The sequence below is a fragment of the Alloalcanivorax gelatiniphagus genome (assembly GCF_005938655.1).
GTDB classification, from domain to species: domain Bacteria; phylum Pseudomonadota; class Gammaproteobacteria; order Pseudomonadales; family Alcanivoracaceae; genus Alloalcanivorax; species Alloalcanivorax gelatiniphagus.
Genome location: NZ_VCQT01000038.1, coordinates 168,665 through 215,143 on the forward strand (window position 1 = coordinate 168,665; position 46,479 = coordinate 215,143).

Consider the following 46,479-nt stretch of genomic DNA (forward strand, 5'->3'; position numbering starts at 1 on the left):
GGAACGGCAGCGGCTGCTGGTCGGCGGGGTCGAGGATGTCCAGCACCGCGTAGCCGCGGGCGTGGGCGGGCAGGCGTTCGATGTTGGCGCCGATGGCGGGCAGCGCGGACATGTCGCCGGCGAACAGGAACCAGTCCGCGTGGAAGTCCACCAACTTGGGCTTGCCCGGCCCGGCGAAACCGACCCGGTCGCCGGGCCGGGCATTGGCGGCCCAGCCGGAGGCCGGGCCGTGGTCGGCGTGCATCATGAAGTCGACCACCACCTCGCCTCGGCCACGATCAAAATGGCGCAGGGTGTAGGTGCGCACGAAGGGTTTGTGTTGGTCCGGCGTGTCGTTGAACGGCGGCAGGGCAATGTCGGCCTGGCCGGGCCGGGGAATCAGCAGTTTGAAGTTGGCGCTTTCGTGGTGGTCGGGGAAATCACTCAAGTCACCGCCGCCGAGCACCACCCGCTTCATGTTCGGGGTCAGGTTCTCGGTGCGCAGCACCTCCAGGATACGGGGCGCGGGTCTGGGCATGGGTCACCTCAAGGAAAACGGGGGCGCTTGTGACGCCCCGGCAATTAGTAGACAATATCAACCATAAACTCACTGGTTGATATTGTCAACCAATCACATCATGCCGAAACCCATGCCACACCAAGCCGATATCCGCCAGGTGCTCTGGCAGCTGGCCTTCCAGTTCAAGGTCAGCAGCAAGCGCGCGATCCGCGACTACGATCTGCCGATCAACGGCATGCACGTGCGTCTGTTGCAGATGATTCACCGTCAGCCGGACTGCACCGCCCAGCACATCGCCACGGTCACCGGCCGCGACAAGGCGCAGATCACCCGCGTCATCAAGGAACTGGAGAGCATGGCGCTGATCACCCGCACCCCTGATCCGGCGGACCGCCGCAGCCAGTTGCTGGCGCTCAGCGAAACCGGCCAGAGTCTGATGGCGCGCATTCAGCAGGCGGAAGACGAGGTCAGGAAAACGCTGCTGAAAGGCATCCCGAAAAAGGATGTGGAAGCCTTTATCGAGATCGGTAACCGGATGTTGGATAACTTGCGGGAAGAGAGTTAAAAGTTAAAAGTTGAAAGTTAAAAGGGGTGCTAATTTCTTGGGCCCTCGCCCATTCGCCTTCACTTCAAGCGCGGGCACGGCGGAGGGCCTCAAGCAGACCCTGTCCGCGTTTCAACTTTCAATTTTCAACTAAAAAAAAGCGCGGCCTGCAACCGCGCCGAACCATAACCTTTTCTGTCGCGGGCTAGCGCTCGTACTCCTTGAGTTTCTGCATGGCGATGGTGCCCACCACCGGGCCGATGGCCAGCAGGCCGAAGGCCGCCGGCCAGCCCCAGGCGTTCTGTACCACCGGAATCAGCCAGAGTGTCGGCACCGTCAGCACGAAGCCGATGGCCAGTTGCAGGGTGAGCGCGGTGCCCACGTATTGCTGGTCGCCCAGCTCGGTGATCACGGTGGAAAACTGCGCCGAGTCCGCCACCACCGCGAAGCCCCATACCAGCCCCACCAGCAGCACCAACGGCAGCGGCGCGCTGTGCAGAAAGCCGATCAGTAGGGCGCAGGCGCCGGACACGATCATCGCCGCCGAGGTGGTGTTGCCACGGCCCCAGCGGTCGCCCAGCTCACCGCCCACCCAGCAGCCCACGGCGCCGATGGCGATCACCAGAAACGCCAGCAGCGCCCCGGTGCCGCCGGGCTCCGCCCAGCCGTCGTTGTGCAGCACCTGGGTGATGAACACCGAGAACCAGGCCCACATGGCGTACAGCTCCCACATGTGGCCGAAGTAGCCGATCGACGCCAGCCGCACCGGCCGGTCGGAGAAGGCGCGCCAGGCCTGGCCCGGGTTGAAGGGCGCGCGGGGAAAATCAAAGGGCCCGTCGCGGCCGAGAAATTCAGCGATCACACCGCCGGCCAGGGTCAGCACCGAGGTGGCCAGGATCACCAGGCGCCAGTCCAGCCCGCCCAGGCCGTTGACCAGATGGGGGGTGGCGGAGCCCAGCGTCAGCGCCCCCACCATGATGCCCAGGGCGGTGCCCCGTTTGACCTTGAACCAGGTGGCCATGGCTTTCATGGCCGGAGGATAGACGCCGGCCAGAAACAGCCCGGTAAGGCCGCGCAGCAACATGGCGCCGGTGACCCCGGGCTCGATGAGCAACAACAGATTGGCAAGCGCCGCGCCGATGGAGCCGAACAGCATCAGTCGGCGCGGCGGAATCAGATCCGCCAGGTTGAACAGGGCGGAGCCCAGGGCGCCGACCACGAAGCCCAGCTGCACGCTGATTGTCATCCACGCCGACTGGCCCGCCGTCAGCGACCACAGATCGCGCAGTTGCGGCACCACCGCGGTGGCGGAAAACCAGGTGGTCATGCCCAGCAGCATCGCGCTGGCGAGGACCGTGAGGCCCTGCCAGCAGCCGCGCGGATCACGGCGGATAACGGCGGCCGGATCCACCGCGTTCATCGCGGCAGCGCGGCGGTGTAGGTCACCGCTTCACCGCTGATGCACACTTCACCGTTCTGGTTTTCCACGGTGGTCCGAATGGTGCAGAACGGTTTGTCCTCGCGCACGTTGAGCACTTCCACCCGGCCGGTGATGGTGTCGCCCACGTAGACCGGCTTGGAGAATTTCCATTCCACGCTGAGGAACACGCTGCCCGGGCCGGGCAGGTCCTCGGCCACCACCGCATTGAGAATGCCGGTGGTGACGCCGCCCTGCACGATCAGGCCGCCGAAGCGGGAGGCTTCCGCCGCCGCCTTGTCGGTGTGCAGCGGGTTGTAGTCGCCGCTCATTTCGCTGAACAGCTCGATGTCTTTCTCGGTGACGTCCTTTTTGCGTTCGGCGATCTGGCCTTCGCGGGGCATACCGTGACGGGTGTCGGTCCAGCCGTTAACGGCCTTGGATTGATCATTGGCGCTCATGGGTACTCCTTCTCTCTCGTTGTTCATCGGGTTAAGCAAGACGTTCCAGCACCACCGCGTAGCCCTGGCCGCCACCGCCGCACAGGGAGGCCACCGCGTAGCGGCCCTGGCGGCGGTGCAGTTCACGGGCGGCGGTGAGCAGCAGGCGGAAGCCGGTGCCGCCCAGCGGGTGGCCCAGGGCGATGGCGCCGCCGTTCACATTGACCTTGTCGGCGGGCAGATCCAGGTGCCGGGCGCTGGCGATCACCACCGCGGCGAACGCCTCGTTGATCTCGAACACGTCGATGTCGTCCAGGCGCAGGCCGGCGCGGGCCACCGCCTGCTCGATGGCGGCGGCGGGCTTCAGGTGCAGGGTGTTGTCCGGCCCGGCCACTTCCGCCCAGGCGCGGATACGGCCCAGCGGGGTGACGCCGGCGGCCTCCGCCTCGGCCAGGGAACAGACCAGACCGGCGGAGGCGCCGTCGGTCATTTGCGAGGCGCTGCCGGCGGTGATGGTGCCGCCTTCCTCGAAGGCGGCGCGCAGCCCGGCCAGCTTCTCCTCGCTGCTGTCGGCGCGGATGCCCTCGTCCCGATCCAGGCGGGTGGCGCCGTCGTCGAACGGCAGAATCTCGCCGTCAAAGAAGCCGCTTTCCACGGCAGCGGCGGCGCGCCGGTGGGAGGCGGCGGCGTAGGCGTCCTGCTCCGGCCGTTGGATGCCCAGGTCCCGGTTGGCGCGCTCGGACAGCGGGCCCATGCCCTCGTCGGTGAGCGAACACCAGAGGCCGTCGTTCATCATGATGTCGGTGAACGCCAGCTCGCCGGGGCGCCGTTCCGCCTGGCGCATCAACCGGGCGTGGGGGGCGCGGCTCATGGAGTCGCCACCGCCGACGATATAGCGGCGGCCTTCGCCCAGGCGAATCCGCCGGGACGCATCGGCGACGCTGGCCAGGCCGGCCAGGCAGACGTTATTCAAAGTCAGCGCCGGCACCCGCCAGTCGACGCCGGCGGCGGCGGCGATCAGGCGCGCCGGGTTCTGGCCCTGGGCCGCCTGCAGCACCTGGCCGAGCAGCACGCCGTCGGCGCGCTGAAAGGCCGGGTAACGGCGGATCAGTTCCGCCACCGGCGCGGCGGTGAGTGCCCGCGCCGGCACCGGCGCCAGGCCACCCAGGTAGCGGCCGAACGGCGTGCGCAGGCCGTCCAGCAGCACCGGTTCATGGTCGGCATTCATCATGCGGTCTCCTCGGGAATGAATTTGGGCAACACCTCACCGCCCTGCTCCACCCAGTGCACCCGCACCGGCTGGCCGATGCGCACCTGGTCCGGCGCGCAGCCCACCACGTTGGAGAGCATGCGCGGGCCCTCTTCCAGATCGATCAGCGCCACCACATAGGGCACCTCATCCTGGAACGCCGGGTGGCCGGGTTTGTGCACCACGATGAACGAGGCCACCGTGCCCCGTCCGCTGGCGTCGCGCCATTGGAGGTTGGTCGACCAGCTGTGCGGGTCCAGGGCGCGGGGGTAGAACACCCAGCGGTCCGAGTCCGGGCAATACTGAAGGCGCAGGCGGCGCTCACGGCAGCCGTCCCAGAACGGTTGCGACAGCGGGCTGGCCTGGGGGCCGGGTTTGCTGAGAGTCATGGTCATTGCTCCCGGCGCAGCACCAGAGCGGTGGCTTCGCTCATGGTGGCGCCATTGCCGGTGATCAGGGCGTGGCGGGCGTTGGCGATCTGCCGGCCTTCGGCCTGGTGGCGCAGTTGCCGCACCGCCTCGATGATGTGGGACATGCCGCCGGCCAGATCGGCCTGGCCGAACGACAGCTGGCCGCCGTGGGTATTCAGCGGCTGGTCGCCCTCCGCGCTCAGGTCGTGGGCCGCCAGCCAGGGGCCGCCCTGCCCCGGCGGGCACAGGCCGGCGTCTTCCACGGTCACCGCCAGCATGATGCTGTAGCAGTCATACAGCGACAGCAGGTCCATTTGCCCGGCGTCCACCCCGGCCTGCTGGAAGGCCCGGGCCATGGCCGGTTTGAGCGGACCGGAGAGCAGATCCGGGGCGCCGGAGATGGCCCGGTGGGTCACCTTTTCGCCGGCGCCGGCCAGCAGCACCGGCGGCTGCCGCAGGGTCCTGGCCCGCCGTGCCGAGGTGACCACGAAGGCGGCGCCGCCGGCGCAGGGCATCACCACTTCCAGCAAGCGCAGCGGCTCCGCCACCCAGGGCGAGTTGAGCACCTCGTCCACGGTGATCGGCGCGTCGCGGAAAATCGCCTGGGGATGGCGGGCGGCGTTGCGGCGCTGGGCCGCCACCGCCGTGGCCAGCTGCTCGCTGGTGGTGCCGTAATGATGCATGTGCGCCTGGGCGATCATGGCGTAGGCGGCGTTGGCGCCGGAGGCGCCGAACGGCACGTCGAACTCGCGGATCGGGTTGCGGTTGGGCGAGCGCGGCGGCGTTGCCTCGCGGGTGTTGGCCAGCACGCACAGCACCGCCTCGCACATGCCGGCGTTGATCGCCGCCGCCGCCCGCCAGGCCATGCCGGCGCCGGAGGCGCCGCCCAGGTCCACCACATTGCTCATGGTGGGCCGCAGGCCCAGGTACTCGCTGACCGTGGCCGGCACGTGCTGGGGGGTCTCGCCCACCTGGGGCCCCACCAGCAGGCCGTCGATGGCGGCGGGCTCCAGGCCGGCGTCGGCCACCGCTTCCGCGCTCACCCGGGCGATCATGCCCAGGGTGGTTTCACCCTCGGTGCGGCGCGTCGGGGTCAGCTCGGCGATGCCGGCGATGGCGCAGTCCCAGTGGCTCATGCCCGCACCTCCGCCACCGTCACGAACTCATCCAGACAATCCGGATTGAGCAGCGAGCCTTTGTTTTTCACCGGCTTGCCGGTGAGCAGTTGCAGCACCGCTTTCTCCACCTTCTTGCCGTTCAGGGTGTAGGGAATTTCCGGCACCGGGAAGATGCGCTTGGGCACATGGCGGGGCGACGCTTCGCTCAGCAGCGACGAGCGAATCCGTTGTTCCAGGGCGTCGTCCATGGCCTGCTCCGCCCCGGTGACCACGAACAGCCACAGGTCCATGTCGCCGCCCTCCGCCGGGTAGCCGATCACCAGGGAATCCTCCACGCCCTCCAGCGCTTCCACCACCCGGTAGATTTCCGAGGGGCCCATGCGCACGCCGCCGGGCTTGAGCAATGTATCGCTGCGGCCGGTGATGACGATGCCACCGCTGGCGGTGAAATAGGCCACGTCGCCGTGGGTCCAGATGTCGGCGCGCTCGCCAAAATAGGTGTCCAGGTAACGCTGCCAGCCGTCCTCGCCCCAGAACCCCAGGGGCATGGACGGGAACGGTTCGGTGCACACCAGGTCGCCGTGGCGGCCGAGCACCGGAATGTCCCGCTCGTCGAGCATGGCCATGGCCATGCCCAGGGCCGGCACCTGGATTTCGCCGGCGCGCACCGGCCCGGCCGGGTTGCCCATCACGAAGCAGCCGAGGATTTCGGTGCCACCGGAAATCGACGCCAGGCACAGGTCCGCCTTCACCGCGTCGTAGACCCAGCGGAAGTTTTCCTCGGTGAGCGGCGCGCCGGCGCTCATCACCATGCGCAGGGCGGACAGGTCATGGTCATCGCCGGGCCGCCGCCCGTCCTGCTCCAGCAGCGACAGGTACTTGGGGCTGGTGCCGAAATGAGTGGTGCCGGTCTCGGCGGCGATGCGCCACAGCACGTCATGGTCCAGGGTGCCGTCCTGTTTCGGCAGGGCGGCGCCGTCGTAGAGCACCAGGGTGGCGCCGCTGGCGCGGGCGGTGATCATCCAGTGGTACATCATCCAGGCGGTGGAGGTGTAATAGAGGATGCGGTCGCCGGGCCCGATATCGCAGTGCAGCATGTGCTCCTTGCGATGATTGATCAGGGTGCCGCCGGCGCTGTGCACGATGCACTTGGGCAGGCCGGTGGTGCCGGAGGTGTAAATCACATACAGCGGGTGATTGAACGGCAGCGCCACATAGTCCGGTTGCGCCGGCGCGCCCCGGGCCAGGTCGTCCAGCCGCTGGCCGGGGACGTTGGCCCCGGGGGCCTCGCCGTCGCCGCACAGCAGCAGATGGGCCACGTTCAGTTTATTGGCGATCTCCGCCACCCGTTCGCCGATGTCATGCTGGCGGCCGTTGTACCGGTAGCGGGGCACCGCCACCAGCACCTTGGGTTCGATCTGACCGAAGCGGTCGAGCACGCCGTTGACGCCGAACTCCGGCGCGCAGGCGGACCAGATCGCGCCGATGGAGGCGGTGGCCAGCACCAGCACCAGGGTGTCCAGGGTGTTGGGCATCAGGCCGGCGACCCGGTCGCCCTCGCCCACGCCGAGCGCACGCAGGGCCTGCTGGGCGCCGGCCACCCGCTCGCGCAATTGCGCCAGGGTCACTTCCCGGCCCACGCCGTCCTCGCCGGTTTCGATCACCGCGATGTCCGCGTCGTCCCCGGCCAGCAGGTTCTCGGCGAAGTTCATCCGCGCGCCGACGAAAAAGCGGGCGCCGATCATGCGGGCGTCACCGTCCCGGCTCAGCACCTGATCGTAGTCGCTGGCCAGGGGCGCGGCGAAGCGCCAGAACTCGGCCCAGAAGTCTTCCAGGCAGGTCACCGAGTAGCGATGCAGGTCGGCGTAGCCGGCGCCTTCCAGCCCCACCTGCCGGGCGAAGCGGGCGATCTGCGTGCCGGCCGCCTGTTGCGGGGTGGGCGTCCAGCACAGCGGCGCCAGGTTTTCCGTGTAACTCATTGATGCACTCCTGTTTTTTCTCAGGGAAAACTCAGCCGAACAGCGGCGGCAACAAAGTGATGCCAAGGCCGAAGATGGCGAATGCGAACAGCATCATCACCGCCGTATAGCCGACCACATCGCGGGCCTTGAGGGCGGTGACGCCGAGCAGCGGCAGCATCCACATGGGCTGGATGGCGTTGGTGAGCTGGTCGCCGTAACCGAACGCCAGCACCGTGACCGCGTTGTCCACGCCCAGGCTCTGGCCGGCCTGGATCAGCAACGGCCCCTGCACCGCCCATTGGCCGCCGGCGGACGGCACCATCAGGTTGACCACCCCGGCGCTGACCATGGCCAGCAGCGGGAAGGTGCCCGGCGTGGAGATCGACACCAGCCAGTTGGCGAACACCGTGACCAGCCCGGAGCCGGCCATCATGCCCATGATCCCGGCGTACAGCGGAAACTGGAGCACGATCTGGCCGCAGGCGCGGATGCCGTCGTCGATGGCGTTCACATAGGCCATGGGGGTGCGGTAGGCGATCAGGCCGAACACCAGCAGCGCGAAATTCACCAGGTTCAGGTTCAGGTCGAAGCCGTTGGTGTAGAAGTGCCAGACCAGGTAGCCGAGACCGGGAACCACCAGCATCCAGTTAAGGATGGCCGCGTTCTCCAGCTTTTCCGCCAGGGTGGTGGTGCCGTCTTCCTGGCCGGCGTCATTCGGTTGCTCGGCGACCACCTCGTCGTCGCTGACTTCCTGCACGTCTTCCGGGTTCGGATGCATGGCCCGGTAGATCAGCGGAATCACGATCAGATAGGCGAGGAAGGTAATCAGGTTGGCCGGCGAGAAGATGGTTTCCGACACCGGGATCAGACCGATCTGATCGGCCAGGAAATGGTTTTGGGTATTCACCAGCAACGGCGCCGAGGCGGACAGCCCGAAGTTAAAGATGATCAGCCCGGAAAAGCCGGCGGCGGCGGCCAGCGGGTAGTGCACCTTGATGCCTCGGGACTTGGCCTGGCTGCACACCTCACGGGCGGCGATGGCGCCGACGATCAGGCCCAGGCCCCAGCTCAGGAACCCGAACACCACCGCCAGCACGGTAACCAGCATCACCGCCTGGCCGGCGGTGCGCGGCAGCGCGGCGGCCCGGCTCACCGCCCGGCGCACCGGTGGCGAACTGGCCAGCACGTAACCGAACAGCAGGATTACCACCATCTGCATGGAAAACTGCAGCAGATTCCAGAAGCCGTCGTACCAGTGGCCGACCATCTGCGCCGGGCTCTGATGGGTAATGACAATGCCCATCAGGTACACCACCGCGGACAGCAGAATGGCGAAGATAAAGGGGTTGGGAATGAATTGACGGGAAACGCGCGCGCATATCGCGCCGGCGGCCTGAAGCATGTTGTTGTCCTCCACCTGTCGTGTCGGTTTTATTATTCGAACGCTCTTGTTGGGTCGGCCGGTCCGGCAAACACAGGACTGTACCGACTGGTCCATACACTAGAATGACCAGTCGGTCGCTGTAAAGCCCGCCCTCTGATCCGCCGAGCACCCAGCCGAAGCCCGATCAATAAAGGCTAAGTGATTGATATATAGTAAAAATAAGAAAATACAATGAAAGCCGGCAACGCCATTGGCTTTGCCAATGAAGAGCCGGCAGGCCCCGGGATTACCGGGTTTGGAGGGAAATCGCCTGTACCGATTGGTACATCAAAAAGCGATAAAAAAGAAAATTCTAGTATCGAAAGGGTCTAATCGCGGGGGCGTTTCAGGCCGTTCAGTATCAGATCGCAGAACGATTCGGCGATTGCCTCCGGGCTGCGGTGGCCATCCGGGCGCAGCCACAGGTAGCTGTAGTGATGCATGCCCAGCACCGCCTTGACCGACAGGGAATCGGTTTCCTCGAATTCACCGCTGTCGAAACCGGCGCTCAGAATGCGCCCCCAAACCCCTTCGTACTGGCGGTGCAGGTCGAGCAGCGCCTGGCGGTTGTCGCCGGTGACCGCGTGCATTTCACGGAAGCACACGGTCAGCTCCGACAGGTCGTCGGCGACGCTGCGCATCACCGCCCGGGAAAAACGCCGCAACCGCTGCTCGGCGGGCATCTCCTCACCCAGCAACCGCTCGCCCAGGGCCACCAGCTCGCGCAAATAGCGGGTGGTGATCTCGAACAGCATTTCCTCCTTGTTGGAGAAATAGTGATACAGGGAGCTACGCCCCAGGCCGGTGGCCTTCTCCAGGTCACTCATGCCGGTGGCGTGGAAACCCTTGCGGGCGAACAGATCCGCGGCGGCACGCAGCAGCCGGGTACGATTGTCGTTCATGGGCCCCCGAGGTGGTCGCTGAAGAATCACGGCCGCTCATTATAAGGCCAACACCCGCCGGGTCCATGGCGGACCGGTCCGTCAGGGGAGCGCGGAGGCCAGCGCCTTGCCGATTTCGGCGATGGCGGCGTTGCGCTGGTCCATGGAGGCGTCGGCTTCGGTGAGGTAGATGGCCGCCAGCACCGGGCCGCGTTGCGGTGGCCACATCACGGCGATGATGCTCCGGGAACCATGCCCGCCGGCGCCGGTTTTATCGGCGACGGTCCAGTTGTCCGGCACACCGGCGCGCAGCAGGTCGTCGGCCACCCGGTCGGCTTTCATCCAGTCCAGCAGTTGCCGCCGCGAGTCGGCGCTCAACACCTCACCGAACAGCAGCGTGTACAGGGTGTCCAGCATGGCGTCGGGCGTGGTGGTGTCGCGCAGGTCGCCGGGGGTGCCTTCGTTCAGTTCGGTTTCGTAGCGGTCCAGGCGCGTTACCGTATCGCCGGTGCCGCGCAGAAAGGCGGTCAGCCCGGCGGGGCCGTCGATGGCGTTGAGCACCAGGTTGGCGGCGGTGTTGTCGCTGAGGGTAATGGTCGCTTCACAGAGCGCGGCCAGGGTCATGCCGTCTTCCACATGCTGCTCGGTGGTCGGCGAGTAGGTCACCAGGTCGTCCTTGGTGTAGCGGACCCGCCGGTTGAGTTGTTCCTCGCCGGCATCCACCTTGTGCAGCAGGGCACCGCAGGCCAGCACCTTGAAGGTGCTGGCGAACGGAAAACGCTGGTCCGCCTGATAGCGCCACCGGCGGCCGCTGTCGGTATCGGATATGGCCACTCCGACCCGCGCCTGCAGCCGGTTTTCCACCTGCTTCACCGTATCGATCACCGCATCGTCGGCCCGCGCCGTGGCCGCCAGCACCAGCAATCCCAAACCGACCATCAAAACCCGACCATTCAACACAACCACTCCTTCTATCAATGTAGAAGCGGCTTCAGCCGCGATCAGACAGCGTGTTCGGTCAGCACCTGATCGCGGCTGAAGCCGCTCCTGCATTATAGCGGTTCAGCGCGTCTCGGGATCGTCAGCCGGCAACGGCGCCCCCGCCAGCGTCCGATAAATGCCAACCATGGCCAGGGTTTCCGAGGTGCGGCTTTCGATCAGGCGGTCCCGGGTGTCGATCAGTTCCTGCTCGGCGGCCAGCACCTCGAAGTAACCGATGTAACCCTGCTCATAGCGGGTGCGGGCCAGCTGCGCCGCCCGGCCGGCGGCGTCGGTGGCGTCTTCCAGGCGGGCGCTGCGCACCCGCGAGTGTTGGTAGCGCGCCAGCTGGGTCTCGGTTTCGGCGAGCGCTTCCAGCACCGTCTGCCGGTAGTCCGCCAGGGCCGCCCGGCTGGCCGCGTCGGCGGCGTCGATGCGGCTGCGCACGCCGCCGAAATCCAGGAAGGTCCAGTCCACGCCCAGGGCCACGGCGCGGGATTCCGCCGGGCCGCTGAACAGGTCGGAGGAGTCCGCCGCCACCGAGCCGATCAACGCATCCAGACTGAAGCTGGGGAACAGGTCGGCGGTGGCCACGCCGATGCGCGCGCTGGTGGCGGCCAGCCGCCGTTCCGCCGCGCGGATGTCCGGACGGCGGCGCAGGGCGTCGCCGGGGCTGCCCACCGGAATCACCGGCAGGCTGTCCGGCAGCGACCCGGGCAGGGTCAGCTGGCCAAGCAGGGCCCCCGGCTCCTGGCCGGTGAGCACGGCGATGCGGTACATGCGCTCGCGGATGCCCGCCTCCAGGTCCGGCAGGGTGGCGCGGATGGCGTCCAGCCTGGCGCGGGCACGCACCCGGTCGAACTCGGTACCACGGCCGGCGTCCAGACGCGCCTGCACAATGTCCAGGGACTCCCGCTGGTTGGCCACGTTGCGGTGGGCCATGCGCAGCTGTTGCTGCAGCCCGCGCAGCTCGAAGTAATCGCTGGCCAGGCGTCCCACCAGGGCCACCCGCAGGGCGTCCAGGTCGGCGCCGGCGGCGTCCAGATCCGCCTGACGGGCCTCGCGGCCCCGGCGCAGGCGGCCGAACAGATCCAGTTCCCAGCGGGCGGCGGCGCCGACCTGGTAGCGGGTGACCCGCTCCCGGTCCGGCTCGGCCCGTTCCACCCGCGCCAGATGCTGTTCGCCGGCGGAGCCGCTGGCGCTCAGGGTCGGATATTGGTCGGCCCGGGCACCGCGCAACAGCGCGCCGGCCTGGTCCAGCCGGGCCAGGGCCGCCTGCAGATTCTGGTTGGCGTCCAGGGTCTGTTCGATCAGGTGCGCCAGCAGCGGGTCCTGAAAACCGTTCCAGAAACGGCGCTGCTCGCCCTCGAAGGCGCCGCTATCGCGGGCCTCCTGGAAGCGCTCCGGCGCTTGCAAATCCGGGGCCTGGTAATCCGGCCCCACGGCGCAGGCGCTCAACAACAGCAGCGCCGCGCCGGATAGAAGTACGTTACGCATGGTTTTCTCCCGGCAGGCCATGGGCCTCGCCGTCCATGGTGGAAACATGATCGCTCTTCAGCGGCCCGGCCAGCTTGCGCAGGGCCACGTAGAACACCGGGGTCAGGAACAGCCCGAACAGGGTGACGCCGATCATGCCGGCGAACACCGCCATGCCCAGGGCCTGACGGACCTCGGCGCCGGCACCGTGGCCCAGCACCAGGGGCACCACGGCGGCGGTGAAGGTGATCGAGGTCATGATGATCGGGCGCAGCCGCAGGCGGCAGGCTTCCAGCGCCGCTTCCACGGTGTCGCGGCCCTGCAGTTCCAGTTCACGGGCGAATTCCACGATCAGGATGGCGTTCTTGCAGGCCAGCCCGATCAGCACCACCAGCCCCACTTGCACGAAGATGTTGGTGTCGCCGCCCATCAGCCAGACGCCAAGCAGCGCCGACAGCAAACACATGGGCACGATCAGGATCACCGCCAGCGGCAGAGTCCAGCTTTCGTACAGGGCCGCCAGCACCAGGAACACCAGCAGCACCGCCAGCGGGAACACCACCAGGGCGGCGTTGCCCTGGGTGTGCTGCTGGTAACTGAGGTCGGTCCATTCGAAGTCGACGCCGGCCGGCAGCACCTGTTCGCCGATGCCGGTGAGCACGGTCATGGCCTGGGCGGAGGACAGCAGGCGCGGGTCCGCTTCGCCGGCCAGGTCCGCCGCCGGATAGCCGTTGAAGCGCAGCACCGGGTCCGGACCAAAGCTCGGCCGAATATCGACCATGGAGCCGATCGGCACCATTTCGCCCCGGTCATTGCGGGTGCGCAGTCGGGCGATGTCCTCGACACTGTCCCGGAACGGCGCGTCCGACTGGGCGATCACCTGCCAGGTGCGGCCGAAGCGGTTGAAGTCGTTCACATAGGTGGAGCCCAGGTAGGTTTGCAGGGTCATGAACAGATCGGTCACCGCCACGCCCTGGGCCTTGGCCTTGAGCCGGTCCACTTCGGCGTCCAGCTGCGGCACGTTGGCCTGGTAGCTGGTGATCGGATAGCTCATCCCCGGGGTTTGCATCACCGCGCCCTGGAAGGCGGTGACCGCCTCCTGCAGCTGGCCGTAGCCGAGCCCGCCCCGGTCCTCGATAAACAACTGATAACCGGAGCCGTTGCCCAGCCCGAGAATCGGCGGCGGCATGAACGAAAAGGCGATGCCGTCCTTGAGGCCGCTGATCTTGGCGACGATTTCCGCGTTGATTTCCTCGGCGCTGCGGTCCCGCTGGTCGAAGGGCTCCAGGGTCAGAAACGCCAGGCCGGTGTTGGCGGTGTTGGTGAACTGCAACGCATTGAGGCCCGGGAAGGTGATGGCGTGGGACACGCCCTCGGTGTCCATGGCGATGTCCACCACCTGGTTCAGCAGCGCTTCGGTTCGCTCCAGGGACGCACCCTCGGGCAGTTTCACGCCGGCCAGCAGGTACATCTTGTCCTGCACAGGAATAAAGCCCGGCGGTACCAGCTTGAACATGGAGCCGGTGGCGGCGAGCAGGATCAGATAGATCACGAACACGGCGCCGCGCCGGCGCAGGCTGCGTGAAACCGCGCCCTGGTACTTCTCCGAACTTTTGTTGAAGAAGCGGTTGAAGGGCCGGAACAGCCAGCCGAACAGCCCATCGATAATGCGCGTGAGCCGGTCCCGGGGCGCGCCATGGGGTTTGAGCAGCATGGCCGCGAGGGCCGGTGACAGGGTCAGGGAATTAATCGTGGAGATCACCGTGGAAATGGCGATGGTCACCGCGAACTGACGGTAGAACTGACCGGTAACGCCGGACAGGAACGCCATCGGCACGAACACCGCGCACAGCACCAGACCGATGGCCACGATCGGGCCGGACACTTCCTTCATGGCCTGGTGGGCGGCGGCCCGGGGCGCCAGCCCGTCCTCGATGTTCCGCTCCACGTTTTCCACCACCACGATGGCGTCGTCCACCACGATGCCGATGGCCAGCACCAGGCCGAACAGGGTCAGGGTGTTGATCGAGTAACCGAGCAGGTAAAGCATGGAGAAGGTGCCCACCACCGATACCGGCACCGCCAGCAACGGAATGATCGAGGCACGCCAGGTCTGCAGGAACAGGGTTACCACCAGCACCACCAGCAGCACCGCTTCCAGCAGGGTCTGGATCACCGAGCGGATCGAATCGCTGACGAAAATGGTGGTGTCATAGACGGCGCGGTACTCCAGCCCTTCCGGGAACCGTTGCGCCAGTTCGTCCATGGTGGCGACCACCTGTTTGCGGATTTCCAGGGCGTTGGCCCCCGGCGCCTGGAAGATGCCGATGGCCACCGCGTCCTCGCCATCCAGGGTGGCGCGCAGGGTATAGTCACCGGCGCCCAGCTGCAGCCGGGCCACGTCGCTCAGGCGCAGAATCTGGCCGTCGTCGCCGACCTTGAGCACGATGTCACCGAATTCCTGTTCGGTGGTGAGCCGGCCCTTGGCGTTGATCAGGGTAAGGAAGTCACTGCCGGGCATGGGTTCGGCGCCGATCTGGCCGGCGGAGACCTGCACGTTCTGTTCGCGCATGGCCGCCACCACGTCACCGGCGGTCAGGCCCCGGGCGGCGATCCGCTCCGGGTCCAGCCAGGCACGCATGGCGTAGTCGCCGCCGCCGAACAGCTGGGCCTCGCCGACGCCGGCGATGCGCGCCAGCTGGTCACGTACATGCAGCCGCGCGTAGTTGCGCAGATACAGGGTGTCGTAGCGGCCATCCGGCGACACCAGATGCACCACCATCAAAAAGGTGGGCGACTGCTTCTGGGTGGTCACGCCCTGGCGGCGCACCGCTTCCGGCAGCCGCGCCAGCGCCTGGCTGACCCGGTTCTGCACCCGCACGGTGGCGTCCTCGGCGTTGGTGCCGGGGCGGAAAGTGATGGTCATCTGCAGCACGCCGTCGGAGCCGGCCACGGACTTGAAGTACATCATGTCCTCGACGCCGTTGATCGCTTCCTCCAGCGGCGTGGCCACGGTCTCGGCGATCTCCTTGGGGTTGGCGCCCGGGTAGACGGTGCGCACCAGCACCGAGGGCGGCACCACCTCCGGGTACTCACTGATCGGCAGGTTGGGTATGGAAATCGCCCCCACCGCGAAGATGATGATGGACAGCACCGCGGCAAAAATCGGTCGGTCCACGAAAAAACGCGAAAAATTCATGACAAAGGGCTCCTGAACGGCGGGCCCATGCCCGCCGCCTGTGTGTCGTTCCCTGGGAAAAAGTGGTGGGGGTTAGCTAGCGGTGCGCGACCTCGCCTTCAACGGCCGGCTCGCGCATGGCGATGGGGTTGGGCGCCACCGGCTGGCCCGGGGCGAACACCTTCTGGGTGCCGTTGACGATCACCCGGTCCCCGGACTCCAGCCCCTGGCGCACCACGATCAGGTCGTCCACCTCGCGGCCGGTGACCACCGCCCGGCGGGCTACCTTATTGTCGTCACCGACCACGTAGACGAAGCGCCGGTCCTGATCGGCGAGCACCGCCTTGCGGTTGATCAGCAGCGCCTGGTCCAGGTGGGCCACCGCCATTTCCACCCGGGCGAACTGGCCGGGCCTAAAAATGCCATCCGGGTTGGGCAGCACCGCCCGGTAACGCAGGGTGCCGGTGTCCGGGTTCAGCTGGTTGTCCACGAAGTCCAGTTCGCCCTGGTGGGGGAACCCGGTCTCGCCGCTCAGGCCGACGCGCACCTTGGCGCTCTTTCCCTGCTCCATCAGCCCCTGGGCGCCCTGGGCGTCGGACTCGTTGCTGTCGAAGTAAACGTGCAAAGGGTTCACCGAGACCACCGTGGTCAGCAGGGTCTGGTCGGCGTTGGCCAGGTTGCCCTTGGTGACCAGGGCGCGGCCGGCACGGCCGGCCACCGGCGCGGTGATGCGGGTATAGCGCAGGTCCAGCTCGGCGCTGACCAGGGCCGCTTCGGCCTCGTCCACCAGGGCGCGGGCGTTGAGCAGCGCGGCCTGGCGCTGGTCGTACTCCTCCCGGGAGATGGCGCGGGCGTCCAGCAGCTTGCGGGCCCGGCCGGCCTCGCCCTCGGCGAGCTGACGCTGGCTGCGGGCCTGGGTCACCGCCGCCCTGGCGGCCCGGGCGCGGGCCTCATAGGGGCGCGGATCAATGCGGAACAGCAAGGCACCGGCTTCCACCAGCTCGCCTTCCTGAAAGGCCACTTCGTCGATATAGCCGGTGACGCGGGGGCGCAGTTGCACGGTCTGCGGGGCTTCCACCCGGCCGGTGAAGGTTTCCCACAGGGTCACCGGTTCCACCAGTACCCGGGCCACATCCACCTGCGCAGCCGGCGGCGCGGCGGCTTCCGCTTCACCACGGGCATCGCAGCCGGCCAGCAACAGCAGCCCCGCCACCAGCAGCGTGGCCAGCCCCCAGTAAAGGCCCGCGCCCGCCACCGGGGCGCCGTTGATATTTTCCATGGTTTGTTACTCCGTATGCGTTAGGCGGTGAACGGTAGTTCCTCAACTTAAGTTCAGGTCAAGCCCGAAACGTTTATTATTCTGAGAGGGGTGTTCATGGGGACGTACTGTAGTGGCGGGCGCCCCGGCGGCGTTATCGAGTTCCTCCCTCTTACTTGCCTGATTCTGCAGAGCAACGCCACGAAGCCGCCGGCGCGGTGTGCGGGGCTGGCCCCATTCCAGGGCGGAATGGGAAGGGATTGCCCGTTTCTCCCCAGTGCTTGCCCAATTCTGCAAATATCTGGCTTTTTGCCATAAAGCCCCCAAAATACGGGCGTAGACTCACCGCTTATCGATGCCACCACCGTTTTGCCGCCGACCGGAGGACGCCCCGTGACCGCCCGCCCACCGCTTCACAACCTGCCCGATCCCGAACTGGTCCACTTGGCGAAAACTCTTTCCCGCCAGATCCAGAAGTGGGCCCCCAACGAGGGGCTCAATACCACGTCCATCGCCGGCCTGGATCTGTTCCGCGCCAACTCCACCAACAGCTGCATGGGGTCCTCGATCTATGATCCGTCCCTGTGCCTGATCGCCCAGGGCGCCAAGACCATCTGGCTGGGCGACCGGGAATTGGATTACGGGCCCTTGAGTTGTCTGGTGTCGTCGGTGCATTTGCCGGTGCTCGGCAAGATCACCCAGGCGTCCCCGGAACAGCCCTACCTGGGTCTGAAGCTGACCATCGATCCCCAGGAAGTCACCGACCTGATGCTGGAGCTGGGCGATGCCATCCTGCATATGGAGGACCACCCCGAGTGCGCGGAAAGCGCCTGCGGCCTGGGCCGGGTGCAGGCGGAGAAGAGTCAGGTGGAAGCGATGCTGCGGCTGTTGAAACTGCTTGATACGCCCGCCGACGCGCCGATTCTGGCGCCGCTGGCGCGGCGCGAGATTCTGTACCGGGCCCTGACCGGGGAGATCGGCCCGCGCCTGCGCAAACTGGCCGTGGCGGACAGCCAGGTGCACCGGGTGTCCAAGGTGATCTCGGTGCTCAAGGACCGCTTCAGTGAACCGCTGCGGGTCCGGGAACTGGCGGACATGGCGAACATGAGCGAGTCCGCCCTGTACCACAGCTTCAAACAGGTGACGCGCATGTCACCGCTGCAATTCCAGAAGAAGCTGCGCCTCCACGAGGCACGCCGGCTGATGGTGGCCCAGGGCCTGGAGGCGGCCACCGCCAGCTTCCGGGTGGGCTATGAAAGCCCGTCCCATTTCAGCCGCGAATACAGCCGCCTGTTCGGCAATCCGCCCCGGGCGGACGTGGTCAAGCTGCGCGGCGAGTACCCGGAGACCGCCCGCGCCTGAGCGCGCCGGGCGGTCAGCGCGTCAGCCAGTGACGGGCCAGGGCCACCATGCCCAGGCCCAGCCCGGTCATGCACAGGGAGCCGACCACATGGGCGGCGATACCCGCCGTGGCCAGCCCCCAGCGGCCCGCCTGCAGATTGATGAACATCTCCGCGGAGAACGACGAGAAGGTGGTGAGGGCGCCGAGGAAGCCGGTCACCACCAGCAAGCGCCATTCCGGGGTCAGCGACGGCAGGCCGGCGAACACGCCCAGGGCCACGCCGATCAGCCAGCCGCCCAGCAGATTGGCGGCCAGGGTGCCCAGCGGGATGGCCGGAAACAGGGCGTTCAACCCGAGACTCAACAGCCAGCGCAGATTGGCGCCCAGCGCCGCCCCCACCGAGATCGCTACCACCGATAACCACATTGGGTCTGTCCCCCGTCGGAAAAAACAGGGGATATGATGACGCCGATGTCCGCACCATGAAACCTCTGGCATGAAGCTTGCCTTCACGCCCCCACGAAGCGGCGCCGGTCTGCTAGAATGGCGCCCTCCTGGTGATCCCAGACCCGGCCCGTTCACCAACGCTGCGAAAGTCGTATCGACGGTGGAGGCCAGCCAATTCATTATCCAACCCGATAATCAGAGGAGTTCTTCCATGGCGCAGACACGCGTAACCGTTATTCCCGGCGACGGCATTGGTCCGGACATCGTAAAGGCCACCTTGCGACTGTTGGACGCCCTGGAGTGCGACTTTGCCTATGATGAGGCCATTGCCGGCCAGACCGCCCTGGATCAGGGCCTGGATCTGGTGCCCCAGGAAACCCTGGACATGATCGAGAAGAACACGGTGGCCCTGAAAGGCCCGATCACCACCCCGGTGGGCAAGGGCTTCCGCTCGGTGAACGTGACCCTGCGCAAGCACTTCGATCTGTTCGCCAACCTGCGCCCGGCGCTGTCCATCCCCGGGGTGCGCTCGCGCTATGACAATGTGGACATCCTCACCATCCGCGAAAACATCGAAGGCATCTATTCCGGCGAAGGCCAGATGGTCAGCGACGACGGCGAACGGGCCGAGCTGCGCAGCGTGATCACCCGCAAGGAATCCAAGCGGCTGATGCGTTTCGCCTACGAAGCCGCCCAACGCCTGGGCCGCCGCAAGGTCACCGTGGTGCACAAGGCCAACATCATGAAATCCACCTCCGGCCTGTTTCTCAGCGTGGCCCGCTCGGTGGCCGAGGAATACCCGAACATCGAGCATGAGGAAATGATCGTCGACAACTGCGCCATGCAGCTGGCGATGAACCCGCACCGCTTCGACGTGATCGTCACCACCAACCTGTTCGGTGACATTCTTTCCGATCTGTGTGCCGGCCTCACCGGCGGCCTGGGGCTCGCCCCCGGCGCCAACATCGGCGAACACCGGGGTATTTTCGAGGCGGTGCACGGCAGCGCCCCGGACATCGCCGGCAAGGGCGTGGCCAACCCCACCGCGCTGATGCTGGGCGCCGGCATGATGCTCGAATACCTGGAAATGAACGAAAAAGCGGGGCGTCTGCGCACCGCCATCCGCCATGTGGTGGGCGAGGGCAAGGTGGTGACTCCGGACCTGGGCGGCAACGCGTCCACCGACGAGTTCACCGATGAGCTGATCAAACACCTCTGAACGGCTGGCTTTATCAATCTTTTGCAAAGCCGCCCGGCCCGCGCCGGGCGGCCCTTCGACGCCCCACCACCGATTCACCGGCGGTTTTTCTGATCCACGTCTATAGGCAGCCACCGCCCACCTTGTCTATGCTCAGGGCCTGTTAACGGACACGCATTCAACCGACAGGAGGTGGTGACATGAGCCAGGAAACCGAAGCGCTCAAGAAAGACATCGAACAACTGCGCCGTGATCTCGGTGCCCTTACCGAGGCCGCCAAGCGCAACTCCCAACAGAAAGCCCAGGCCGGCGTGGAACAGGCTCGCGCCCAGTTCGACGACGTGCGCGCCCGCGCCGAGATGCACACCGAGCAATGGGGTTCACACATCAAGGAACGTCCGCTGACCAGCGTATTCGCCGCGTTCGGCGTGGGCATTCTGCTTGGCAAACTGATCAGCCGCTGAGCCCATGAACCTGCGCCGGCCACTCTCGTCCCTGTTCAGTCTCAACGCCCTGGTGTGGCTGGCCATGTTGACCGGCCTGGCCACGCTGCTGTGTTTCGCGGCGGCGGGCTGGCTGGCGCTGGCGCCCCACGTGGGCGCGCCCCTGGCGTCGCTCTACACCGGCCTGGGACTGCTGCTGGTCACCGTGCTGCTGGCCCTGCTGGTCAGGCGCGCGGTGGCGTCCAAACCGGACACGCCGGACCGGCATCAGACGCCGGCGGCGGAAGCCCGGCTGGAAGACAGCCTGCGGCCATTGATCGGTGACAGCGCCCTGCGCTGGACCCGTGAAAACAGCAGTCTGGTGGCGGTGGGCGCCCTGGCCGCCGGCGTGCTGATCGCCGCCAGCCCGGGCACCCGCCGTTTTCTCGCCCGCGCCGCCGGACCGGTGGTGACGCGCAAGGCCCTGGAAGCCTACCGGGGTTTCTCCGAGGACCAGGACTGAGCGCCCAGCGCCACTTGCGGTAGACTGGCCGGCTCCATTTGCCGGCGACTCGAGGGTGGCGATGAAAACCGAACGCGGTGTGCTGATTCTGTCCGCGCTGATGGCACTGCTGGTGGGCAGCGCGGCGGTCACCGCCGCCAGCGTCACCCATTCCCAGGCCATTCTTCTGGACGGCCTGTTCAACCTGGTCTACTTCCTGGTGGCGCTGGTCACGGTGCGCATCAGTGCTCTCACCGCCCAGCCGGACGACCGTAAATTCCCGTTCGGTTACGGCTATTTCGAATCCCTGGTAAACGCCGGCAAGGGTCTGCTGATCCTGGGCGTTTCCCTGTTCGCCCTGGGTGACGCGGTGCTGGCCCTGTTCGCCGGCGGCCGCGCCATCGTCGCCGGCCCGGCCATTCTCTACGCCCTGTTCGCCACCCTGACCTGCTCGTTCACCGCCTGGACCCTGTACCGCGCCAAGGAACGCCTGGACACGCCCCTGGTGCGGGCGGATTTCGAGAACTGGCTGATCAACTCGCTGATCTCCGGCTCGGTGCTGCTTACCTTCAGCTTTATTCCGGTGGCGCGCTGGCTGGGCTGGCAGCAAATCGTGCCCTACGTGGATTCGGTACTGGTGATCGCGGTGGTGCTGTTCTGCCTGGGCATGCCGATACGCATGGCCCGTGGCGCCCTGCGGGAACTGCTCAACCGCGCCCCGCCCCGCCAACTGCGCCGCCCGGTGCGCGCCGCCATCGAAGGGGCCCTGGCGGACCTGACGGTGCGTCAGCTGGAAGTGCGCATGGTGCGCCCCGGGCGCCAGCTGTATGTGATGACCCATGTGGTGCTACCGGCGGACTACGCGCCGGCCGGCGGCCTGGCGGAGCTGGACCAGGTCCGCGAACGGCTGCGCCGGGCGGTGGCCGGGGTCTGCCCGAACACGGTCACCGACACCCTGTTCACCGCCGACCCCAAATGGGCCGCCCCCTGCACCCCGGACCAGCAGACCCGGCCCGTTTCCCGGTAGCAGCGGCCCGGCGGCCCGCGAACTCCGAGGCCGCCGGCCCGCGATCAATGGCCCACGGTGGCCATGCCCTCGGCGCCATAGCGTTCGCCGGCGGCGGCGTGGGCGGGGAAGATGGCATCCAACCGCGCCACTTCCTCGGCGCTCAGGGTCACGTCCAGCGCCCCCAGGTTATCGCTCAGATACTGGCGCCGCTTGGTGCCGAACAGGGGCACCACATCCTCGCCCCGGGCCAGCACCCAGGCCAGCGCCAGCTGCGATGCGGTGATCCCTTTTTCCTCCGCCAGGGCGTGCACCTGGTCCACCAGTTCCAGGTTGCGGCGGAAGTTATCGCCCTGGAAGCGCGGGTGGTGACGGCGGAAGTCATCGCTTTCGAAGTCCTCCGGCGAGCGGATCGCGCCGCTCAGAAAACCCCGGCCCAGGGGGCTGTAGGCCACGAAACCAATGCCCAGCTCCCGGCAGGTGTCCAGCAGCTCTTCCTCCGCGTCCCGGGTCCACAGGGAATACTCCATCTGCAGGGCGGCGATGGGATGCACCGCCTGGGCCCGGCGCAGGGTGTCCGGGGCCGCCTCGCTGAGCCCCAGGTAACGGACCTTGCCTTCGCGCACCAGCTCGGCCATGGCGCCCACGGTATCCTCGATCGGCACCGACGGGTCGATGCGGTGCTGGTAGTAGAGATCAATGTGGTCCACGCCCAGCCGGCGCAGGCTCCCTTCCACGGACTGGCGCACGTATTCCGGACGGCCATCCACACCCCGGGCATGAGGGTCCGATGAGTCCATCACGATGCCGAACTTGGTGGCCAGGAACACCTGATCACGGCGGCCGGCGATGGCCCGGCCCACCAGTTCCTCGTTGGTGTGGGGGCCGTACATGTCGGCGGTATCGATCAGGGTGACGCCGGCGTCCAGGGCGGCGTGCAGGGTGGCGATGGACTCCCGGTCGTCGCGGTGGCCGTAAAAAGCGCTCATGCCCATGCAGCCCAGGCCCAGGGCGGAGACCATCGGCCCGTTTGTTCCCAATTGACGTTGTTGCATCACGGTTCTCCATTGCCATTAGAAGCGGAGAACCAGTGTCCATGTTCGCATTCTCCGGATAAACCAGGGAAAATCGTTTACTCTATTCAGTAATCTGAACAATCGAGCTCACCATGGATCGCTTCAAAGCCATGCTGGTGTTCACCCGGGTGGTGGAAGCCGGCAGCTTCACCCGCGCCGCCGATACCCTGGAGATGCCCCGCGCCACGGTGACCACCGCCGTGCAGCAGTTGGAGGCACACCTGGGCTCCCGGCTGCTGCACCGTACCACCCGCCGGGTATCGCCAACCCTGGACGGCGGCGCCTATTACGAGCGCTGCCTGCATGTGCTGGACGCCCTGGCCGAGGCCGAGGCGCCGCTCACCGAGCAGCAGCGTCCGCGCGGCCGGGTGCGGGTGAACCTGCCCGGCCACCCGGCGCGGCGGCTGATTATTCCGGCGCTGCCGCTATTCCGGGAACGCTACCCGGATATCGAACTGGAAATCGGCATCAGTGACCGGCCGGTGGACCTGATCGAGGAGCGGGTGGACTGTGCCCTGCGGGTCGGCCCGCTACCCGACTCCGGGCTGGTGGCGCGGCGGGTCGGCGAGGTGGAGGAAATCAACTGCGCCGCGCCGGCCTACCTGGAACGCCACGGTGTACCAAAGCACCCGGAGGATCTCGCCCGGCATCAGGTGGTGCGCTACCACGCCGCCCGCACCGGCCGGCCCCTACGCTGGGAATACCTGGACGCCGACGGCGCCGCCCTATATCTGAACCCTCCCGCTTCGATCACCGTGGACAACACCGAGGCCTATGTGGCCGCTGCCCTGGCCGGTCTGGGGCTGGTGCAGGTTCCCCTGTACGGCTGCCACGGTTACCTGGCCAGCGGCGAACTGGTGGAAGTAATGCCCGAATACCGGCCACGGCCCTCACTCATGTCCGTGGTCTACCCGCACAACCGCCACCTGTCCGCCAAGGTGAAGGTGTTCGTGGAATGGCTGATCGAACGGCTGCGTGGCCAACCGGGGGTGCACCACTGATCGGCGATGCGGCTGGACGCGCCCCCGGACATTGGCATAGGGTTTTGAAGGTCAGCAGGATCGAACAGGGAGACCGTGATGCGCTACGAACTGTTCTATTGGCCGGGCATCCAGGGACGCGGTGAATACGTGCGCCTGGCCCTGGAAGACGCCGGCGCCGATTATCTGGACGTGGGCCGGGGTTCACCGGACCAGGACCTGGGGGTGCCGGCCCTGGAAATGTACCTGAGCGGCGACGCCACGCCGCGCCCGCCCTTCGCGCCGCCGTTTCTGAAAGCCGGCGACCTGGTGATCTCCCATGTCGCCAATATTCTGCAGTTTCTGGCGCCGCGCCTGGGCCTGATCGGCGAGCAGGAGGACCCGCGTATCTGGGCCCATGGTCTGCAGCTGACGCTGACCGATTTCATCGCCGAGATTCACGATGTCCATCACCCGCTGTCGTCCACGCTCTATTACGAGGAGCAGCGGGACGAGGCCCTGCGCCGGGCGGATCTGTTCCGCCGCCACCGCCTGCCCCGCTTTCTGGAGTATTTCGAGCAGGTGCTGGAGCAGAACCCCCGGGGCGCGGAGTATCTGGTCGGCGACGAGCACAGCTATGTGGACCTGTCCCTGTTCCAGACCGTGCTCGGGCTCCGTTATGCCTTTCCCCGCGCCATCGGCCAGCTCGACGACGACCTGCCCAAGATCAACGCCCTGGTGGCGCGGGTGGCGGAGCGCCCCCGAGTGCGGGCCTATCTGGATTCCGAACGGCGCCAGCCGTTCAATGAGGACGGCATCTTCCGTCATTACCCCGAGCTGGATGGAGAACATTGATGGCTCATATCGTCTGGGACGACCCCGGCGCGCAGAGCGTCGCCGACTATTACGCCAAGGACCCCAACATTGATGGCGAGCCCCACGCCGGCAGCATCCTGTCGGCGCGTCACCGGGGGCAGGTGATCCGGGTGAAAGTGGAAGCCTACGACCGGGAAGCCGGCCTCAGCCACGGCCAGGTGGCGGCGATCATCGATCCGGAAACCGGCAAGCGCGCCGACCGCCACGGCGATCTGGCGGTGGGCGACCGGGTATCGCTGCCGGACGACAAAAGGGCCTTCGAGCCCTCCACGCCGGACCCGGAGGACGAAGACCAGCCGTCCTGACCCGGCTCAGTCGCCTTTCTTGAAGCCCAGGGCCCGGCGCAGGTCCTGGCGGAACGCCTTGGGCTTGGGCCCGAAGAAACGGCGGGTGCGTTTCTCGCAGTCCGCCACCACGTCCGCCTCCCGGCGGCCGATCATCTGCCGCACGTTGGCGAACGGCTCCTTGTTGTCGGCTTTCTTGCCCGCCTGGCGCAGGAAATCATCCAGCACCTGCAGGTCGTGCAGTTCCCCCAGCCGGCGCCCCAGCTTCTTGAGATCCTTGATGGCGATATCGCTGTCCTCCAGGCGATCCGCCACCGGGTCCAGCAGGTAGAGTTGCGCCTTGGCGCTTTTACGGAAGTCGTGCCATTGGGCGGCCCGGCCGTCGGCGATGGCCTGGAAGCCGCGCTGGCGGGCATCGGCGTACAGGCGCCCGAACCCTTTGCGGATCAGCTCGGTGCCCGGCTCCACCGGGAGTGCGTCCCAGGCGGCCTGGTCCTCGCTGAACACCGCCGGCAAGCCATCCGGCGCCGGCGGCGTCACCGCCTCCGGGTCCTCCGGCAGGGCCACCCGCAGCACCTCGTCCACCGCCTCCTGTTCGTACTCCCGGCGGCTGGCCGCGCGCAGGGCGGCCAGGGTTTCGCCCATGACCTGGCGATCACGGGCGGAGGACAGCTGGCGGGCGGCGTCGCGCAGAGCCTTGTCGCGCTTGTCCGCGATTTTGCGGTGGCCCTGGGTGGCCATCAGTCGCCACAGGGCGCGCAGCCGTTTGACCGTTACCCGCAGGTCGTGCACGCGGTCCGGGTCAAGGGTGGTCTGGTCCTTCAGCAGGGTCAGTGCGGTCTCGTCCTGAGCCCGCGCGGCCTCGATAAGGCGCGTCATCAGCACCGTTTCGTCGGCGGTTTTTTGGCCCATGAAGGTTCCCCCGGGGCAGCCAGATTGGGAGCCCGATTATGGGACCTTCACGGGAAAATTACCGTGACAACTAAATGACAGCCCTGAGCGCGGTAATGACAGCCCTGAGCGCGGTAACAACAGCCCGCGAACCAAAACGCCCGCCATCAAGGCGGGCGTCCGTGGCGGAGCCGAAAGAGCCACTCAACCGCGCAGCAAGGCCCCGATGCCGCGACGCTTGCGGTTCTCGTCCTTGACGAACTCCAGGGTGTCGTCGTCGATGCGCCCGTACCGCAGGCGCGGCAGGTCGTACAGATAGTTGCTCAGCACCTTCCAGGGCGCCTTGCTGCCCTGGCGGGGCAGTTTGTGGGCGGCGCGCTGCACATAGCCGGACTGCAGGTCCAGAAAGGAGGTGTCGGTGTCGCAGCCTTCCGCGTCACGGGGGGTGACCTGACGCAGGCCCTTGCGCGACATGTAGTTGAGCAGGCGGCACACGTATTCGGCCACCAGGTCCGCCTTCAGGGTCCAGGAGGAGTTGGTGTAGCCGAACACCATGGCCATGTTGGGAACATCGCGCAGCATCACGCCCTTGTAGACCAGCACGTCGTTGGGTTCCCGGGTTTCACCGTCCACCGACAGTTCGGCGCCGCCCAGCAACTGCACGTTCAGGCCGGTGGCGGACACCACGATATCGGCCTCCAGTTCCTCGCCGGATTTCAGGCGCAGGCCGTTCTCCGTGAAGGTGTCGATGTGGTCGGTGACGATGGAGGCCTGGCCTTTTCTCAGCACCTTGAACAGGTCGCCGTTGGGCACCGCGCACAGGCGCTCGTCCCAGGGGTTATAGCTGGGCCGGAAGTGCTTCATGTCGATGTCGTCACCGAGCTGGCGCCGGGCGGCGGACAGCAGCGCGCGGCGCACCAGCCCCGGGCGTTTCTTGGACAGTTTGAAGACCAGACGCTGCAGGCCGATGTTGCGCGCCCGCGCCATCCGGTAGACCGCCATTTCCGGCAGGAAGCGGCGCAGCCGCACGGAGAATTCGTCGCGCTCCGGCACCGTGGCGATGTAGGTGGGCGAGCGCTGCAGCATGGTCACATGGCCGGCCTCCCCGGCCATGGCCGGCACCAGGGTGACGGCGGTGGCGCCGCTGCCGATCACCACCACCTTCTTGCCGGCGTAGTCCAGATTCTCCGGCCAGTGCTGGGGGTGGATCACCTGGCCTTTGAAAGCATCCTCGCCGGGGAAGGTGGGCTTATAGCCTTCGTCGTAGTTGTAATAGCCGGTGCAGCAGAGCAGAAACTGGCAGCTGTAGGTTTCGCGCTCGCCGCTTTCCTCGTGTTCCACCTGCACGGTCCACAGGCTGGTCTCGGTGGAAAAATCCGCCCCCAGCATGCGCAGGCCGTAATGGATTTTGTCCTCGACCCCGTACTCCCGGGCGGTGTCCACGATGTACTCGCGGATCGACGTGCCATCGGCCAGCACCTTGGGATCGGTCCAGGGCCGGAAGTTGTAGCCCAGGGTGTACATGTCGGAATCCGAGCGGATGCCCGGGTAGCGGAACAGGTCCCAGGTGCCGCCCATGCGCGGGCGCCGTTCGATCAGCGCGAAACTGCGATCCGGGCAATCGCGGCTCAGATGGCAGGCCGCGCCCACGCCGGACAGACCAGCGCCAATAATCAGTACATCAAAGTGATTCCGGGACATTCCCACCTCCAGCCCGGGCGCCGGCGGCGCTCAGGATTACATTACTCAATGGCAATTTCATTGCAGCGCATGATGCCCCCGCCCCGCCGGCGGGAAAAGGGCAAAGCGGGCCGTTCCACCGTCGCTATGGCCAATCCGGTGGCCCATTTCGCCCCCTTTGACCTGGGTCAAACCGGCGCCGGCGGCGCTGCTCTACGCTGGAAAATCCCACCGGGCCGGAGCCACCATGGATTTCAGCTTTTCCGAGTACGCCGTGCAGGTCCAGGACCTGCTGCGCCGCTTCATGGCCTGCGAGGTGCTGCCGCGCAATAACGACTGGCACCGGGCCGCCCAGGCCGGCGAGTACCCGCTGGCGGTGATCGAACCGCTCAAGGCCCGGGCCCGGGAGCTGGGCCTGTGGAACCTGTTTTTGCCGGAGCTGCGCGAGGACGAACCGGGCACCGCCATGAGCAACCTGGACTATGCGCCGCTGGCGGAAATCATGGGCCGGCTGCCCTGGGCCGCCGAGGTGTTCAACTGCAGCGCCCCGGACACCGGCAACATGGAACTGCTGCACCGCTTCGCCGACCCGGACCAATACCGGCACTGGCTGCGCCCGCAGCTGGACGGCGAGATCCGCTCCTGCTTCGCCATGAGCGAACCGGACGTGGCCTCCTCCGACGCCACCAACATCGGCACCACCTTCCGCCGCGACGGCGACCACTACGTGATCGACGGCCGCAAATGGTTCATCACCGGCGCCGCCCACCCGCGCTGCGCCTTCGTGATCGTGCTGGGCCGCTGCGACGACGGCCCCGGCGACGACCCGCACCGCCGCCATTCCATGCTGATCGTGCCCATGGACACCCCCGGCCTCACCGTGGAACGCAACATCCCGATCTTCCAGCACCACTCGCCGGAGGGGCACTGCGAGCTGGTGTTCCGGGGCGTGCGGGTGCCGGTGAGCCAGCCCCTGGGCGCCCCCGGCGACGGCTTCGCCATGGCCCAGGCGCGGCTTGGCCCGGGCCGGGTGCACCACTGTATGCGCACCATCGGCCAGTGCGAACTGGCCCTGGAGATGATGTGCGAACGGGCCCTGGAACGGCGCGTGTTCGGCAAGCTGCTCAGCGAGCACGAGAACGTGAAGGACTGGATCGCGGAATCGCGCCTGGAGATCGACCAGGCCCGCCTGCTGGTACTGCACGCTGCCTGGCTGATGGACCAGCAGGGCAACGCCGCCGCCCGCACCCAGGTGTCGGCGATCAAGCTGGTGGCGGCGCGCCTGCAGACCCGGGTGGTGGACCGGGCCATCCAGATCTTCGGCGCCATGGGCCTGTCCCCGGACACCCCCCTGGCCTACCTCTATACCTGGGGCCGCGCCCTGCGCTTCATGGACGGCCCGGACGAGGTGCACCTGCGCACCGTGGCCCGCGCCGAGCTCAAGAAGGCCCGCGAGCATCGTGGCGACACGGCGGCCTATTTCACCCTTTAGAAACGCCGCCGAGATACGGAGCCTCCGTAGGAGCGACTTCAGCCGCGATCATGGGCGGTGCCGTCGGCATCGCGACTGAAGTCGCTCCTACAGCGTCTCCGTAAGCGCCGCCCTACCACGCCGCTGTAGGAGCGGCTTCAGCCGCGATTCCAACCACCAATTCCCCCCACCAAGGCCGAAGCCTACCTCGAAGCGCCCCCGCTGGAGGGTCCAAAGATCGATCGCTAAACCTTGAGCTCCACCCGCTCATAATCCCGATCGTCAAAGATAGCCATCTGCCGCCGGTACTGGGTGGCGAAGCCGGGGAACATGGTGGCGTTGAAGCCGTCCTCGGTGAGGTACCAGCTCTTGCAGCCGGAGTTCCAGTTGGTTTTGGCCAGGCGCTTTTGCAGCCGCTGGTTGTGCCGCTCCTGCACCGCCGGCTTCACGTCGAGCAGCTTGAGGTTGTCGTCCAGCAGCCGCAGCACGCCACGCACCGCGTAATCCAGCTGCGCTTCCATATAGACCAGCGCGGAGTTGTGCCCCGGCCCGCTGTTCGGCCCGAACAGGAAAAACAGATTCGGGTAGCCGGCCACATTGATGCTCTTGTAGGCCTGGGCACCGCGCGCCCACTCCTGGCCCAGCTCGCGGCCATCGCGGCCACGCACCGGGAAAGGCGCGCCGCTCTTCGGCACATCGAAACCGGTGGCGAACACCACGCAATCCAGTTCGTGCTCCACGCCATCGGCGGTGCGGATACCGTTCTCCGACAATTTGGCGATGGGCCAGGTAATCAGCTGCGCATTGTCCTTCTGCAGCGCCGGATAATAGTCGTTGGACACCAGCACCCGCTTGCAGCCAATGCGGAAATCCGGGGTCAGTTGCCGGCGCATCCAGTCGTCTTCCACCTGCCGGTGCAAATGACGCCGGGCCAGCCGCTCCGCCAGCCGGGTCAGCGGCGAATTCCAGATCACCGCCATGGCCATGGTTTCATGGGTCCAGAACAGCGCCTCGCGCAGGGCCTTCTGGCTGGCCGGCACGGTGCGGAACAGCGCCTTGTTCCAGTTCGGAGTGTGGAAGTCCGGGCGCGGAATCACCCAGGCCGGGGTGCGCTGGAACACTTTCAATGTATCCACCCGCTCCACAAGTTCCGGAACGATCTGAATACCGCTGGCGCCGGTGCCGATCACCCCCACCCGCTTGCCGCTGAAGTCGTAGTCGTGGTCCCAGCGGGCGCTGTGGATTTTCTTGCCCCGGAAGTCCGCGACGCCTTCAATGTCCGGAAAGCTGGCGTTGGAAAGCGGCCCCTGGGCCATCACCGCCGAGCGGGCCCGCACCGAACCGCCGTCCTCCAGTTGCGCGGTCCACAGCCCCCGCCCTTCATCGAAGTCCAGGCCGGTGACGTTGTGATTGAAGCGGATATGCTTCTTGAGCCCGAAGGCGGCCACCAGGTACTCGATGTAATCCAGAATCTCCGCGCTTTCCGAATAGCTGCGCGACCAGTTCGGATTCGGCGCGAAGGAAAACGAATAGAGATTGGAAGGGATATCGCAGGCGGCGCCGGGATAGGTGTTGTCCCGCCAGGTGCCGCCCACCCGGTCGCCGCGCTCGAGAATCACAAAGTCCTCGATGCCTGCTTTCTTCAGCCGGATCGCCATGCCCAACCCGGCAAAGCCGGCGCCCACGATCAGCACCGACACCGGCTTGGGCGCGCGCTTGCGAGCGGCGCCCTTGCGCGGTGTCTTTTTCGCCGCGGCCTTTTTTGTGCTGGCCTTTTTGGCAGCCGCCTTTTTTGCCACGGTTGTTTGCCGCGGGGCCGCCTTCACCGCCGTTTTCTTTTCCGGCGCCGGATGCTGCCGCCCACCCATGTCTTCCTCACGATCGCTCATCACTGACCCGTCCGCTTGTCCTTTCAACTTTTAACTTTCAACTTTCAACCCGCCCCTACACCACCGGCCGGTAAGTGATCCCCTTAACCCACGTCGGCACCCGGGACGGCATTACCCGGTCCGGAATCAGATCGGTGAGGCGCACCATGGCGTCCACCGGGGTGTGGTACAGCCGGTGTTGGCGGTTGATGACGATGCGGCCGTGGCGGCTGATGATCTGATACCAGGGGTTACGACGGCCGTCGGCGGTGCGCCCGCCGATGCGTTCGAATTTTTTCATGGCGGCGTACAGGCGCTCCTCGCCCAAGCCCATATCGATAATGTTGTCGCGCATGCGGTTGAGCAGCGGCACATAGGAGGCGATGCCGAGAATCAGGCGCGGGTCCATCAAGGTGCCGATGGCTTTGAGTACCTTGATATAGGTGTCGCCGTGGCCCTGCATTTCCAGCACGTGGAAGCCCACGCCCAAGTGGCGGGATTCATCATCGTTGATACGCGCGAACGCCTGGTGGCACATCGGGTCGTCCACGGTATCCAGCAGGAAGGTGCAGAGCGCGCCGTCCAGGGCGATCTCCAGCATCGGAATCACCGAGCCCAGCACTTCCAGCGGCATGTCGTCGCTGTAGCGGTCCAGCCACTGGATCACCAGCCGCAGGTTCTTGTTGGGCTCCGGCACCTGGTCGCCGTCGAGCATGCCCCAGCGCTTCATCAGCGCCATCTCGGCGTTGGCGTGGCGCTGCTCCTCGGCGTGGAAGTAGGTGTAGATTTCCTTGAGCGTGTCATTGGGCGCCTTGCGGGCCATGGCCGCGAAGCCACGGGCGCCGACGTGCTCGATCCACATCAGGTCGGCCATGAACGCTTTCAGCTTGGGGCGCTGTTCATCGGTGATCAACTCGGCGCCGGGGGCGTCCCAGTCGATGTCCGCCAGGGCCCACTGGCTGGCCTTGACCTTGGCCAGCATTTTTTCCAGATCGATGGAAGCCATGTTGTTCTCCCCTTTTGCAGGATTCAGGAAGCCAGGGTGAAACGGCTGAGCAGACCGGCGCCGCGCGCATACAGCGCCGGCACATAACGCTTGGCGCGCCAGATCAGGCGCGCGTCGATCTGCGGCAGGACATAGAGACGGCCCTTGTCCAGGGCCTTGAGCGTGGTGCGGGCCACGCCCTCGGCGGAAACGCCGGTGAGCGAGACCCAGCGGTTCATCAGCGGCGTCACCGAATCGTCGATGCGGCCACTGGCGAAGATGTTGGTCTTCACCACCGTGGGGCACAGGGCGGTGACCTTGAGGCCGCTGCCGGTGCTTTCCGCCGCCAGCGTCTCGGACACCGCCAGCACCGCCGCCTTGCTGGCGTTGTAGGGGCCCATGCTGGGCGCCGCCGCGAAGCTGGCGGTGGAGCAGACATTGATGATTCCCGCTTGGGGCAACCGGCGCAGGCGCGGCGCGAACACATGGCAGCCGTGGATCACGCCCCACATGTTCACGCCCATGACCCAGTGCCAGTCGTCCATGGAGATCTCACCAATGCGCTTGCCACCGGCGCCCACCCCGGCGTTGTTGATCACCAGGTCCGGCTCCTCGCCGAACCATTCGGCGGCCTGCTCCGCCAGCGCTTCCACCTGCTCCAGCCGGGACACGTCGCAGGCCACCGCCAGGGCCAGGCCGCCTTTTGCGGTGATCCGTTCGGCGGTGGCGGCGGCACCGGCTTCATCGATATCGGCGCACACCACGCGCCCGCCCCGGGCCGCCAGCTCCAGGGCGAAAGCGCGGCCGATGCCGCTGCCGGCGCCGGTGACCACGGCGCGGGCGTTACGGGAAAGGTGTTCTGTCATGTTCGGAGTCCTCGCCAAACAGTGCCAAATTGACCGTGACATTCATCAATGGCAAAGTAGTCCGATCATTTGTTCGGATTCAATTCGGATATGGCCCCTCCCACTCGCCAGCGACGCCCCTCCCAGCCCCGCGCCAAGGCCACCGTGCGCGCCATCGTGGAAGCGGGCTTTATTTCCCTGAGCCGCAACGGGGTGGAGGGCACCACCACCCGGCACATCGCCGAGATCGCCGGGGTCAGCGTGGGGTCGCTGTACGAGTACTTCGCCAACAAGGAAGAGATCTTCGACGCCATGCACCAGCACGTGGTCGCCGAGGTGGTGGACATGGTGCAACCGCGCATTCCGGAACTGGTGCGCATGGAAATCCGGCCGCTGGTGGCGGAACTGCTGTACCGCTTCCGCGACCTGCTGGAACGGGACGACGGCCGCTATCTGCGCTACATGAGCTACGCCGCCTACTTCGCCCCGCGCAATCAGCTGGAGCCAATCAACCGGATGCTGATGAACCTGCTGGTGCAGTACGTCATGCACCACCCGGACCTGACCCGCCTGGGCAACCTGCCGGCCATGGGTTTCATCATGATCAACGGCGGCATCTTCACCGTGATCCGTCACCTCACCGACCCCCACCCGACGGTGGCGTTCGATGATTTGGTGCGCGGATTGGGGGATATGGTGGGGTATTTTGTGGAGGGGGAATTAGCCCGCGGCCCTTAGGGCCGGGGCTAGCTACAAGCTACAAGCTGCAGGCTACAAGCACACCTCTCCATAGAGGGTTTAGCCTGTAGCCTGCAGCTTGAAGCTTGAAGCTCTTCTTATTCAAGCAGGTCCTTATGCAGATGCGGGGCGTCTTCGCCGACCCGGTGCCAGGTCTGGGTGCGGCCGAGCAGGCTGACGCCGATGTAGCCTCGGGCATCCAGGGTGTCCGGGTCGGTGAGGGTGGCCTTGGCGCTGTAGGTTTTGCCGTTGTCCGGGGAGTAGATGCTTCCGTCTTCCCAGGTTTCACCGCCGGCGTATTTCAGGTTCTGGAGCACGGTGACGCCGAGCAGGCGGCGGCCCCGTTTGCTTTCGTCCGGGTTGTTCTCGTCGAAGCGGGCTTCGCCGTCGCTGGAGCCGACCACGCGGCCGTTCCAGGTGTCACCGTCCTGATAAATCTGCACGTAGCCACCGGTCTTGGTTTCCCAGACCCCTTCAATGGCATGGGAATCGTCGGCGGCCCAGCCCACGGCGCACACGCCGAGCAGGGCGGCGGAAATCAGCGGTTTGATCATGACAGGGTCCTCCAGGGGAGCGTGGAGAGGAATCCACGGGATAAGCGGGACCGAGAGAGTAAACAAAATAGAAGAAGATGTCCCTCAAACGGTATTCGCTCTGAGGAATCCATTAAAAAATAACCGGGACGCGGGGTGTTTAAAAGACCGTCAAATGATGCCGGGCCAGAGCGGACAAGGGCTCCAGCCCGGCGTCTTCAACCGGTGATATGCGAAAGGGCGGTTTCCAGCTGTTCCACGGTACGATCCAGGTGGTTGAGCTTGTCCAGGCCGAACAGGCCCACCCGGAAGGTTTTGAAATCCGCCGGTTCATCACACATCAGCGGCACGCCGGCGGCGGTTTGCAGCCCCTCGGCGATGAACTTGCTGGCGTTGTGCAGGCCGTCGTCGTCGGTGTAGCAGACCACCACGCCCGGCGCCTCGAAGCCCGGCGCCGCCACGCTGCGGATGCCGTGGCGGGTGAACAGGGCGCGCACCCGGCCACCCAGTTCCTGCTGGGCGGCACGCACCACGGAGAAGCCCTCGGCACGGGTTTCCTCCATGAAGTCACGGAACCGGGTCAGGCTGTCGGTGGGCAGGGTGGCGTGGTAGGCATGGCCACCGTTTTCGTAGGCGCGCATGATGTCCAGCCAGCGCTTCAGGTCGGCGGCGAAGCTGGTGCTGCGGGTGTTTTCCAGCACCGCCAGGGCGTTGTCGTTCATCATCACCAAGCCGGCGCAGGGGGACGAACTCCAGCCCTTCTGCGGCGCGCTGATCAGCACGTCCACGCCGGTGTCCTTCATGTCCACCCAGATCGCCCCGGAGGCGATGCAGTCGAGCACGAACAGGCCACCCACTTCGTGCACCGCCTCGGCCACCGCCTTGAGATAGTCATCCGGCAGAATCATGCCGGCGGCGGTTTCCACATGGGGCGCGAACACCATCTCCGGTTTTTCCCGGCGGATGGTTTCCACCACCTCGTCGATGGGCGCCGGCGCGAACGGCGCCGGCTCACCTTCGCCGCTCACCGGCCGCGCCTTGAGCACGGTCTCGGCGGCGGGAATGCCGCCCATCTCGAAGATCTGGCTCCAGCGGTAGCTGAACCAGCCATTGCGGATCACCAGACAGCGCTTGCCGGTGGCGAACTGGCGCGCCACCGCTTCCATGGCGAAGGTCCCGCCACCGGGCACCACCGCCACGGCATCCGCGTGGTAGGCCTGCTTCAGGGTGGTGGAAATGTCCCGCATCACCTGCTGGAAGGCCTGGGACATATGATTCAGGGAACGGTCCGTGAACACCACGGAATATTCCAGCAGACCATCCGGGTCCACCTCGGGCACCAGTCGAGACACAAGCATTCTCCCGCTTCAAAAGCCGTAAACATTTAACAGGTCATCCGTTATAGAGACGTGGGCGGCGGGCTGCAAGGCATGACAGGGTTAAAAGTTACAAGTTAAAAGTTGAAAGCGCGGGGCCCGCCCGGCAAAACGGAACCGCCGTGCCCGCGCGGCAACGCACCATGCGGTACACTGACCGCCCTGCTTTCCTTTCAACTTTCAACTTTCAACTTCTTCATCCCGGAGCTTCCCCGTGACCACCCTGAACATCCGCACCCTTACCCTGCCCACCCAATGGCACCTGGAGACCGTCAAGGATCAGGCCGGCGATCTGAAACTCGGCGTGTGGGACCTGAAAGGCGACCCGGAGGGATTGAGCGAGGAGGAAGTGGAGGCGGTGGTGTTCCATCACCCGGCCGGGGCGGCGGGCAAGCAACGGCTTTCCACCCTGCCCAACCTGAAGCTGATCCAGACCCAGTCCACCGGCTATGACGGCTTTATCGAAGCCGGACGCGGCGCCGCCGTGGCCAGCGCCTATGGCCTGCACGCCGGCCCCACCGCCGAGCTGACCCTGGGCCTGATTCTTACCGCCCAGCGCGGCCTGGATCACTTCGCCCGGGACCAGGCGGAACACCTCTGGCGGCCGTTCACCACGCCGGGGCTGCTGGACCGCAAGGTGCTGATGATCGGCACCGGCGGCGTGGGCATCGCCATCGCCGAGCGGCTGGCGCCGTTCGGCGTCGAACTGACCCGGGTGGGTACCCGTGCCCGGGACGACGAACACGGCCACGTGCACGGCGTGGACGAACTGCCGGCGCTGCTGCCGGCGGCGGAAATCGTGATTCTGATTACCCCGCTCAACGATGCGACTCAAGGAATGGTGGACGCGGACTTCCTGGCCCGTCTGCCGGACGGCGCCCTGGTGGTGAACGTGGCACGGGGCCCGGTGGTGGACACCGACGCCCTGCTGGCCGAACTGCAAAGCGGCCGCCTGCGCGCCGCCCTGGACGTGGTGGAACCGGAACCCCTGCCCGCCGACCACCCGCTGTGGGACGCGCCGGGCCTGTATCTGGCCCCCCATGTGGGCGGCCGCTCGGAAGCGCTGCAGCCTCGTTTGGCCGCTTACCTGCGGGAGCAGGTGCGGCGCATTGCCAGCGGGGAGGCGCTTCAGAATTTGGTTTATGTTGGGGATCGCGGCTGAAGCCGCTCCTACGAAGCGGGCGGGCTGCAAGCCGCAAGCTACAAGCTACAAGCTAAAACAAGCCGCGCCGACCGAAGGTTGCGGTACGGCCCCGCCGCCGCGACCTTTCAACTTTCAACTTGTAACTTTCAACCGCTCTCCCTGGCACCCAACCCAAAGCCTGCAGCTTGTAGCTTGAAGCTTGAAGCTCTCCTTTCTCACCAAGTATCAATCATCGGCCGTCGTTTGCCGGCGATGGGTTCGAGGCCGCCGGGGGGTGTGGCGCGGAGGCCGGCGAGGATCCAGTCGCGGGAGTTGGCCGGGTCGATGACGGCGTCGATTTCCAGGGCGGCGGCCATGCTCAGGGCTTCACCTCGTTCGTAGAGTTTGTCCACCAGTTGCCGGAACAAGGCTTCCCGTTTTTCCGGGGTTTCCTGGGCCGCCAGTTCTTTTTTGTAGGCCAGGTTCACCGCCCCTTCCAGGCCCATGCCGCCGAATTCGCCGCTGGGCCAGGAGGCGCAGAACATGGGGGCGTGGAAGGAGCCGCCGGCCATGCCCTGGGCGCCCAGGCCGTAGCCTTTGCGGGTCACCAGGGTGAACAGCGGCACGGTGAGGCTGGCGGCGGTGACGAACATGCGGCAGGTGCGGCGCACCATGGCGGTTTCTTCCTCGGAGGGGCCGACCATGAAGCCCGGGGTGTCGCACAGGCTGACCATGGGGATGCCGAAGGCATCGCACAGCTGCATGAAGCGGGACGCCTTGTCGGCGCCGGCGGCGTCGATGGCACCGCCCAGCACCTGCGGGTCGTTGGCGATCAAGCCCAGGGGGCGGCCTTCGATGCGCACGAAGGCGGTGATCATGCCCGGGGCGAAGTCCCGGCGCAGTTCCACGGTGGAGTCGCGGTCCACCAGGATGCGGATCAGGTCGCGCATGTTGTAGGCGTGCAGCCGGTTTTCCGGCACCGCCCGGCGCAGCCAGCGCTGGTCTTCACAGGACCAGTCGGTGACGGTGCCCTGGAAGTAACTCATCAGTTTTTTCGCCAGGGCGGCGCCTTCCTGCTCGTCTTTCACCACGCAATCGATAACGCCGTTGGCGCGTTGCACCGACACCGGGCCCACTTCCTCCGGTTTGAACACGCCCAGGCCACCGCCTTCGATCATGGCCGGGCCGGCCATGCCGATGCAGGCGTTCTCGGTGGCGATGATCAGGTCGCTGGTGCCGGCGAACACGGCGTTGCCGGCGAAGCAGCGGCCGGAGACCACGGCGATGCGCGGCACCAGGCCGCTAAGGCGGGCGTACTGCAGGAAGCTGGGGCCGTCCAGGCCGGCCACCTTGGTGGCGTTGTCGGTGTCGCCGGGGCGGCCGCCGCCGCCTTCGGCGAAGAAGATCACCGGCAGTTTCTGGTGCTCCGCCACTTCCAGAATGCGGTCGGTTTTCTTGTGGTTCATGGTGCCCTGGGTGCCGGCCAGCACGGTGTAGTCGTAGGCCAGTACCGCGCAGCGGCTTTTGCTCTCGTCGAACAGGTCGCCGTTGACCGCGCCCAGGCCGGTGACCATGCCATCCGCCGGGGTGTTGTGAATCAGGTCGTCCAGGTCCCGGCGGGCGCGCTGGGCGGCGAAGGTGAAGGCGCCGTACTCGATAAAGCTGCCGTCATCGACGATGGCCGCCACGTTTTCCCGGGCGGTGCGCTGGCCGGTCTTGCGCCGTTTCGCCACCGCGTCCGGGCGGTTCTCGTCGCGCAGCAGCGCCTCCCGGGCCTGCAGCTTGGCCAGGTCCGGGCGGATGTGGTCCAGGTCGATCTCTTCTTCTTCCGCGTCCGCGTCCGCGGCCACCTCGCCGGGAACCATGAACAACAGCGGGTCGCCGGCGGACACCGCGTCACCCACGGCGAAGTTCAGCTGGCCCACGGTGCCGCTGGTGGCGGCCACCACCCGGTGCTGCATCTTCATGGCTTCCACGAACGCCACCGGCTGGCCTTCGCGGACGCTGTCCCCTTCCGCCACCAGCAGCTCCGCCACCACCCCCTGCATGGGCGTGGCCACGCCTTCGGTGCCCGGCGGCGCCTGGATCGAGGCTTCCCGGGTCTGGCCGGCGTCGCCGTCGTCGCCGAAATGCAGGGACGGGTGGGCGGCACCGCCATTAACCAGCTCGGCCATATGGTCGTCCACGAAGCGGGTGTAGACCGCGTTGTCCACCACCTCGTCCCGTTGCAGCAGGTTCTGCAGGAAACCGATATTGGTGTCCACGCCCTCGATGCGGAACTGACACAGCGCCCGGTAGGCGCGGCGGATGGCGGTGGCGAAGTCACCGCGCCCGTGCACGATCAGCTTGGCCAGCAGGGAATCGTAGTGGGGGCTGGTGCGGTAACCGCGATAGCCGAAGGTGTCCACCCGCAGGCCCGGGCCGGAGGGCGGTTCGAAGGTGGCCAGGGTGCCGCCGGCGGGGCGCGCCTCGCCGCTGGCGTCCATGGTTTCCATATTGATGCGCAGTTGCACGGCGAAGCCGGAGGGCGCCGGCACCGTGTCCCGGCTCAGGCCCAGGTCCGCCAGGGAAGCGCCGCCGGCGATTTTCAGCTGGGTCTGCACCAGATCCACGCCGGTGACTTCCTCGGTGACGGTGTGCTCCACCTGCAGGCGCGGGTTGGCTTCGATAAAGGCGAACCGGCTTTCGTCCGCGTCGACCAGAAATTCAAAGGTGCCCAGGCTGCGGTAGCCGACCCGGGCCGCCAGCCGCAGGGCCGCTTCCAGCAGCTTTTCCCGGGTGGCGTCGGAGAGCGTCGGCGCCGGCGCGATTTCCACCAGCTTCTGGTTACGCCGCTGCAGGCTGCACTCCCGCTCCCACAGGTGCACCGGGCTGTCACCGCCGTCGCCCACCACCTGCACTTCGATGTGCCGGGCGCGCTCGATAAAGCGTTCCACGTACAGGGCGCCGTTGCCGAACGCGGCCTGGGCCTCCGCCTGGCAGCGCTTGAACGCCTCCGCCAGGTCGTCGCCGGGGCCGACGATGCGCATGCCCCGGCCACCGCCGCCGGCGATGGCCTTGACGATCACCGTGGCGTCATCGCCCAGGCCGTCGCGGAACGCCTGCGCCTGCTCCAGGGTGGTGTCGGCGCCGGTGCCGGGCACCACCGGTACCTGGCATTCCTCCGCCAGCACCCGGGCGCGGGCCTTGTCACCAAGCAGCGCCAGCACCTCCGGGGTGGGGCCCACGAAGGTGAGCCCGGCCTGCTGGCAGCGCTCGGCGAAATCCCGGCTTTCGCTGAGGAAGCCGTAGCCCGGGTGCACCGCGTCACAGCCGGTCTCCAGGGCCACCTTCACCAGTTGCTCGCCGTCCAGGTAGGCGGCGGCGCCCCGGCCTTCCAGGGCCACCGCCTGATCGGCCACCCGGGTGTGCAGGGCGCGTTCATCGTCGGCGGGGTAAACCGCCACGGTGGCGATGTCCAGGTCGGCGGCGGCGCGGGCGATGCGCACCGCGATCTCGCCTCGGTTGGCGATCAGAAGCTTACGGGTCATGGCGGCTATCCGGTTTTTTGTCGGTCGATTCGTGAATCGTTTGGCGGCAAGATAGCGAGATACTGACTTGCACGTCAATTAGTATTGACTCGGGTTTTATTTACTTGCAGATTAGTCAGCACTTGCAATGCCCACCCAACGATCAGGAGAACGGCGTGGCCCGTCCGGAAAAGAAATCGCAGCTCGGTCAGCCGCCCATGAAGGCGCAGATCAAGGCCGCCGCCCGGGCCCTGTTCATTCAGCGGGGCATCAGTGATGTGAGCTATGGCGACATCGCCGAGATGGTGAACACCACCCGGGCCAACCTGCACTACCACTTCGGCAACAAGTCGGCGCTGATCGAGGAAGTGTTCCAGGAAACCTTCGACGACCTGGAGGCCCAGTTCCAGGACGTGTGGGCGCGGCCGGGGCTGACCCTGGCGGATCGTATCTCGCTGGTGGCCCGGGATTGCGAGCGGCGTTTCTACGAGTTCAACGACACCCCAAAAGGGCGCAACCCCTGGAGCCTGTCGGCGCGGGTGCGGTTCGAGCGGCACCTGATCTCCGAGGGCACCCAGAAAGGCATTTCCGAGATGTCGCGGCATTTCGAGGACTACGTGTCCCATGCCGTGAAGCTGGCCATTGGCAGCGGTGAATTACGCCCGGATACGCCGGTGCGTCAGGTGGTGATGCTGATCACCCCGCTCTGGTATTTCGGTTCGCTGGTCACCCAGCACAGCGGCCTGAACAAACTGCTGGAGCATTACCAGGCGGTGATCGATACCGTCACCGCCGCCTATGGTTCGCGATAAGCACGGTTCCCGGTAAAAACCGGCACCCGATAACAACAATCCCCTTCGGCCCGTCCGGCGGCCGACCGTGGATGTGCCGGCACGGAGAGAAAGCATGGCGCACGATGAACAAAGCCCCCAGCCGCTGCTGGCGGTGAGGGATCTGAACATCGCCTTCGTCCATCCCGGCGGCGAAACCGCCATTACCCGGGACGTGTCCTTTACCGTGGGCGCCGGCGAACGGGTCGGCGTGGTGGGCGAAAGCGGCTGCGGCAAAACCGTCACCGGGCTGTCGCTGCTCGGCCTGCTGCCAAAGCGCACCGCCCGGGTGCGTGGCGAGATTCTGTTCCAGGGCCGCGATTTGCTGAAGATGCCCGCCCGGGAATTACGGCGCCTGCGCGGCCGCGAAATCAGCATGATTTTCCAGGAGCCGATGAGCGCCCTGGACCCGGTGTTCACCATCGGCGAGCAGCTTTGCGAAACCCTGCGCGCCCACTATCCGGTGAGCCGCAAGGAAGCCCGCGAGCGCGCCATCGCCGCCCTGGAGGAAGTGGGCATTCCTTCGCCGCACCTGCGCCTGGACGATTACCCCTATCAGTTCTCCGGCGGCATGCGCCAGCGGGTGATGATCGCCATGGCGCTGATCTGCCGCCCCAAGCTGGTGATCGCCGACGAACCCACCACCGCCCTGGACGTGACCGTGCAGGCGCAGATCATCGACCTGCTGCGCGAGCTCAGCGACACCACCGGCACCGCCCTGCTGTTCATCACCCATGACCTGGGCGTGGTGGCGGAAACCTGCTCGCGGCTGCTCACCATGTACGCCGGCGAAGTAGTGGAAAGCGCGCCGGTGGACACCGTGCTGCGGCGCCCGGCGCACCCCTATTCCTCCGGCCTGCTGCGCTCCCTGCCCGGGCTCAGCGAACGGGGCGGCCGGCTGCCGTCGATTCCCGGGCGCGTGCCGGCGCCGGACAACATGCCCGCCGGCTGCCGGTTCCAGGCGCGCTGCCCCCACGCCGCCGACGGCTGCGAACAGGGCCAGAGCCTGCGCACGCTGGAGGCGGACCGTCTGGCGCGCTGCTGGCGCAGCGCCGAACTCACCCTGCCGGGAGCGGTGACCCCATGAACGCTCGTCTGACACCTCGCCCCGATACCCGCGCCGCCGGCGTTCGCGCCGACCGGGTGCGAGTGCATTTCCGTACCCGCGCCGGCACCGTCAAGGCGGTGGACGATGTGAGCTTCGACATCCGCGCCGGCGAGACCTTCGGCCTGATCGGCGAATCCGGCTCCGGCAAGACCACCCTGGGCCGGGCCCTGGCCGGCCTGCAGCCGCTCAGCGGCGGCCGCCTGTTCTACGACGACCGGGAACCGGCGGCGCTGAACCGCGCCCAGCGCCGCCAGCAGCGGCGCGATCATCAGATTATTTTCCAGGACCCCCACGCCGCCCTGAACCCGCGCATGACCATTGCCCAGTCGGTGATGGAGCCGCTGGATATTCTCCGCGATGGCGACCGCGCCCAGCGCCGCCGGGTGGCGGACGAGGCCCTGGAGCGGGTCGGCCTGGCCCCGGAGATCGGCCGCCGCTATCCCCATGAGCTGTCCGGCGGCCAGAAGCAGCGGGTCAATATTGCCCGCACCCTGACCCTGCGGCCGCGCTTTATCGTCTGCGACGAGGTGGTGGCGGCCCTGGACGTGTCGATCCGTGGCGCCATTCTCAATCTGTTCGCCGACCTGCAGGACGAATTCGGCATCACCTATGCCTTTATCACCCACGACATCTCGGTGGTGTCCCATGTCAGCGACCGGGTGGGCGTGCTCTACCTGGGCCGGATGATGGAGCAGGGGCCCACGGCGGCGGTCTGCGAACAGCCACTGCACCCCTACACCCAGGCGCTGCTGTCGGCGGAGCCGCTACCGCTGCCCGCCGATCAGCGCGATGACCGGCGCCGCATTCGCCTGCAGGGCGAGATCCCCAGCCCGCTGAATCCGCCCTCCGGCTGCCCGTTCCGCACCCGCTGCCCGCGCGCCGAGCAACGCTGCGCCGAGCAGGTGCCGGAATGGCGGGAAGTGGCGCCGGACCATCGCGTGGCCTGCCATTTCGCCGGCCCCGTTTGAGCGACCCTTTTTAAGAACAAAACAACAAAATTCGAGGAGAGCCCCATGAACGTGAAAGAGCCCAAGCAACCCCAGCACCCGGACCACGACACCCTTGATGTGGGCGGCCACGCCGTCTCCCGGCGCACCTTCCTCGGCGTGCTGTCCGGCGCCCTGGCCGCCGGCACCCTGATGACCCCGGGCGCCCTCTGGGCCCGGGGCGCCGGCACCGGAGTGCTGCGCGTGGGCGCCAACGCCAACCCCTCCAGCCTGGACCCGGCCACCGGCGGCTCCGGCTCGGACCACGTTTTCCTGTTCCCGATCTACGACACCCTGGTGACCTGGGACTTCGCCAGCCTGAAGGCGGAGCCCGGCCTGGCGGAAAGCTGGGAGTTCAGCGACCCGAAAACCCTGGTGCTGCATCTGCGTAAGGGGGTCACCTTCCACGACGGCGCACCGTTCAACGCCGAGGCGGTGAAAACCAACCTGGACCGCAGCCGCGGCGCCGAGTTTTCCAATATCCGCTCCGACCTGGGCTCGGTGGATCAGGTCACCGTCAACGGCGAGCACACCGTCACCCTACATCTGAAAAACCCGGACACCGCCCTGCCCCTGATCCTCTCCGACCGGGCCGGCATGATGGTGTCGCCCAAGGCCCTGCAGGCCAACGGCAACCGGGTGGACCGCAACCCGGTGGGCACCGGCTTCATGAAATTCGGCAAGTGGAACGACGGCAGCGAAATCAGCGTGACCGCGTTCGACGGCTACCACGGCGGCGACAAACCGACCCTGGCCGGCATCACCTTCTCGATCATCACCGACAGCGCCACCCGCCTGCGGGCGGTGATGTCCGGCCAGGCGGATCTGGCCTACCACCTGGATGGCCGGCAGAAACCGCTGGTGGAAAAAATGCCCACCCTGCACGGCGTGGTCGGCTCCACGGTGTACTGCTATCAGCTGTATCTGAACATGTCCCGGGACACCCTGGCGGACCGCCGCGTGCGCCAGGCGCTCAACTACGCCGTGGACCGGGATGCCTTTATTCGCGGCGCCATGGCCGGCTCCGGCGAAGCCGCCTATATGAATCTGCCCAAGTCCCACTGGGCCTATGACGCACAAACCGCCGAGCTTTACCCCCACGATCCGGACAAGGCCCGGGCGCTGCTCAAGGAAGCCGGTTACGCCGATGGCGTGACCCTGGACATGCGCGGCTACAACGACCAGTCCTCGGTGCAAATGCAGGAGCTGCTGCTGGCGCAATTCGGCCGCGCCAACATCAAGGGCCGCTTCCGCACCGGCACCATCGCCGACATGTCGGCGGAGTACTTCGCCAAGAAACAGGGCGATCTGCTGCTGTCCGCCTGGACCGGCCGGCCCGACCCGAGCCTTAGCTATTCACTGATGTACAACCAGGAGTCCTACTTCAACGCCGGCGACAAAGCGCCGCCGGAGGGCTTCGCCGAGGCGCTGCTGGCATCGCGCAGCAGCGACGACCTGGCCACCCGCAAGGAGGCCCTGGCCAAGGTGCAGCGGCTGGTGATGGGCGACGCCCTGGTGGTGCCGCTGGCATTCCGGGAGAGCATCGTCGCCACCAACGACAAGGTGGAGAACCTGCACAATAACCTGCTGGGCAAACCCAAGTTCAACAACGTTTCCCTCAAGGGCTGAGCCGTGAGCAACCGCGTCAAACAGCGAATGGTGGCCGCGCGCCTGTTACAGGCGCTGCCGATTCTGGTGCTGGCCACCTTTATCGTGTTCTGCCTGATGCAGCTGATTCCCGGCGACGTGGCCGTGACCCTGGCCGGCGAAAACGCCTCCATGGAGCGCATCGAGCAGATCCGTGAAGCCTACGGTCTGAACCAGCCGTTCCTGGTGCAGTACGGCCAGTGGCTGGGCCATGCGGTGCGCGGCGAGCTGGGCGCCTCGCTGCTGTCCGGTGAACCGGTGGCGCAGACCATCGCGCGTACCTTCCCCAACACCCTGCTGATCGCGGTGTACGCGGTACTGTTGTCGGTGCTGGTGGGGGTGCCGCTGGGCATTCTCGCCGCCACCCGCTCCGGCTCCCCCCTGGACAGCACCATCATGGGCGCCGCCTCCCTGGGCGTGGCGGTGCCGAATTTCTGGTTCGGCATGATCCTGGTGCTGTTTCTGGCCCTGGGGCTGCAGTGGTTTCCCGCCACCGGTTTCGTGTCGCCCACCGAGGATTTCAGCGGCGCGCTCTGGTACGCCACCCTGCCGGCGCTGGCGCTGTGCACCAACGGCATCGCCGAGGTGGCCCGGCAGCTGCGTGGTTCGCTGGTGGAGATTCAGTCCTCCCAGCATGTGCGCACGCTGCACGCCAAGGGCCTGAGCCCGGCGCGCATTCTGTGGAAGCACGGCCTCAAGAACGTGAGCGTCAATCTGCTCACCGTGATCGGCCTGCTGTTCAACAAGATTCTCGCCGCCACCGTGGTGGTGGAGGCGGTGTTCGCCATTCCCGGCATCGGCAGCTCCATCGTTAACGCGGTACTGCAGGGGGACTTCCCGGTGGTGCAGGGCGCCGTGCTCGCCATGGTGGTGACGGTGATTCTGGTGAACCTGTGCACCGACCTGGCCTGCACCGTGCTCGACCCGAGGATTCACGCATGAACGCCACCGTTTCTTCCGCCGTCGCCGATCACCACCATGAGCCGGGCCTGGCCCGGCGGGTGCTCGGCTGGCTGCGCGGCGACCCCCGCGCCGCTTTGAGTTTGCTGGTGCTGGTGCTGATTCTCGGCACCGCCCTGCTGGCCCCCTGGGTGGCGCCCTACGACCCGGCCCACCAGGATCTGGAGCACATGCTGGAAGGGCCTTCGGCGGCCCACTGGCTGGGCACCGATGACCTGGGCCGGGATGTGCTCAGCCGCTTGATCCACGGCGGCGCCAATTCCCTGTACGCGGCCCTGCTGGCGGTGTCGGTGGCGTTGCTGATCGGTATTCCCATGGGCCTGATCGCCGGCTTCGTGGGTGGCTGGACCGATGTGGCCATCAGCCGCCTGATCGATACCTTCCTGTCGTTCCCGGCGATCATTCTGGCGGTGGCGGTGACCGGCGCCATGGGCATCGGTCTGACCAACGCCATGTTTTCCGTGGGGCTGGTGTTCGCGCCGCAGATCGCGCGCTTGATCCGTGCCCGTACCCTGGTGGTGCGCCAGGAACTGTATGTGGATGCGGCGCGCTGCTTCGGCGCCTCACCGCTGCGTTTGCTCGGCCGCCATGTGCTGCCCAACGCGATCCAGCCGGTGATCGTGCAGAGCACCTTGCTGCTGGCGGTGGCGTTGCTGGCCGAGGCCAGCCTCAGTTTTCTGGGTCTGGGGGTGCAGCCGCCGGACGTGAGCTGGGGCGCGATGATCGCGCGGGGCTATCTGTATATGTCGTTGGTGCCGGAGCAGATGTATGCGCCGGGGCTGATCATCATGATCACGGCGGTGGCGTTCAATGCGCTCGGGGAATCCTTGCGGACGGCTTTGGATCCTACGGCGCGGGGGCATGGGTGATTTTGGGCCAGGTTTAAAGACCAGCCGAACCCTCCAGCAGGGACGCGTCTCGGCGAGGGCCCCCTTCCTGTCCCTTTTACACAATTCCGAGCCCCCGGGACCGGCTCCTTCCTCGT

42 protein-coding genes (1 of these 42 running past the window's edge) are annotated in these 46,479 nt (G+C 66.6%); 19 read left to right on the forward strand and 23 right to left on the reverse strand.

All coding sequences use genetic code 11. The features are described 5' to 3' along the window. Positions 1–517, reverse strand: the 5' portion of a protein-coding gene (locus FGS76_RS13155) for a siderophore-interacting protein (RefSeq protein ID WP_138773113.1). 299 nt of this gene lie to the left of the window's left edge; the window shows 517 of its 816 coding nt (coding positions 1–517); the start codon lies at positions 515–517; its stop codon lies off the left edge, out of view. 112 nt (positions 518–629) lie between these two features. On the opposite strand from FGS76_RS13155, the gene FGS76_RS13160 reads away from it, so the two are divergent. Continuing rightward, on the forward strand, positions 630–1,064 hold the full coding sequence (locus tag FGS76_RS13160) for a MarR family winged helix-turn-helix transcriptional regulator (RefSeq protein ID WP_138773114.1): 435 nt from the start codon (positions 630–632) through the stop codon (positions 1,062–1,064). A gap of 184 nt (positions 1,065–1,248) precedes the next feature. On the opposite strand, the gene FGS76_RS13165 is transcribed toward FGS76_RS13160, so the two are convergent. The 7 genes from FGS76_RS13165 to FGS76_RS13195 are packed head-to-tail and all read right to left on the reverse strand — an operon-like array spanning position 1,249 to position 9,040. Then, a complete protein-coding gene (locus FGS76_RS13165) occupies positions 1,249–2,463 on the reverse strand; it encodes an MFS transporter (RefSeq protein WP_138773115.1) in 1,215 nt (404 codons plus the stop codon). Further along, positions 2,460–2,921, reverse strand: coding sequence for a MaoC family dehydratase (locus tag FGS76_RS13170; RefSeq protein WP_138773116.1), 462 nt, complete (start codon positions 2,919–2,921; stop codon positions 2,460–2,462). Before FGS76_RS13170 ends, FGS76_RS13165 begins: the two co-directional genes overlap by 4 nt. 31 nt (positions 2,922–2,952) lie before the next feature. Next, positions 2,953–4,131: a thiolase family protein gene (locus tag FGS76_RS13175; protein ID WP_205717256.1), complete on the reverse strand. Its 1,179-nt coding sequence runs from the start codon at positions 4,129–4,131 to the stop codon at positions 2,953–2,955. Next, positions 4,128–4,538 (reverse strand): Zn-ribbon domain-containing OB-fold protein, encoded by a 411-nt coding sequence (locus tag FGS76_RS13180; RefSeq protein WP_170214471.1) that lies wholly within the window; start codon positions 4,536–4,538, stop codon positions 4,128–4,130. Before FGS76_RS13180 ends, FGS76_RS13175 begins: the two co-directional genes overlap by 4 nt. Before the next feature lie 2 nt (positions 4,539–4,540). Continuing rightward, on the reverse strand, positions 4,541–5,695 hold the full coding sequence (locus tag FGS76_RS13185) for a thiolase family protein (protein WP_138773118.1): 1,155 nt from the start codon (positions 5,693–5,695) through the stop codon (positions 4,541–4,543). After that, on the reverse strand, positions 5,692–7,656 hold the full coding sequence (locus FGS76_RS13190) for an acetoacetate--CoA ligase (RefSeq protein WP_138773119.1): 1,965 nt from the start codon (positions 7,654–7,656) through the stop codon (positions 5,692–5,694). The genes FGS76_RS13185 and FGS76_RS13190 overlap by 4 nt, the downstream gene beginning before the upstream one ends. A 31-nt stretch (positions 7,657–7,687) precedes the next feature. Next, positions 7,688–9,040 carry a short-chain fatty acid transporter gene (locus FGS76_RS13195; RefSeq protein WP_138773120.1) on the reverse strand — a complete coding sequence of 451 codons (1,353 nt, stop codon included), beginning with the start codon at positions 9,038–9,040 and terminating at the stop codon, positions 7,688–7,690. Between the two features lie 213 nt (positions 9,041–9,253). Between FGS76_RS13195 and FGS76_RS19475 the strand changes: the two genes are divergently transcribed. Then, positions 9,254–9,394 (forward strand): hypothetical protein, encoded by a 141-nt coding sequence (locus tag FGS76_RS19475; RefSeq protein ID WP_170214472.1) that lies wholly within the window; start codon positions 9,254–9,256, stop codon positions 9,392–9,394. Here FGS76_RS19475 and FGS76_RS13200 read toward each other — a convergent pair. The 5 genes from FGS76_RS13200 to FGS76_RS13220 all read right to left on the reverse strand — a co-directional run bounded on the left by FGS76_RS13200 (position 9,391) and on the right by FGS76_RS13220 (position 16,853). After that, a complete protein-coding gene (locus FGS76_RS13200; RefSeq protein WP_138773121.1) occupies positions 9,391–9,963 on the reverse strand; it encodes a TetR/AcrR family transcriptional regulator in 573 nt (190 codons plus the stop codon). The two genes, FGS76_RS19475 and FGS76_RS13200, sit on opposite strands and share 4 nt — an antisense overlap. Before the next feature lie 81 nt (positions 9,964–10,044). Further along, the gene (bla, locus tag FGS76_RS13205) at positions 10,045–10,881 is read right to left on the reverse strand and encodes a class A beta-lactamase (RefSeq protein WP_138773160.1); all 837 of its coding nucleotides are present in this window, start codon (positions 10,879–10,881) and stop codon (positions 10,045–10,047) included. Between the two features lie 123 nt (positions 10,882–11,004). Further along, positions 11,005–12,417 carry an efflux transporter outer membrane subunit gene (locus FGS76_RS13210; RefSeq protein WP_138773122.1) on the reverse strand — a complete coding sequence of 471 codons (1,413 nt, stop codon included), beginning with the start codon at positions 12,415–12,417 and terminating at the stop codon, positions 11,005–11,007. Continuing rightward, complete coding sequence (locus FGS76_RS13215) at positions 12,410–15,595, reverse strand: efflux RND transporter permease subunit (RefSeq protein ID WP_138773123.1); 3,186 nt, start codon at positions 15,593–15,595, stop codon at positions 12,410–12,412. The genes FGS76_RS13210 and FGS76_RS13215 overlap by 8 nt, the downstream gene beginning before the upstream one ends. Before the next feature lie 76 nt (positions 15,596–15,671). Further along, positions 15,672–16,853: an efflux RND transporter periplasmic adaptor subunit gene (locus tag FGS76_RS13220; protein WP_138773124.1), complete on the reverse strand. Its 1,182-nt coding sequence runs from the start codon at positions 16,851–16,853 to the stop codon at positions 15,672–15,674. 372 nt (positions 16,854–17,225) lie between these two features. On the opposite strand from FGS76_RS13220, the gene FGS76_RS13225 reads away from it, so the two are divergent. Further along, positions 17,226–18,194, forward strand: a complete 969-nt coding sequence (locus tag FGS76_RS13225) for an AraC family transcriptional regulator (RefSeq protein ID WP_138773125.1) — start codon at positions 17,226–17,228, stop codon at positions 18,192–18,194. A gap of 13 nt (positions 18,195–18,207) precedes the next feature. Here FGS76_RS13225 and crcB read toward each other — a convergent pair whose 3' ends face one another. After that, the gene (gene crcB / locus FGS76_RS13230) at positions 18,208–18,600 is read right to left on the reverse strand and encodes a fluoride efflux transporter CrcB (protein WP_138773126.1); all 393 of its coding nucleotides are present in this window, start codon (positions 18,598–18,600) and stop codon (positions 18,208–18,210) included. Between the two features lie 232 nt (positions 18,601–18,832). Between crcB and FGS76_RS13235 the strand changes: the two genes are divergently transcribed. From FGS76_RS13235 to FGS76_RS13250, 4 genes are all read left to right on the forward strand, one after another. Continuing rightward, entirely contained in the window at positions 18,833–19,840 is a 1,008-nt protein-coding gene (locus tag FGS76_RS13235) for an isocitrate dehydrogenase (RefSeq protein WP_138773127.1), read from the forward strand. Between the two features lie 179 nt (positions 19,841–20,019). Next, on the forward strand, positions 20,020–20,283 hold the full coding sequence (locus tag FGS76_RS13240) for an ElaB/YgaM/YqjD family protein (RefSeq protein WP_138773128.1): 264 nt from the start codon (positions 20,020–20,022) through the stop codon (positions 20,281–20,283). Between the two features lie 4 nt (positions 20,284–20,287). Beyond that, on the forward strand, positions 20,288–20,764 hold the full coding sequence (locus FGS76_RS13245) for a hypothetical protein (RefSeq protein ID WP_138773129.1): 477 nt from the start codon (positions 20,288–20,290) through the stop codon (positions 20,762–20,764). Positions 20,765–20,825: 61 nt separating this feature from the next. After that, on the forward strand, positions 20,826–21,770 hold the full coding sequence (locus FGS76_RS13250; protein ID WP_138773130.1) for a cation diffusion facilitator family transporter: 945 nt from the start codon (positions 20,826–20,828) through the stop codon (positions 21,768–21,770). A 44-nt stretch (positions 21,771–21,814) separates the two neighbouring features. Here FGS76_RS13250 and FGS76_RS13255 read toward each other — a convergent pair whose 3' ends face one another. Next, positions 21,815–22,804 (reverse strand): aldo/keto reductase, encoded by a 990-nt coding sequence (locus tag FGS76_RS13255; RefSeq protein ID WP_138773131.1) that lies wholly within the window; start codon positions 22,802–22,804, stop codon positions 21,815–21,817. A gap of 113 nt (positions 22,805–22,917) precedes the next feature. Between FGS76_RS13255 and FGS76_RS13260 the strand changes: the two genes are divergently transcribed. From FGS76_RS13260 to FGS76_RS13270, 3 genes are all read left to right on the forward strand, one after another. Further along, positions 22,918–23,826 carry a LysR family transcriptional regulator gene (locus FGS76_RS13260; RefSeq protein WP_138773132.1) on the forward strand — a complete coding sequence of 303 codons (909 nt, stop codon included), beginning with the start codon at positions 22,918–22,920 and terminating at the stop codon, positions 23,824–23,826. 78 nt (positions 23,827–23,904) lie between these two features. Then, positions 23,905–24,639, forward strand: coding sequence for a glutathione S-transferase (locus FGS76_RS13265; RefSeq protein ID WP_138773133.1), 735 nt, complete (start codon positions 23,905–23,907; stop codon positions 24,637–24,639). Then, complete coding sequence (locus FGS76_RS13270) at positions 24,639–24,965, forward strand: hypothetical protein (RefSeq protein ID WP_338081333.1); 327 nt, start codon at positions 24,639–24,641, stop codon at positions 24,963–24,965. Before FGS76_RS13265 ends, FGS76_RS13270 begins: the two co-directional genes overlap by 1 nt. Positions 24,966–24,971: 6 nt before the next feature. On the opposite strand, the gene FGS76_RS13275 is transcribed toward FGS76_RS13270, so the two are convergent. Both FGS76_RS13275 and FGS76_RS13280 read right to left on the reverse strand, forming a co-directional pair. Beyond that, complete coding sequence (locus FGS76_RS13275; RefSeq protein WP_138773135.1) at positions 24,972–25,856, reverse strand: CHAD domain-containing protein; 885 nt, start codon at positions 25,854–25,856, stop codon at positions 24,972–24,974. A gap of 183 nt (positions 25,857–26,039) precedes the next feature. Further along, positions 26,040–27,536 (reverse strand): flavin-containing monooxygenase, encoded by a 1,497-nt coding sequence (locus FGS76_RS13280; RefSeq protein WP_138773136.1) that lies wholly within the window; start codon positions 27,534–27,536, stop codon positions 26,040–26,042. Positions 27,537–27,762: 226 nt separating this feature from the next. Between FGS76_RS13280 and FGS76_RS13285 the strand changes: the two genes are divergently transcribed. Further along, positions 27,763–29,007, forward strand: a complete 1,245-nt coding sequence (locus FGS76_RS13285; RefSeq protein WP_138773137.1) for an acyl-CoA dehydrogenase family protein — start codon at positions 27,763–27,765, stop codon at positions 29,005–29,007. Between the two features lie 224 nt (positions 29,008–29,231). On the opposite strand, the gene FGS76_RS13290 is transcribed toward FGS76_RS13285, so the two are convergent. From FGS76_RS13290 to FGS76_RS13300, 3 genes are read right to left on the reverse strand one after another with little or no spacing between them, the layout of a single operon-like run. Then, positions 29,232–30,875, reverse strand: a complete 1,644-nt coding sequence (locus FGS76_RS13290) for a flavin-containing monooxygenase (protein WP_240692538.1) — start codon at positions 30,873–30,875, stop codon at positions 29,232–29,234. A gap of 55 nt (positions 30,876–30,930) precedes the next feature. Further along, entirely contained in the window at positions 30,931–31,860 is a 930-nt protein-coding gene (locus FGS76_RS13295; RefSeq protein WP_138773138.1) for a ferritin family protein, read from the reverse strand. A 23-nt stretch (positions 31,861–31,883) separates the two neighbouring features. Further along, positions 31,884–32,705 (reverse strand): SDR family NAD(P)-dependent oxidoreductase, encoded by an 822-nt coding sequence (locus tag FGS76_RS13300; RefSeq protein ID WP_138773139.1) that lies wholly within the window; start codon positions 32,703–32,705, stop codon positions 31,884–31,886. 90 nt (positions 32,706–32,795) lie between these two features. Here FGS76_RS13300 and FGS76_RS13305 point away from each other — a divergent pair, with 90 nt between their 5' ends. Continuing rightward, the gene (locus FGS76_RS13305; RefSeq protein WP_138773140.1) at positions 32,796–33,422 is read left to right on the forward strand and encodes a TetR/AcrR family transcriptional regulator; all 627 of its coding nucleotides are present in this window, start codon (positions 32,796–32,798) and stop codon (positions 33,420–33,422) included. A 98-nt stretch (positions 33,423–33,520) separates the two neighbouring features. On the opposite strand, the gene FGS76_RS13310 is transcribed toward FGS76_RS13305, so the two are convergent. Both FGS76_RS13310 and FGS76_RS13315 read right to left on the reverse strand, forming a co-directional pair. After that, positions 33,521–33,976, reverse strand: a complete 456-nt coding sequence (locus tag FGS76_RS13310) for a DUF2147 domain-containing protein (protein ID WP_138773141.1) — start codon at positions 33,974–33,976, stop codon at positions 33,521–33,523. Between the two features lie 197 nt (positions 33,977–34,173). Next, a complete protein-coding gene (locus tag FGS76_RS13315; protein WP_138773142.1) occupies positions 34,174–35,307 on the reverse strand; it encodes an aminotransferase class V-fold PLP-dependent enzyme in 1,134 nt (377 codons plus the stop codon). A 238-nt stretch (positions 35,308–35,545) separates the two neighbouring features. On the opposite strand from FGS76_RS13315, the gene FGS76_RS13320 reads away from it, so the two are divergent. Beyond that, positions 35,546–36,493 (forward strand): 2-hydroxyacid dehydrogenase, encoded by a 948-nt coding sequence (locus tag FGS76_RS13320; RefSeq protein WP_138773143.1) that lies wholly within the window; start codon positions 35,546–35,548, stop codon positions 36,491–36,493. Positions 36,494–36,690: 197 nt separating this feature from the next. On the opposite strand, the gene FGS76_RS13325 is transcribed toward FGS76_RS13320, so the two are convergent. Beyond that, positions 36,691–39,984: a carboxyl transferase domain-containing protein gene (locus FGS76_RS13325; protein ID WP_138773144.1), complete on the reverse strand. Its 3,294-nt coding sequence runs from the start codon at positions 39,982–39,984 to the stop codon at positions 36,691–36,693. A gap of 155 nt (positions 39,985–40,139) precedes the next feature. On the opposite strand from FGS76_RS13325, the gene FGS76_RS13330 reads away from it, so the two are divergent. The 6 genes from FGS76_RS13330 (at position 40,140) to FGS76_RS13355 (ending at position 46,363) form a co-directional block, all read left to right on the forward strand. After that, positions 40,140–40,775: a TetR/AcrR family transcriptional regulator gene (locus FGS76_RS13330; protein ID WP_138773145.1), complete on the forward strand. Its 636-nt coding sequence runs from the start codon at positions 40,140–40,142 to the stop codon at positions 40,773–40,775. 94 nt (positions 40,776–40,869) lie between these two features. Then, complete coding sequence (locus FGS76_RS13335) at positions 40,870–41,880, forward strand: ABC transporter ATP-binding protein (RefSeq protein WP_138773146.1); 1,011 nt, start codon at positions 40,870–40,872, stop codon at positions 41,878–41,880. Next, positions 41,877–42,869 (forward strand): ABC transporter ATP-binding protein, encoded by a 993-nt coding sequence (locus tag FGS76_RS13340; protein WP_138773147.1) that lies wholly within the window; start codon positions 41,877–41,879, stop codon positions 42,867–42,869. The genes FGS76_RS13335 and FGS76_RS13340 overlap by 4 nt, the downstream gene beginning before the upstream one ends. Positions 42,870–42,914: 45 nt before the next feature. Then, entirely contained in the window at positions 42,915–44,516 is a 1,602-nt protein-coding gene (locus FGS76_RS13345) for an ABC transporter substrate-binding protein (protein WP_138773148.1), read from the forward strand. Positions 44,517–44,519: 3 nt separating this feature from the next. Continuing rightward, entirely contained in the window at positions 44,520–45,476 is a 957-nt protein-coding gene (locus FGS76_RS13350) for an ABC transporter permease (RefSeq protein WP_205717257.1), read from the forward strand. Then, positions 45,473–46,363, forward strand: coding sequence for an ABC transporter permease (locus tag FGS76_RS13355; RefSeq protein ID WP_138773149.1), 891 nt, complete (start codon positions 45,473–45,475; stop codon positions 46,361–46,363). Before FGS76_RS13350 ends, FGS76_RS13355 begins: the two co-directional genes overlap by 4 nt. Positions 46,364–46,479: the final 116 nt, after the last annotated feature.

Coding starts and splice junctions, on each gene's coding strand:
- FGS76_RS13160 (WP_138773114.1), top strand. CDS start 630: ATGCCACACCAAGCCGATATCCGCCAGGTGCTCTGGCAGCTGGCCTTC.
- FGS76_RS13165 (WP_138773115.1), bottom strand. CDS start 2,463: ATGAACGCGGTGGATCCGGCCGCCGTTATCCGCCGTGATCCGCGCGGC.
- FGS76_RS13170 (WP_138773116.1), bottom strand. CDS start 2,921: ATGAGCGCCAATGATCAATCCAAGGCCGTTAACGGCTGGACCGACACC.
- FGS76_RS13175 (WP_205717256.1), bottom strand. CDS start 4,131: ATGATGAATGCCGACCATGAACCGGTGCTGCTGGACGGCCTGCGCACG.
- FGS76_RS13180 (WP_170214471.1), bottom strand. CDS start 4,538: ATGACTCTCAGCAAACCCGGCCCCCAGGCCAGCCCGCTGTCGCAACCG.
- FGS76_RS13185 (WP_138773118.1), bottom strand. CDS start 5,695: ATGAGCCACTGGGACTGCGCCATCGCCGGCATCGCCGAGCTGACCCCG.
- FGS76_RS13190 (WP_138773119.1), bottom strand. CDS start 7,656: ATGAGTTACACGGAAAACCTGGCGCCGCTGTGCTGGACGCCCACCCCG.
- FGS76_RS13195 (WP_138773120.1), bottom strand. CDS start 9,040: ATGCTTCAGGCCGCCGGCGCGATATGCGCGCGCGTTTCCCGTCAATTC.
- FGS76_RS19475 (WP_170214472.1), top strand. CDS start 9,254: ATGAAAGCCGGCAACGCCATTGGCTTTGCCAATGAAGAGCCGGCAGGC.
- FGS76_RS13200 (WP_138773121.1), bottom strand. CDS start 9,963: ATGAACGACAATCGTACCCGGCTGCTGCGTGCCGCCGCGGATCTGTTC.
- bla (WP_138773160.1), bottom strand. CDS start 10,881: ATGGTCGGTTTGGGATTGCTGGTGCTGGCGGCCACGGCGCGGGCCGAC.
- FGS76_RS13210 (WP_138773122.1), bottom strand. CDS start 12,417: ATGCGTAACGTACTTCTATCCGGCGCGGCGCTGCTGTTGTTGAGCGCC.
- FGS76_RS13215 (WP_138773123.1), bottom strand. CDS start 15,595: ATGAATTTTTCGCGTTTTTTCGTGGACCGACCGATTTTTGCCGCGGTG.
- FGS76_RS13220 (WP_138773124.1), bottom strand. CDS start 16,853: ATGGAAAATATCAACGGCGCCCCGGTGGCGGGCGCGGGCCTTTACTGG.
- crcB (WP_138773126.1), bottom strand. CDS start 18,600: ATGTGGTTATCGGTGGTAGCGATCTCGGTGGGGGCGGCGCTGGGCGCC.
- FGS76_RS13235 (WP_138773127.1), top strand. CDS start 18,833: ATGGCGCAGACACGCGTAACCGTTATTCCCGGCGACGGCATTGGTCCG.
- FGS76_RS13240 (WP_138773128.1), top strand. CDS start 20,020: ATGAGCCAGGAAACCGAAGCGCTCAAGAAAGACATCGAACAACTGCGC.
- FGS76_RS13245 (WP_138773129.1), top strand. CDS start 20,288: ATGAACCTGCGCCGGCCACTCTCGTCCCTGTTCAGTCTCAACGCCCTG.
- FGS76_RS13250 (WP_138773130.1), top strand. CDS start 20,826: ATGAAAACCGAACGCGGTGTGCTGATTCTGTCCGCGCTGATGGCACTG.
- FGS76_RS13255 (WP_138773131.1), bottom strand. CDS start 22,804: ATGCAACAACGTCAATTGGGAACAAACGGGCCGATGGTCTCCGCCCTG.
- FGS76_RS13260 (WP_138773132.1), top strand. CDS start 22,918: ATGGATCGCTTCAAAGCCATGCTGGTGTTCACCCGGGTGGTGGAAGCC.
- FGS76_RS13265 (WP_138773133.1), top strand. CDS start 23,905: ATGCGCTACGAACTGTTCTATTGGCCGGGCATCCAGGGACGCGGTGAA.
- FGS76_RS13270 (WP_338081333.1), top strand. CDS start 24,639: ATGGCTCATATCGTCTGGGACGACCCCGGCGCGCAGAGCGTCGCCGAC.
- FGS76_RS13275 (WP_138773135.1), bottom strand. CDS start 25,856: ATGGGCCAAAAAACCGCCGACGAAACGGTGCTGATGACGCGCCTTATC.
- FGS76_RS13280 (WP_138773136.1), bottom strand. CDS start 27,536: ATGTCCCGGAATCACTTTGATGTACTGATTATTGGCGCTGGTCTGTCC.
- FGS76_RS13285 (WP_138773137.1), top strand. CDS start 27,763: ATGGATTTCAGCTTTTCCGAGTACGCCGTGCAGGTCCAGGACCTGCTG.
- FGS76_RS13290 (WP_240692538.1), bottom strand. CDS start 30,875: ATGAGCGATCGTGAGGAAGACATGGGTGGGCGGCAGCATCCGGCGCCG.
- FGS76_RS13295 (WP_138773138.1), bottom strand. CDS start 31,860: ATGGCTTCCATCGATCTGGAAAAAATGCTGGCCAAGGTCAAGGCCAGC.
- FGS76_RS13300 (WP_138773139.1), bottom strand. CDS start 32,705: ATGACAGAACACCTTTCCCGTAACGCCCGCGCCGTGGTCACCGGCGCC.
- FGS76_RS13305 (WP_138773140.1), top strand. CDS start 32,796: ATGGCCCCTCCCACTCGCCAGCGACGCCCCTCCCAGCCCCGCGCCAAG.
- FGS76_RS13310 (WP_138773141.1), bottom strand. CDS start 33,976: ATGATCAAACCGCTGATTTCCGCCGCCCTGCTCGGCGTGTGCGCCGTG.
- FGS76_RS13325 (WP_138773144.1), bottom strand. CDS start 39,984: ATGACCCGTAAGCTTCTGATCGCCAACCGAGGCGAGATCGCGGTGCGC.
- FGS76_RS13335 (WP_138773146.1), top strand. CDS start 40,870: ATGGCGCACGATGAACAAAGCCCCCAGCCGCTGCTGGCGGTGAGGGAT.
- FGS76_RS13340 (WP_138773147.1), top strand. CDS start 41,877: ATGAACGCTCGTCTGACACCTCGCCCCGATACCCGCGCCGCCGGCGTT.
- FGS76_RS13345 (WP_138773148.1), top strand. CDS start 42,915: ATGAACGTGAAAGAGCCCAAGCAACCCCAGCACCCGGACCACGACACC.
- FGS76_RS13355 (WP_138773149.1), top strand. CDS start 45,473: ATGAACGCCACCGTTTCTTCCGCCGTCGCCGATCACCACCATGAGCCG.